Below are 56,438 nucleotides of genomic sequence, written 5' to 3'. Positions count from 1 at the left end.
TGGGCGGCCTGCCGGGCCTGTTCGACGTATCCGGCGGCGGCGTCGGTGCGCTCGGGCAGGGCGCGCTGGGCCGCGCGCAGCAGCAGTTGGATGGAGCTGAGGCTCTGGGCCAGGGTGTCGTGGATCTCTCGGGCGAGGCGCTCGCGCTCGGCCAGCACTCCGGCCGTGTGGTGGGCGGCGGCGAGGTCGGCGCGGGCGGCGGTGAGCTCGTCGATCAGCCGGCGCCGCTCCTCGCTCTCCCGGTACAGGGCCTGGTACCCGAGCACGGTGGCGGTGGCGACGGCCGCGCCGAGCGCGGGACCGATCGAGGCGGCGAGGCTGAAGCTGTGCTGGTGCCAGGACCAGGCGGCGATCGCCGCGGCGGCGGTCAGCCCGACGGCGACCGGCCCGCCGCGCCGCCCGAGCATGTGCAGTTCCAGGAAGTACAGGGGGAAGGCCAGCCAGACGCCGTCCTGGGTGGCGAGCAGGACGCCCGCCCAGGTGACGCCGAGCAGGGCGAGCCAGAGCGCGGCGGCCCGGCGCGAGCGGCGGACGGCGGTCAGCCGCGGTCCGACGGCGTAGGCGGCGCCCATGGCGGTGGCCGCGGCGGCGACGGCGGCCGGATCGCCCCCGCGGTCGGCGAGGGCGGCCCTGCCGACGGCGAGGGCGAGCAGGCCCGCCACGAGCAGGTGCAGGCAGACCTGGAGGACGCGGGCGACGGGTGTGGTTCTGGATCGTTCGGTCGCCATCCCTCCAGCCTAAGTTCCGCTCCCGGCGCCCGGCATCAATCAAAAGGTTGAACTCCGCCTCTGCCCTTTGATGCCCAGGATGCAATCCCCGGCGCGATGCCTGCGGCCCCGCCGGTCCGGGACGGTGGGAAACGTCGGAAAGCACCTGCGCAAGAGGGAAGGCCACCGTGTTCGTCGCCTGGAGGGACCTGAGGTTCGCCAAGGGGCGGTTCGCCCTGATGGGAGCCGTCATCGTCCTGATCACCGTCCTGGTCGGACTGCTGTCCGGTCTGACCGCCGGCCTCGGCCGACAGAACACGTCCGCGATCACCGGACTGCCCGCGGACCACCTGGTGTTCGGCAAGCCGGCCGACGGACAGCAGCTCTCCTTCACCGACTCCCAGGTCACCCCCGAGCAGTGGCAGGCCTGGTCCCGCGAGCCGGGGGTCGCCTCCGCCCAACCACTCGGCATCACCACCACCAAGGCCGCCGCCGGGAAGCGCACCACCGCGCTCTCCGCGTTCGGCGTACCGGACGGCTCCGCGCTGGCCCCGCAGGGCGCCCGGATCGCCTCCGGCCAGGCGGTGCTGTCGAGGACGGCCGCCGAGAACCTGGGCGGTCTCACCACCGGCGCCGACTTCACCGTGGCCGGGCACCCGCTGCGCGTCGCGGCCGTCGACGGCGACGCCGCGTACAGCCACACCCCCGTCATCTGGACCAGCCTCACCGACTGGCAGCGGTTCGCCCCCGGCGGCGCGGGCCACGCCACCGTCATCGCCGTCACCACCACGAAGGGCGCCGACCTCGCCGCCGCCGACGCCCACCAGGGCACGGTGACCCGCAGCCGTGACGACGCCCTTGCCGCGATCGGCTCGTACACCTCGGAGAACGGCTCCCTCCAGCTGATGCGCGGCTTCCTGTTCGCCATCTCGGCGCTGGTGATCGGCGCGTTCTTCACCGTCTGGACGATCCAGCGCGGCGGCGACATCGCCGTCCTCAAGGCCCTCGGCGCCTCCACCCGCTACCTGCTGCGCGACGCGCTCGGCCAGGCCGTCCTGCTGCTGGCGCTCGGCACGGCCGTCGGCACCGCGATCGCGGTGGGGGCCGGCTCGCTGCTGGGCTCCGCCGTCCCGTTCGTCCTCGACGCCCCGACCGTCCTGCTGCCCGCCGCCGTCATGATCGCCCTCGGCGCCGTCGGCGCGGCCCTGTCCATCCGCCGGATCACCTCCGTCGACCCGCTGACCGCCCTGGGGAGCGCCCGATGAGTCTCCACCTCGACCGCATCACCCTCACCTACCCCGACGGCGACGGCCGGCTCACCGCCCTGGACGACGTCTCACTGACCGTCCCCAAGGGCTCCATCACGGCCGTCGTCGGCCCCTCCGGCTCCGGCAAGTCCAGCCTGCTGGCGGTGGCCGCCACCCTGATCGCCCCGGATTCCGGACGGGTCGTCGTCGACGGCACCGACACCACCGGCCTCAGCCGGGCGGACCTCACCGCGCTGCGCCGCACCAGGATCGGCATCGTCTTCCAGCAGGCCAACCTGCTGCCCTCGCTCACCGCCGCCGAACAGCTCCAGGTGATGGCCCACCTCGACGGCCGCTCCCCCCGCGAAGCCCTCCCGCGCGCCCTGGACCTGCTGGACGCCGTCGGCCTCCGCGCCCAGGCGGCCCGCCGCCCGCACCAGCTCTCCGGCGGCCAGCGCCAGCGCGTCAACATCGCCCGCGCCCTGATGAACGACCCGACCGTCCTCCTGGTCGACGAGCCCACCAGCGCCCTCGACCACGAACGCGGCGCCGCCGTCCTGGACCTGATCACCGAACTCACCCACCGCCGGGCGACGGCGACCGTCCTGGTCACCCACGACCGCACCCACCTGACGGCCGTCGACCGGATCGCCGAAGTCCACGACGGCCGGCTGACCCTGCCGGCCGGGGTCTGAGCTACTTCTCGGCAGCCGGCGCGTCGTCCACCGAGAGGGCCACCCACGCCCCGATCGGCGCCGGCAGCACCGTGGAGCCCGGGCGTCCTCCGACGCTCGGGCTGTACGACGATGGCCTCGACGGGTGGTTCGACCACTACCGGCGCTACCGGGCCCGCAGCCGAAGCGCCGGCCGCTCCGGCTCCGCCGCCTCCTCCTGCCCGGCCCACAGCGAACGGACATGGCTCAGGTGGCGCGTCATGCAGGCCTCCGCCGCCTCCGCGTCACCCGCGATCATCAGGTCCAGCAGCTCCAGGTGCTCCTCCGCCGAGGACACCAGTTCGCCGCGCTCGTCGAGCCGGGTGAGGCCGTACAGCCGCGAGCGCTTGCGCAGGTCGCCGACGACGTCGACCAGCCGCGCGTTGCCGGCCAGGCCGAGCAGGTCGAGGTGGAACTGCCGGTCCGCCTCCAGGTAGCCGATCAGGTCGTGCTTGCGCGCGGCGGCGACGATGGCCTCCGCCTGCGGGCGCAGCCGCTCCAGCTGCTCCTTGGCGGCGGTGCGGGCCACCCGGCCGACGGTCGGGACCTCGATCAGGGCGCGGATCTCGGTGTAGTCGTCCAGGTCGCGCTCGGTCAGCTCGGTGACCCGGAAGCCCTTGTTGCGGACGGCCTCGACCAGGCCCTCGCGGGTGAGGTCCAGCATGGCCTCGCGGACGGGCGTGGCGGAGACCCCGAAGTCGGCGGCGAGGGCGGGCGCCGAGTACACGACGCCGGGGCGCAGTTCGCCGGAGATCAGGGCCGCCCGGAGTGCGTGGGCGACCTGGTCGCGAAGCCGCTCCTGGACGGAGATCAGGGTGCGGGGTTTGAGGTCGGCCATGGTGTTCCTCCGGATGGGTGCAGAACACCAGCGTACAATGTCACGTTACGTTGAGTGTGCAACAGTCCACGCGGACCACCCGGACCACGCAGGCCGTACGACCACATGCTCCGCTCAGCCCTTCGATCCGAACGACCCGCCGAACGCCCGTTGCCGAACGCCCGTTGCCGAATGCCGAATGCCGAATGCCATCGTGGCAGCGGCCGTCGGCCGTGACAACGGCCGACGGCACACGATCTGCCTGCCACCCCGGGCAAGGCCGGCCCGGCTCCCCGGCGGCCGACGTCCGCCGCGGCGGCAACCGCCCCCCGGCGGTCCTCACCGCGGCCGGACGTCACCGGCTCCGGTGGACCTCCGCCGCGACGGCCAGGTCCTCCCAGGCCATCCCGACGCTCTTGAAGAACCGCGGCCGCCCGGCCGGCACCAGTGCGTCGCCGCGCACCAGCTCCGCCAGGTTCCACACCTGCCGCCCGGCGACACCCGCCACCAGCAGGTCCCCGGCCTCCCGGGCCGCCACCGACCGCGCCTCGACGTACAGTTCGGCGCGCCTGACCAGCACCTCGTCCACCTCCCGCGCGTCCGGCTCGTGCGAGCCGACCGCCGCGACCGCCGCGTGCGCGGGCACCAGCGCACCGTCGAACAGCGGGGTGCGGGCGGTGGTGCAGCAGACCACCAGGTCCGCCTCCGCGACCGCCTCCGGCCCGCCGACGGCGGCCGCCAGGCCGAGCTTCCGCCCGTACGCGACCAGTGCCGCGGCCCGCTCGGCGTCGCGCGCCACGACCGTGAGCCGGGTGAGCGGCCGGACGGCCGGCAGTACGTCCAGGTGCCCGTACGCCTGCGGCCCGGAGCCGAACAGCACCAGATGCTCCGCCTCCGGCACGGCCAGTCGCCGCAGCGCCACCGCGGTGACGGCGGGGGTGCGCAGGGCGGTGAGCGCGGCGCCGTCCAGCAGCGCGAGGGGCTGCAGGGTGGGCCCGTCGAGCAGCAGGTAGCCGCCGGTGATCCGGGGCAGTCCGCGTTCGGGGTTGGCGGGCGCGACCCCGGCGATCTTCACGCCCGCGTACCGCCCTGCGGCGGCGGGCATCAGCAGCAGTTCGCCGGCGGGCACCGGTACGACCGACCGGGCGGGCGCCGCCTCCGGGTCGAACCCGTCCAGCAGCACCCGCTCGATGGCCCGCACCGCCTCGGCGGGACCGACTCCGCCGGTGCCCGGCACGGCGTACCGGAGCGGCACGACAGCCGTGTCCGGCTCGACGGCCGGGCCTGGGGCCGCCGCACGGGGCGAACCGGCCGGGCCTGGGGCCGCCGCACGGGGCGAACCGGCCGGGTCCGGGATCTCCTCGCCCGGCGGACCGATCCGGCTCACAGCAGGAACCCCGTTCCCAGCTCGTCGGCGGCCTCCAGGACGAATCCGTGCTCGCCGGTGCGGTGGGCCGTGCCGGTCACTTCGGTGACGACGCCATCCCCCAGCGGGTCGCCGCCCGGGAGCACCCGGCCGGTGAACACCGTGCCGATGACCGACTCGTGCCGCAGTCGCTCCCCCGCCGCCAGCCGGCCTTCGGCGGCGAGCACCGCGAGCCGGGCGGAGGTGCCGGAGCCGCAGGGCGAGCGGTCGATCTGCCCGTCCGCGAAGACGGTGACGTTCCGCTGGCTCAACGCGCCGTCCTCAGCGGGGAGTTCGTCGTAGAGGATCACCCCGTAGACGCCGGACAGCCGGGCGTCCGTCGGGTGCGCGACGGCCTCGGCGTCGGCCAGCGCCGCCCTGATCTCCCGCCCGGCAGCGACGAGTTCGGGCAACCGTGCCGGTTCGACCGCGAGCCCGACGGCCGCCGCCGGCACCGAGGCGTAGCAGGCGCCGGAGTGCGCCACCGCGACCTCCACCGTCCCGCGCGAGGTCTCGACGGGGAGCTTCAGTGCGCTCACCCGGCTGGGCACGTTGCGGAAGGTCACCCCGGTGGTCCGGCCGCCGGCCCGGTGCACGAGTGCGGTGACCCGGCCGGAGGGCACGTCGATCCGCACCCGCGCCACGCCGTCGGCGGGGGCCGCCACCAGGCCCGAGTCCACGGCCCAGGCACCGAGCGCGATGGTGCCGTGACCGCAGGCCGTCGAGTAGCCGTCCTTGTGCCAGAACAGCACGCCGAGGTGCGCCTCGTCGTCGTCCGGCGGCACCAGGAACCCGCCGTACATCCCGGCGTGCCCGCGCGGTTCCCGGGTGAGCAGCCGGCGGACGTCGTCCAGCGCGCTCGGCCGGGGCGCGGTCGCGCCGCCGCCCGCTCCGAGGGCGATGGCGCGCCGCTCGGCGACGGTGTCGCCGGGGATCGCGGGTGCGCCGTCGAGCACGATCCGGAAGGGCTCGCCGGCCGTGTGGTAGTCCACCGTCTGCACGAACATCAGAGTGCGCCCCCGCCCGGCAGCACGCTGACGGTCCGGCTGACGGTGTAGAAGTCCAGTGCCGCCTGGCCCTGTTCGCGGTCGCCGTGGCTCGCGCCCTTGGTCCCGCCGAAGGGCAGGTGGAAGTCGACACCGCTGGACGGGGCGTTGACCCGGATCATGCCCGCGTCCAGCCGGTCGGCGGCCGCCAGCGCCACGTCCAGGCTGCGGGTGTGCACGGAGGTGGAGAGGCTGTGCGGGGTGTCGTTGGCGAGCGTGATGGCCTCGTCGAGGTCGGCCGCGGCGTGCAGGACGGCGATCGGGCCGAAGAACTCCTCGCGGGCCAGCGGGTGTTCGGCCGGTACGTCGGCGAGCAGGGTCGGTTCGACGTACCAGCCGGCCCGCTCGGGCACCCCGCCGCCGGTGAGCACGTTCGCCCCGGCTTCGACGGCCGAGCCGACGGCGTCGGTCAGCCGGTCCCGGGCGCCGGAGCCCACCACCGGCCCGCACACCGTGTCGTCCACCGCGGCGAGCGCCTTGACCAGGGCCTCGCGCAGCGGCTCGTACGCGGCGCCGACCGCGATCACCCGGCTGGTGGCGGTGCACTTCTGCCCGGCGTACCCGGCGATGGCGGCGGCGATGTGCGCGGCAGCCGTCGCGATGTCGGCGTCCGGGAGCACCAACGCGGCGTTCAGACCGCCGAGTTCGGCCTGCACGGGGATCCCGCGCTCGGTCGCGGCGCGCACCACGGCCCGCCCGACGCCGGTCGAGCCGGTGAAGGAGACCACGTCCGCGGTGTCCACCAGCGCCGCGCCCTCCTCCGCGCCGCCCGGCAGCACGGTGAGCACGTCGGCGGGCAGCCCGGCGAGTTCGGCCAGCCGCAACGCGCACGCCGTGGCCTCGGGCGCCGGCTTGAGCACCGCGGTGTTGCCGACCGCCAGCGCCGGCGCGGCCTTCCAACTGGGGATCGCCAGCGGGAAGTTCCAGGGTGCGATCAGCCCGGCCACCCCGTACGGGCGGCGCCGGGTGAGCAGCAGCCCGGGCCCGGCGGCGGTGTCGTGCACCGTCCCGGCGGGGGCGTACGGCGCCTGCGCGTAGTAGCGCCAGATCGCCGCCGTCCTGGCGACCTCGCCCTGCGCCTCGGCGAGCGGCTTGCCGACCTCGCGCACGATCAGCGCGGCCAGTTCCCGCGCGTTGGCGTCGACCGCGTCCGCGATCCGGCCGAGCGCCGCGGAGCGGACGCCGGCCCCCGCCGCGAGCCAGCCGGGCTGCGCGGCCCGGGCCCGCCCGACGGCGGCCCGCACGGCCTCGGCGCCGGGTTCCTCGACGGCGATCACGAGGTCGTCCGGATCGGCGGGGTTGTACGAGGTGATGGTCACAGCTGGCAGCCCTTCAGGGGAGGTTCGGAGCGGTCCCGGCGATCCGGAGCGGTCCCCGCTGTCGGCACGCTCCCGGTTGTCCGGAGTGGTCCCGGCTGTCCGGAGCGGTTCCGGTCATCCGGAGCAGTTCCTGCTTTTCGGAGCGGTCCCTGTCTACAGCAGGAACCCCGCCGGGAACGGGTCGGCCGGGTCGAGGAAGTACTGGGCGGTGCCGGTGATCCAGGCCCGCCCGGTGACGGTGGGTACCACCGCGGGCCGTCCGGCCACCTCGGTCTCCTCGACCAGGCGGCCGGTGAAGGTCGTCCCGATGAAGGAGTCGTTGCGGAAGTCCCGCCCGAGCGGCAGTTCGCCGCGCGCGTGCAGCTGGGCCATCCGCGCCGAGGTGCCGGTACCGCAGGGTGAGCGGTCGAACCAGCCGGGGTGGATGGCCATGGCGTGCCGGGAGTGTTCGGCGGTGGAGCCGGGCGCGAGCAGCTGCACGTGGTGGCAGCCGTGGATGGACGGGTCCTGCGGGTGCACCGGCCGGTCGGGGCTGGCGTTGATCGCGTCCATCAGCGCGAGGCCCGCGTCCAGGATCTCCTGCTTGCGTTCGCGTTCGAAGGGCAGCCCGAACTCGGCGAGCGGCAGGATGGCGTAGAAGTTGCCGCCGTAGGCGAGGTCGTAGCCCACCGGGCCGTGGCCGGGCACCTCGACCTTGCGGTCCAGGGCGACGGCGTAGGACGGCACGTTGCGGATGGTCACCGCCTTGGCGGCGCCGTCCTCGACCCGCACCTCGGCGACGACCAGGCCGGCCGGGGTGTCCAGCCGTACGGTGGTGACCGGCTCGACCACCGGGACCATCCCGGTCTCGACCAGCACGGTGGCGACCCCGATGGTGCCGTGCCCGCACATCGGCAGCAGCCCGGAGACCTCGATGTAGAGGACCCCGAAGTCGGCGTCCGGCCGGGTGGGCGGCTGCAGGACGGCGCCGCTCATCGCCGCGTGGCCGCGCGGCTCGTACATCAGCAGGGTGCGGAAGTGGTCCAGGTGCTGCTGGAAGTGCACCCGGCGCTCGGCCATGGTGGCGCCGGGGATGACGCCGAAGCCGCCGGTGATCACCCGGGTCGGCATGCCCTCGGTGTGCGAGTCGACGGCGTGGAACACGTGACGGCTGCGCATGGGTCACAACTCCCGTACAGGTTCGGATGGTCGGTGTGGGCCTGGCCGGCTGCCCCCGCAGCCGGCCGGAGGGTCCGAGGACCCGGCCCCGGGCCGGGTCGTCCGGGGGAGCTCAGACGAGGCCGTCGGCCAGCGCCTTCTCGGTGGCCGCGCGCACGGCCGCCTCGGTCTCCGGGGTGAGCGGCCGGCGCGGCGCCCGGACCGGCCCGCCGGGGCGCCCGGCGATGTCCATGGAGAGCTTGATGGCCTGGACGAACTCGGTCTTGGAGTCCCAGCGCAGCAGCGAGTGCAGCGACTTGTACAGCGGCAGCGCCGTCTCCAGGTCGTGCTTGACGGCCGCGTCGTAGAGCGCCACCGAGGCCGCCGGCAGCGCGTTCGGGTAGCCGGCGATCCAGCCGACCGCGCCCGCCAGCGCCAGTTCCAGCAGCACGTCGTCGGCGCCGATCAGCAGGTCCAGCCCGGGGGCCAGTTCGGCGATCTCGTACGCGCGGCGGACGTCCCCGCTGAACTCCTTGACCGCGACGATCGAACCGTCCGCGTGGAGTCGGGCGAGCAGCCCGGGGACGAGGTCCACCTTGGTGTCGATCGGGTTGTTGTACGCGACGATCGGCAGGCCCGCCCGGGCCACCTCGGCGTAGTGCGCGCGCACCGAGTCGTGGTCGGCCCGGTAGGCGTTCGGCGGCAGCAGCAGGACGGAGCCGGCGCCGGCCTCGGCGGCCTGCTCGGCCCAGCGGCGGGATTCGGCGCTGCCGTACGCGGCCACGCCGGGCATGACCCGGGAGCCGTCGCCGGCCGCCTCGACCGCGACCTCGACGACCCGGGCGCGCTCCTCGGCGGTGAGCGTCTGGTACTCGCCCAGCGAGCCGTTGGGGACGACGCCTTCGCAACCGGAGTCGATCAGCCAGCGGACGTGTTCGGCGTAGGCGTCGTAGTCGACGGAGTGGTCCGGGCGCAGCGGGATCGTGGTGGCGACCATGATGCCGCGCCAGGGGCGGGTGGTGTCGTGCGGGGTGATGGACACGTGGACTCCTTGGTGAGGTGTGACATTTTATAGGAGCGGACAGGCCGGAGACAAGGGTCTCCGGCCCGCCCGTTCCACGGAAGGGCTGCCGGTCGGCGCGCGGCCGCCGTTCTGCGGTCGAACGCCATCGCGCGCACGGCCGCCCTTGGGCGGTCGAGCCCGCTAGTCGGACGGCCCGGCCGCCAGTTGCGAGAGCGGCACCGGACAGCCCAGCGGCCGCCGGTCCGGCCCCGGCTCACCCGGGCCGGCCAGGCAGGCCACGGCCGGACCGCACATCCGCCCCTGACACCAGCCCATCCCGGCCCGGGTGAGCAGCTTGACGGTGCGCGGATCGCCCGCGCCCAGCTCGTCCACGGCCTCCCGGACCGCGGCGACCGTCACCTCCTCGCACCGGCACACGTCGGTGTCCGGGCGCAGCCACCCCGTCCACCCCGGCCCCGGCCGGTGCGCGGCGGCCATCAGCTCGGCGAAGGCCCGCAGCCGCGTGCGGCGGCGCAGCAGTGCGGCCCTCGGCAGCGCTCCGGCCACCGCGTGCGCGGCCAGCTCGCCCTCCGCGAGGGCCAGGTCGGCGCCGCCGACGCCGTTGGTCTCCCCCGCCGACCAGAGGCCGGGCACGCTGGTGCGCAGCCGGGCGTCGGTCTCCAGCGCGACGGCGCCGTCCGGTCCGGTCCGGGTCCGCGCGCCCAGTTCGACGGCCAGGTCGATCTGCGGCAGCAGGCCGTGGCCGACCGCGACCGCGTCGCAGTCGATCCGGCGCCCGGTGCCGGGCACCGGCCGCCAGTCGGCGTCCAACCGGGCCACGGTGACCCCGGTGACCCGGTCCGTCCCGTGCGCCTCGACCACGGCGCTGCGCGGACGCAGCCGGACGCCGTGCCGCAGCAGCGCGCCGCCGTGCCCGGCGCCTTCGACCAGCTTGCCGGGGACGCCCGCCAGCACGCCCGGGCGGCGCGCGTACCCGAGGTAGGCGGTGGCCTCGACCACGGCGGGCACCTGGGCACCGGCGGTGACCAGCGAGGACGCCGCCGCGAGCAGCAGCGGCCCGCTCCCGGCGACCACGATCCGCCGCCCCGGCAGCACCAGCCCGGCCTTGAGCATCGCCTGGGCGCCGCCTGCGGTGACCACCCCGGGCAGGGTCCAGCCCGGGAACGGCAGCTGCCGCTCGTACGCGCCGGTGGCGAGCAGCACCGCCCGGGCCCGGACGGTGGCCCGGTCGGTGCTCTCCGGCCCGCGTGTGACGTGCACCGCGAAGCCCTGTCCGGTGCGCTCCAGCGCCCAGACCTGGTGTCCGCCGCGGAAGGCGGCCTGCCCGGCCCGCTCGTGGGCGGCGAGCCGGTCGGCCAGGCCGGTGTAGGCGGACCAGTGGTGGTGCAGCCGGTCCGGGCGGGCCGCGCCGAGCCCGGCCGCCGGGTGGCGGTAGTACTGCCCGCCGGTGCTCTGCCCGCCGTCCAGCAGGACGCAGCGCAGCCCGAGGTCGGCGGCGGTGACGGCGGCGGCGAGCCCGGCCGGACCGGCCCCGACCACCGCGAGGTCGTAGGGCAGTGACTCGAAGGCCTGGCGCCCCCCATGGGTCTCGTGCGCCCGGTGGGTCTCGCGGCCCTGGTGGCCCTGGTGGCCCTCGTGGGGCTCAGACGGCGAGGTCGGCACGGCCGTGGCCCTCCTGGGTGGTGACGGTGGTGCCGGACTCGGCAGGGAGCAGACAGGTGCGCTGGTTGGGGCGGCCGTTGACGGTGGCCAGGCAGTCGAAGCAGGCGCCGATCCCGCAGAACGCCCCGCGCGGCTTCCCGCCCACCCGCGTGGTGCGCCAGGCGAGCACGCCGTCGGCCCACAGCGCGGCGGCGATCGACTGCCCGGGCAGCGCGGGTACGGGCCGCCCGTCGAAGTCGATGTGGTGGGCGGGCCCGGGCTCGGCCTCGACCAGTTCGGCGGGGGTGCGGCGGCGCATCGGCGGCTTCTCCAATCCAGGACGGGATCCCATGCGGGACGACATACGGACGGCATACGGACGGCATGCGGGACGGCAAGGGGACGGCATGCGGGACGGCATCCCCTACGGGCCCGGTCCCTCTGCCGGGCCGGAGGTCTCACCCCGCCGGGAACCGGTCCGGGCGGAACGGTGCGAGGTCCAGCTCCGGCTGCTTGCCGGCGAGTTGCTCGCTGATCAGGAGACCGGTCGCCGGGGCGAGCCCGATGCCGGCCCCCTCGTGCCCGCAGGCGTGGTACAGCCCGGGCACCCGGGGGTCGGCGCCGATGGCCGGCAGGTGGTCCGGCAGGTAGGGGCGGAAGCCCCGGTAGGCGCGCATGACGGTGACGTCGGCGAGCACCGGGAAGAGTTCCGCGGCCTGGCCGGCCAGGCGGCGCAGCACCTCCTGGGAGAGCGTGCGGTCGAAGCCGACGCGCTCGCGGCTGGCGCCGATCAGCACCGGCCCGCCCGGGGTTCCCTCGATCACGGCGGAGGTCTCCAGTCCGGCCGAGCCGCTGGCGACGTTGGCGACGTAGTCGGCGGCGTAGACCTTGTGCCGGACGACTCGCGGCAGCGGCTCGGTGACCAGGACGAATCCCCGCCGGGGCATCACGGGCAGGTCCACGCCGGCCAGCGCGGCCAGCTCGCCGCCCCAGGTGCCGGCCGCGTTCACCAGGGCGGACGCGGCCAGTCGGCGGCGGTCGGTCCGTACGCCGCGCACGGCGCCGTCCGGCCCCCGGTCGACGGCGGTCACGTGCTCCCCGGTGATCAGCTCGGCGCCCATCCGGCGGGCTTCGCGCAGCAGGTGGGCGGCGGCCAGGGCGGGCTGGACCTGGGCGTCCTGCGGGTAGTGGAAGCCGCCGGCCAGGCCGGGGGCGAGGTGTGGCTCCAGCTCCCGGAGCCGCTCGCCGGGCACTTCCTCGGCGGCCACCCCGGCGGCGGCCTGCCCGGCGGCGAAGGCCCGCAGCGCCTCCTGCCCGGCGGCGGTGGAGGCGACCACCACACCGCCCTTGGGCTCGAACTCGACGGCCGCGCCGAGGTCCTCGGCGAGCTCGCGCCAGAGCCGGACGCTGAGCAGGGCGAGGTCGAGCTCGGGCCCGGGTTCCTTGTCGGAGACCAGCAGGTTTCCCTCGCCCGCGCCGGTGGTTCCGCCGGCCACCGGTCCGCGGTCCACCACGGTGACGGCGAGGCCGGCGCGGGCGGCGTAGTAGGCGCAGGCGGCGCCGACCACGCCGGCGCCGACCACGACGACGTCCAGGGGGAGTCTCTCGGTCTTCAGCACGCCAGTAATATGTCACATGCCATCTGCCCTGCCAAGACCACCGCCGGGAACCTTGGCAGCCTCGACCAGCGAAAAGCCCCGATCCGCTGCTCGAAAGCGACGGACCGGGGCCTCCTCGGAGCCCGGCGGCTCAGGTGATGTCGTCCATCTGCTCGTGCCGGGCGGCCGGCACCGGGGCACCGGCCGTCGGAGTCGCCGACGCCCGGACGCTCTCCACCCCGCCCACCGCCTGGACGCTGAGGTCCAGGTGCGAGGCCTCCTCGTCGTCCAGCTGGGCGTCCGGGTTGCGGCGCGCCCTGCGCTTGTCGGACGCGATCGCGATGATCACGGCGGCGAAGTACAGCGCCCAGATCGGCGCGGCCAGGATCAGCATGCTGATCGGATCGGCACTCGGGGTGGCGAAGGCGGCGAATACCGTGATGCCCATGACCATGCCGCGCCACCAGCCGAGCAGCCGCTTGCCGCTCACGATGCCGACCAGGTTGAGCATCACCAGCAGCAGCGGGAACTCGAAGGCCAGGCCGAAGACCAGCACCATCCGGGTGGCGATGTCGAAGTAGTCCTCGGGCGGCAGGATCGGCGTCGTGGTGTCCGGTGTGAACGAGATCAGCACCTCGACGGTGGTCGGCATCACCAGGAAGGCACAGGCCACGCCCGCCAGGAACAGCGGGGCGCCGCAGACCATGAAGATGACCGTGTACTTCTTCTCGTGCCGGTGCAGACCGGGCGCCACGAAGGCCCACACCTGGTACAGCCAGACCGGGACGGCCGCGACCACGCCCGCCGTAAGCGCGACCTTCAGCATCCAGTTGAAGCCCGCGGTGAGGCCGATGTTGGACACCTGCGCGCAACGCCCGTGGAACTGGCCCGCGTTCGCCTTGTCGCACTGCGGCAGCGGCTGGAGGAGGAAGTTCTCCAGCTGCTTGTGGTAGACCGCCGCGACGATCGTGAAGACCACGATCGCCAGGACCGACTTGACCACGCGGTTGCGCAGTTCCCGCAGGTGGTCGGCGAGGGCCATCCGCCCCTCAGGATCCTTTGCCGCCTTCGGCGCCTTGGAGAGCTTGCTCAACCCCGGTCCTCAACTCGTGCGTCGGGGCCCGCCGGTCGACGGGCCTCCGTGGTCGCGTGCGCCATGCTCAGCGCGGGCGTTCGCCGTCGGGCGCGGACGGCCCGGTGGCGGGGTCGGCCACCGGACGGGCCGTGGCCGAGGCGCCCGGAGCGGCCTGGACGGTACGCTCCACGGGCGGCACGGCGCCGTCCGCCCGCGCCGGAGCGGGCTGTTCCTCGGGTTCGCCGTCCGAACGCATGGCCTTGGCCTCGCTCTTCAGGATCCGCAGCGACTGTCCCAGCGAGCGCGCCAGGTCCGGCAGCCGCTTGGCTCCGAACAGCACGATGGCAAGAACCACGATCACCACGATCGCGGTCATCGAGATGCGCATGCGCGACCACCTTCACTCATGGCGGCCCGACGGGCCGTCCGCTGCGGATGGTAACCGCTGCGGATGACGCCCCGACGACGACCGCCCGAACAGGACAGCGGCCCCCCGTACCCGGTTCGGGAGCCGACTGAGAGCGTAACCCGCCCCTGCCCTTGCGCAGCAGCCCCGTACCGCCGAAGGCTCCGCCGGGCCGACCGGTCGAGGGCCGTCAGGGCGGCCCGCCCCGCGTCTCGGCCGCGCCTTTCGGCCCCGGGTCTCGCCCGCCCCGGCCGCGCCCCGGAACCCACCCGGCTCGGTCCAGCCCCGTTTCAGCCCCGGTTCAGCCCCGGCTCGGCACCGCGTCCGCCAGCTCCCCGGCCGCCGCGGCCAGCGCCCGCGAGGCCGTGTCCACGCCCTTGGCGAGCGCCCGGACGTCCAGCCACAGCCGGATCGCGAGCACCCCGAGGACCAGCAGGCCCGCGGTGGCGAGGAGGACGGCGGCGACGAGCATCCAGGACATGGGCCCCACCCTACCCGGGCGTTACCCCTCGACCGGGACGAGCCGCATGGTGCGGACCCCGGCCCCGGTGAGCGCCTCGACGATCTTCTCCCCGGCCGGCTTGCGCACCGCCGCCCCGCACCGGGGGCAGCCGAAGCTGTAGTGCGCCTGGGCCGGGGTGCGGCCGAGCGTCAGCCGGAACTCCTCGGCCGCGAGCTCGACCTTCTCCCGGCACTCCGAGCAGTACACCTTGAATCTGGTCCCGGGTTCCACCGCTCAGACCTGCCCCTCCCCGTAGGCGGCCAGCGCCTGCCGCGCGGCCGCGCGCGCCTGCTCGGCCAGTTCGGGCGGTGAGACGATCCGGCCGTCCCGGCCCAGCCGGAGCGCCAGCGGGCGCAGCTGGGAGGGGTCGGCGCTGCGCAGGGTGATCCGCAGTCCGCCGTCGGGCAGTTCCTCGGCCCGGTCGTGGGTGTAGTACTCGGCCACCCAGCGTCCGCCGGAGGAGACCTCGACCACCACCTCGGGGTCGTCCGCCGCCGGGTTGACCAGCCCGCCGCTCAGGTCGCGCGGCTCGCGCCGGGGCGGGTCGGCCGGAACGTCCAGGACGCGGATCTCGGCGACCCGGTCCAGCCGGAACATCCGGTGGTCCTCGGAGGTGCGGCACCAGGCTTCGAGGTAGGTGTGGCCCTCGGTGAGCAGCCGGATCGGGTCGACCTCGCGCTCGGTCATCCCGCCGCGTCCGTGCGAGTAGTAGCGCAGCCAGAGCCGGCGGCCCTCGCTGAGCGCGCGGTCGATGTCGGCGAAGACGTGGCTCTCGGCCTCGAAGGTCACGCCGACCCGGGCGCTGCCCTCGGCGCTCTCCCCCGCCGCGTTCTCGATCTTGGCGACGGCCCGGGTGAGCGCCTCCCGGTCCCCGGCCCGCAGCCCGGGCAGCCCGGCCACCGCACGGGCGGCCACCAGCAGTGCGGTCGCCTCGTCGGCGGCCAGCCGCAGCGGCTGGGCCACGTCGTCGACGTTGTGCCACCAGATCCGCTCACCGTCGGTGTCGATGTCGAGCAGGTCGCCGCCGCGGAAGCTGGTGCCGCACATCGGCAGCACGTTGAGGTCCGCGATCAGCTCGCGCTCACTGATCCCGAAGGCCCGGGCGACCTCGGCGACCTCGGCCCCGGGCCGCTCGCGCAGGTAGGTGACCAGCGACAGCATCCGTCGCGTCTGGTCGATTGCATTGCTCATGCCCGAACGTCCTCCGAGTCCAGCCCCGCGACCGCCCGCAGCCGGTCGACCACATCCGCCCGCAGCTCCTCCGGCCCGAGCACCAGCACGTCCGGCCCGAACTCGGCGAGGTCGGCGCCCAGTCCGTTGCCGTACGGGATCTCCAGCTCGTCCCAGGCGTCGTCCACCCGGGTGCTGGCCAGCGCCTTGGTGCGCAGCGGGAAGCCGGCGCCCCGCCGGACCCGGACGGTCGCGGTCGCGGTGGCTCCCTCCCCCGCGAACTTCGCCACGGTGGCCCGCACGTCCACGTGCTCGGGCACGGTGCCGAGGAAGGCCCCGTTCTTGGCCCGCACCTTGCCGGTGATCCGGCTGAGCCGGAACACCCGGGCGTCGCCGCGGTCCCGGTCGTACCCGGCCAGGTACCAGTGCCCGCGCCAGCACTCCAGCGCCCACGGCTCGACGCTGCGCTGCTCGACGGCGGCAGCGCCGGCCTTGCGGTACTCGAAGGTGACGGGGCGGCGGTCCCGGGCGGCGGTGAGCAGCGGCTCGAACGCGGCCTCCCGGGCGGGGATGCGCGGCTCCAGGGCGGTACGGCCCTCGGTCTCGACGAACGGCACTCCGGCGGCCCGCAGCTTCTGCAGCGCGCCGCTGGCCGCGCCGGACATCTTGGCCTGCTGCCAGACCCGGGCCGCCAGGGTCAGTGCGGCCGCCTCCTCGGCGTCCAGCGCGATCTCGGGCAGCCGGTTGCGGTCGGCGCGGGCCAGGTAGCCGAGTTCGCCGTCCAGGGTGCTCTCGTCGACGTCGATCACCAGGCCGAGCTCGCGCAGGTCGTCCTTGTCCCGCTCGAACATCCGGTTGAAGGCGTCCTCGCTGCTGCTCTGCCAGGCTTCGCGGTACGCCTCGATGGATTCCCGCAGCTCCTTCTTGGAGAGCGGCCGTCTGGTGTTCATCAGGCACAGGGCGAGATTCATCAGCCGCTCTGCCTTGGCGATCGCCATCGCTGACCCTTCCGGTGTGCCGCGCCGCGCGCGGGGTGCGCCAACCGGGCGATCACCACCCGGCGGGACCGACCGTACCGGTAGCGGTACGCAGTGCAAAAGCCGCGTCCGCGAACGCCCGTGGGCCGGGCCCCCGCAGGGGTCCGGCCCACGGGCGTGACGGGCTCAGACGCCCAGCAGGTCGACCACGAAGATCAGGGTCGAGTGCGGCGGGATGAGCGGCGTGGGCGACTGGGCGCCGTACGCCAGGTGCGACGGGATGGTCAGCTCGCGGCGACCGCCGACCTTCATGCCGACGACACCCTGGTCCCAGCCCTTGATGACGCGGCCGGCGCCCAGCGGGAAGCGGAACTCGTTGGGGCTCCGGTTCCAGCTGGCGTCGAACTCCTCGCCCGTCTCGAAGGTCACGCCGACGTAGCGGACGCTGACGACCTGGCCCGGCTTGGCCTCCTCGCCGTCACCGACGACGATGTCGCGGATCTGCAGCTCCGCCGGGGCGTCGCCGATCGGGAAGTCGATCTCGGGCTTCTCGTTGAGGCTCACAGTCCCTCTTCTCACGTTTCGCATTGCATTCACGACCAAGCGGCGGGCGCCCGCACGCCGGTCCGTTCCCGGACCACCGTAGGGGCGCCCGCCGCCCGTGCGGGTCCGGCCACGCGGCCGGACCCGAAGGTCACACGTCGTCCATTGTCACCCGAAAGTGGATCAGCCCTGACCGGCGTCCAGGATGTCCACCACGAACACCAGCGTCGCGCCGGGCGGGATGTCGCCCTGGCCCTTGTCGCCGTAGCCCAGCGCGGCGGGGATCACCAGCTCGACCCGGCTGCCCACGGTCTGGCCCTCCAGGCCCTGGTCCCAACCCGGGATGACCTGGCCGCCGCCGACCGGGAAGGAGAACGCCTGGCCCTTGCTGAGCGAGGAGTCGAACACCTTGCCGTCCTTGAACAGCGCGCCGGTGTACTGGACGACGACCTTCTCGCCCTTCTCCACCTTCGGCCCGTTGCCCTTGATCAGGACGTGCGACTTCAGCTCGGTCGGGTCCTTGGCGCCGGCCACCGGAGTGATCTCGGCGGGCTTCTTGCCGTTGTCCTTGACCTGCGGGAAGTCCGCAGGCGGCGGGGTGACGGTGCCGCTGAGCACGGAGTCCGGCGCGTTGGCGTTGCGGATGTCGATCACGAAGATCAGGTCGTCCTTGGGCCCGATCGACATGTCGGCCTTGCCCTGGGAGCCGAACGCGGCGGCCGGCGGGGCCACCACCAGCAGCCGGCTGCCGGCCTTCTTGCCGACCACGGCCTGGTCCAGCGCCGGGATCAGCGCGTCCGTGCCGGCCTGGAAGATCTGCGGCTTGCCGTCGGCGTCGTACGAGCTGGGGATGTCCTTGCCGGTGTTCCAGTCCTTGGCGGTGTAGTCCACCGAGGCCCAGGAGTTCTTGTCCACCTTGGCGCCGGTGCCCTCGGAGAGCACCTTCACCACGAAGGAGCCGTCGGACTTCTCGCCCGGCACCTGGATGTCGGCCTTCTTGCCGAAGTCGCCGGTGACGGTCGGCAGCACCTTGGCGCTGTCCTTGACCGGCGGCACCGGCTCGGCGCTCGGCGTGGGCGGCGCCGACTTGGCGGCGTCCGGCTTGGCCGCGGCGGTGTCCTTGGAGCCGTCCTTGTTCACCATGTACAGCGTCACGGCGCTGCCGGCCAGCAGCACGGCCAGCACCGTGCCGAGGATCACACCGAGCCGGCCGACACCGGGCGGGTTCTCGTCGTACCCGGCCTCGGAGGGGTCGCTCTTGCGCACGTTGGAGGCGAAGATCTGCGGGGTGTCATCGGTCTTCGTCCCGCCCACGGCACGCGGCGCCTCACCTGGCTGGGCCCAGCCGGCCTGCTGCTTCAGGATCGACGGCGGAACGACGATCGACTCGCCGTCCCCCGGAAGCGGGCCGCCGGGACGGGAGGCGGCCGGGTCACCCGCAGAGCTGTCGTTCGCCGCGGTGCCGGCCCCGCCCGGGCTCGGCGTCTTCTCAGTCATGACTCCCCATCCATCTCGCCACAGGTCTTTCGGGTCTGCGCCCGGCGTGCTGAGCGCCGGCCTGCCGTCGCACCGTCCGCCCCGCACCTCGGCGCCGGCCGGCGCCTGCCACGGCGCGAGGGCAGTATGACAGCTGAGGATGAGGGCGGACGCTTCGTTTGTACGAGCGTCCGCCCAAGCGTACGGAATCCCCGGGGTGAGTTCCTAGACCGCTTCCAGAATGTCGATCACGAAGACCAGGGTGGAGTTCGCGGGGACGGCGCCCTGTGCCTTGTCCTGGTACCCGAGTGCGGGCGGCACCACGAGCAGGACCCGGCTGCCGACGTTCTGCCCGACCAGGCCCTTGTCCCAGCCCTCGATCACACTGCCGGTGCCGATCTGCACCGCCTGCGCGCCCCCGTGCGTCCAGGAGGCGTCGAACTGCTGGCCGTTGCTCCACAGCACCCCGGTGTACTGCACCACCAGCGTCTGCCCGCTCTTGACCTGCTTGCCCTCGCCCTTGATCAGCACCGCCTGCTGCAGGTCGGCGGGCGCCGCCTGCCCGGCCGGGACGGTGATCGTCACCGGCGCCTTGCCGTTGTCCTTGACCTGCGGCAGCGTCGCGGGCGGCTGGGTCATGTTCCCGGTGAGCGCGGAGTCCTGCGGCAGGCTCTCCATGATGTCCAGCACGAAGACCACGGTGTCGTTCTTGCTGACGCCCAACTGGCCGGAGCCCTGCTCGCCGAAGGCCGCCGCCGGCGGGGCCACCACCAGCAGCCGGGTGCCCACCTTCTTGCCGATCACGCTCTGGTCCAGCGCCGGCACCAGCTGCCCGCTGCCCGCCTGGTAGAGCTGCGGCTTGCCGTTGGCGTCGTAGGAGCTGGGCAGGTCCTTGCCCGTGGTCCAGTCCTTCGCGGAGTAGTTGACCGTCACCCAGTCGCCCTTGTTGACGGTCGAGCGCTCGCCCTCGCTGACCGTGTTCACCACGAACTGGCCGCTGGGCTGCTGGCCCTCGGGGATGGTGATGGTGGCTTTGCTGCCGAACCCGCCGTCCGAGAGCGTGGGCATCGGCGACGCCTCGGCGACCGGCGCGGGCACCGTCGGGGCGGCGCTCGCCGCGGACGGCGTCGCCGGACCGGCCGCCTTGGGGGAACTGCCGCAGGCGGCCGCCAGCAGCAGCGGCAGGGTGAGAAGCAAACCGGCGGTGCGGCGCACGGTGGTCCTAACTGTCGGTCGAAGTCGGCTCTCTGACTCGACGGACAGCGTATGCCCGGCACGCGGCCGGCCCCGGTAGACACCACCGGGGCCGGCCGAGCGTCGTGATCATGGCGTTCGCCGGGCTACATCCCCGCGATGAGCTTCTCCACCCGTTCGTCGACCGAGCGGAACGGGTCCTTGCACAGCACCGTGCGCTGCGCCTGGTCGTTCAGCTTCAGGTGCACCCAGTCGACCGTGAAGTCCCGGCGCTGCTCCTGCGCCCGGCGGATGAAGTCCCCGCGCAGCCGGGCCCGGGTGGTCTGCGGCGGGATCGACTTGGCCTCGAAGGTCTTGAGGTCGGTGGTCACCCGCTTCGCCTGCCCCTTGCCCTGGAGCAGGTAGAACAGGCCGCGGCGGCGGTGGATGTCGTGGTACGCGAGGTCGATCTGGGCCACCCGCGGGTTGGACATGCTCATCTGGTGCTTCTCGCGGTAGCGCTCGATGAGCTGGTACTTCATGATCCAGTCGATCTCGGTGGCCACCCCGTCCAGCCGCTCGGTGCGGACGGCCTCCAGGGTGCGGCCCCACAGGTCGAGGACCCGGGCGATGGTGCCCGTGTTGATGCCCTTGCGGTCGGCGAACTCCAGGGCCTTGGTGTAGTACTCCTCCTGGATGTCCAGGGCGCTGGCCTCCCGGCCGTTGGCGAGCCGCACCTGGTGGGTGCCGGTGAGGTCGTGGCTGACCTCGCGGATCGCCCGGATCGGGTTCTCCAGGGTGAGGTCGCGCATCACCACGCCGGCCTCGATCAGCCGCAGCACCAGGTCGGTGGCGCCGACCTTGAGCAGCGTGGTGGTCTCGGACATGTTGGAGTCGCCGACGATCACGTGCAGCCGGCGGTAGCGCTCGGCGTCCGCGTGCGGCTCGTCCCGGGTGTTGATGATCGGCCGCGAGCGGGTGGTGGCGGAGCTGACGCCCTCCCAGATGTGCTCGGCCCGCTGGCTGACGCAGTACACCGCGCCGCGCGGGGTCTGCAGCACCTTGCCCGCCCCGCAGATCAGCTGCCGGGTCACCAGGAACGGGATCAGCACGTCGGCCAGCCGGGAGAACTCGCCGTGCCGGGCCACCAGGTAGTTCTCGTGGCAGCCGTAGGAGTTGCCGGCCGAGTCGGTGTTGTTCTTGAAGAGGTAGACGTCCCCCGCGATGCCCTCCTCGTGGAGGCGCCGCTCGGCGTCCACCAGCAGCCCTTCGAGGATGCGCTCGCCGCCCTTGTCGTGCGTCACCAGCTCGGTCACGTCGTCGCACTCGGGGGTGGCGTACTCGGGGTGGGAGCCGACGTCGAGGTAGAGCCGGGCGCCGTTGCGCAGGAACACGTTGCTGCTGCGGCCCCAGGAGACGACCCGGCGGAACAGGTACCGCGCGACCTCGTCCGGCGACAGCCGCCGCTGTCCGCGGAACGTGCAGGTCACGCCGTACTCGTTCTCCAGCCCGAAAATCCGGCGGTCCATGAGCACTCCATTCTCTGTCGGAGCTGTCCGAAACCGCCTCCACGACGACTGGGCCGCCGCAGGGGCACCGGAGTCCCGTACGACGGCGGTCCGGCCGCCGTACGGGACTCCGCAGGCACTGCTACTCCGGCGCGGTGTCCGCCGGGTTCTCCTCGTCGTCCGACTCGGCGGTCTGGTCCCCGTCGAGCAGTCGGCCGAGCTGGTTGCCCAGGATCCGCTTGAACTTGCGCTGCTGGAACCGCTGGCGGTCGAGGACCGCGACCTCCAGTTGCTCCGGGGTGAGGCTGCGCGGGCTGCCCCCGTTGGGGTCGCGGGCGAGCGAGTCCACCGCGACCGTCACCGCCTCGGTCAGGCTCATGCCGACGCGGTGGCGCTGGCCCAGGTAGTTGCCGATCGAGTCGGCGTTGCCGCCGACCACCACGTAGTTCTTCTCGTCGACGACCGAGCCGTCCGGCGTGAGCCGGTAGATCTGGTCGTTGTCGCTGGTGCGGCCGACCTCTGCGACGATCAGCTCGACCTCGTACGGCTTCTCGCCGACCGAGGAGAAGATGGTGCCCAGGGTCTGGGCGTAGACGTTGGCCAGGCCGCGGGCCGTGACGTCGGCGCGGTCGTAGGAGTAGCCGCGCAGGTCGGCGTAGCGCACGCCGCCGATGCGCAGGTTCTCGAACTCGTTGTAGCGCCCGACCGCCGCGAAGGCGATCTTGTCGTAGATCTCGGAGACCTTGTGGAGCGCCCTGGAGGTGTTCTCGGCGACGAAGACGATGCCGTCGGCGTAGGTGAGCACGACCACGCTGCGACCGCGCGCGATGCCCTTGCGGGCGTACTCCGCGCGGTCCGCCATGGCCTGCTGGGGTGAGACGTAGAACGGTGTCGACACCGGCGGTCGTCCCTTTCCTGTGAGGTGACGGCTAGATCAGCGGGGCCTGCGGGCCGTTGGGGCGGGTCAGGCGCTCGTCGGTGATGGCGACCGCGGTCTGCCCCACCTCCGCGTCGGTGAGCCGGCGGAAGCCGTCCTCGGTGATCAGCGAGACGATCGGGAAGATCTTGCGGGCGAGGTCCGGGCCACCGGTCGCGGAGTCGTCGTCGGCCGCGTCGTACAGGGCCTGGACGACCAGGGTGACGGCCTGTTCGGCCGTCAGGTCCTCGCGGTAGAGCTTCTTCATCGAGCCCCGGGCGAAGACCGACCCGGAGCCGGTGGCGGCGAAGCCGCGCTCCTCGGAGCGGCCGCCGGTGACGTCGTAGTTGAAGATCCGGCCGCGGCCGAGGTTGAGGTCGTAGCCGGCGAACAGCGGCACGACCGCGAGGCCCTGCATCGCCATGCCCAGGTTGCCCCGGATCATGGTGGTGAGGCGGTTCGCCTTGCCCTCCAGGGAGAGCGTGGCGCCCTCGATCTTCTCGTAGTGCTCCAGCTCCAGTTGGAACAGCCGGACCATCTCGACCGCGAGGCCCGCGGTGCCGGCGATGCCGACGGCGCTGTACTCGTCCGCCGGGAAGACCTTCTCGATGTCGCGCTGGGCGATCACGTTGCCCATCGTCGCCCGGCGGTCACCCGCGATCACCACGCCGCCGTCGAAGACCGCGGCCACGATCGTGGTCCCGTGCGGGGCCTCGACGACGGCGCCCTCGGGGAGCCCGCGGTGGCCCGGGACGAGCTCCGGCCGGTGCTCGGCGAGGAATTCGAGGAACGAGGACGACCCCGGGGTCAGGAAGGCAGCCGGTAGACGCCCGGTGCCGCGAGTGTTGGCTTCCACACGATTCCTTCCAGGTAGCTTGAAGCGCGCGCTGCCCGCACCCTACCCGCCCGACGATCACTGTCCACGGGGGGAGGGAAGGTGCCGGGCGGCCGGGCGGCGAGCGCCGCCCGACCGCCCTCGACGGTCGCGACCGTGAATTCCCGATGACCGGGGACGGGTTATTGGCCGCCCTTTTGCACGAAGCCGCGCACGAAATCCTCCGCGTTGGACTCCAGCACTTCGTCGATTTCGTCCAGTACCGCGTCGACGTCGTCGTCCAGCTTTTCCTGGCGTTCCTTGAGGTCGTCGGAATTCTGCGTTTCCGCGGCCTGCTCCTCGACCTCCTCGGAGGAGCGGTTTGCCCGCTGCTGGCCGCCGCCGGTGTCCTTGCTCGCCATTTCCCTCACCCCGCTCGAATCGTCTGGCACGGTTTGGTCGGTCGGGTCGCTGCTCGTTGCACCGACCCTATACACAAGGTGCGACTACCGCTCCCGGTTTGCCGGTGGCGCTTCCTGTCCAACACCCGCTGCCACCCCGGATGATTCCCATTCGGCGGACGTTCACCCGTGGTGATCGAAAAGTTACCCGCCGGAGAGCACCCGGAGCAGGTCCTCCGCCGTGCGGCAGCGGTCCAGCAGCTCCTTGACGTGGTTGCGGGTGCCGCGCAGCGGCTCCAGCGTCGGCACCCGCTGCAACGAGTCCCGGCCCGGCAGGTCGAAGATGACCGAGTCCCAGGAGGCCGCCGCGACGTGCTCCGCGTACTGCTCCAGGCAGCGCCCGCGGAAGTACGCCCGGGTGTCCTCCGGGGGCTTGGAGACGGCGTGCTCGACCTCCTCCTCGGTCAGCAGCCGCTCGAACCGCCCGCGGGCCACCAGACGGTTGTAGAGGCCCTTCTCGGGCCGTACGTCGCTGTACTGGAGGTCGACCAGGTGCAGCCGCGGGTTCTCCCACCCCAGGGCGTCCCGGCTGCGGTAGCCCTCCAGGATCTCCCGCTTGGCGACCCAGTCCAGCTGCTTCGACAGCGACATCGGATCGCGCTCCAGCCGGCCCAGGACGTCCTCCCAGCGGGCCAGCACGTCCACGGTCTGCTCGTCCGCGTCGGTTCCGAAGCGGTCCTCGACGTACTTGCGGGCCAGCTCGAAGTACTCGAGCTGGAGCTGGACGGCGGTGAGCTTGCGTCCGTTGCGCAGGGTGATCAGGTGCTTGAGCGTCGGGTCGTGGGAGACCCGGTGCAGGGTGCGCACCGGCTGGTCGACGGCGAGGTCGGAGGCGATGAAGGCGTCCTCGATCATCGACAGGACCAGCGAGGTGGTGCCCAGCTTGAGGTAGGTGGAGATCTCGGAGAGGTTGGCGTCCCCGATGATCACGTGCAGCCGGCGGTACTTCTCGGCGTCGGCGTGCGGCTCGTCCCGGGTGTTGATGATCGGCCGCTTGAGCGTGGTCTCCAGGCCGACCTCGACCTCGAAGTAGTCCGCCCGCTGGCTGATCTGGAAGCCGTGCGCCGAGCCGTCCTGCCCGATGCCGACCCGGCCGGCGCCGGTGACCACCTGGCGGGAGACGAAGAAGGGGGTGAGGTGGCGGACGATGTCGGCGAACGGTGTCGCCCGCTTCATGAGGTAGTTCTCGTGGGTGCCGTAGGAGGCGCCCTTGTTGTCGGTGTTGTTCTTGTAGAGGTGGATGGTCTGCCCGTTGGGCAGTTCCAGCGCGCGTTGCGCCGCCGCCGCCATGATCCGCTCGCCGGCCTTGTCCCACAGCACGGCGTCGCGCGGGTTGGTCACCTCGGGCGAGCTGTACTCGGGGTGCGCGTGGTCCACGTAGAACCGGGCCCCGTTGGTGAGGATGACGTTCGCGAGGCCGATGTCCTCGTCGGTCAGCTGGCTGGCGTCCGCGACCTCCCGCGCGAGGTCGAACCCCCGGGCGTCGCGCAGCGGATTCTCCTCCTCGAAGTCCCAGCGGGCCCGCCGTGCCCGGTGCATCGCCGCCGCGTACGCGTTGACGATCTGGGACGAGGTGAGCATGGCGTTGGCGTTGGGGTGCCCGGGCACGGAGATCCCGTACTCGGTCTCGATGCCCATCACGCGCCGTACGGTCATGCGGCCCTCCTTGCCCGGTGCGCCGCCCCCGACGGACGGCACACGCTGACGTACCGCTGGACTCCACCGGCGCCGGTCGTCTGCCCGCGGCGGTGGGTCGAGCCTAGGACCCGGCGCCGACCGGCGGGCCCCGAGACGCGCCGTCCGGCTGCGGGGCCGCGAGGCGCCACAGCCGGACGGTGTGCGTACAGCTCCGGGGACCGCTGGCGGCCCGGGTGCCGGCGTGCTTTACAGGTACTGCCCCGTGTTGGCGACAGTGTCGATCGAGCGGCCGGACTCGGCGCCCTGCTTGCCGGTGACCAGCGTGCGGATGAAGACGATCCGCTCGCCCTTCTTGCCGGAGATGCGGGCCCAGTCGTCCGGGTTGGTGGTGTTCGGGAGGTCCTCGTTCTCCTTGAACTCGTCCACGCAGGCGGCGAGCAGGTGGGAGACGCGCAGACCGCGCTGACCGTGGTCGAGGAAGTCCTTGATGGCCATCTTCTTCGCGCGGTCGACGATGTTCTGGATCATCGCGCCGGAGTTGAAGTCCTTGAAGTACAGGACCTCCTTGTCACCGTTGGCGTAGGTGACCTCCAGGAAGCGGTTCTCCTCGGTCTCGGTGTACATCCGCTCCACGACGGCCTGGATCATCGCGTCCACCGTCGCCTCGACGGAGCTGCCGTGCTCCTTGAGGTCGTCCGGGTGGAAGGGCAGCGAGTCCTTGAGGTACTTGGAGAAGATGTCCTTCGCGGCCTCGGCGTCCGGGCGCTCGATCTTGATCTTGACGTCCAGGCGGCCGGGCCGCAGGATCGCCGGGTCGATCATGTCCTCGCGGTTCGAGGCGCCGATGACGATGACGTTCTCGAGGCCCTCCACGCCGTCGATCTCGGCGAGCAGCTGCGGGACGATGGTGTTCTCCACGTCCGAGCTGACGCCGGAACCGCGGGTGCGGAACAGCGACTCCATCTCGTCGAAGAAGACGATGACGGGCGTGCCCTCGCTCGCCTTCTCCCGGGCCCGCTGGAAGACCAGGCGGATCTGCCGCTCGGTCTCGCCCACGTACTTGTTGAGCAGTTCGGGGCCCTTGATGTTGAGGAAGTAGCTCTTCCCCTGGGGCCGGCCGGTGACCTCGGCGACCTTCTTGGCCAGCGAGTTGGCGACCGCCTTGGCGATCAGCGTCTTGCCGCAGCCGGGCGGGCCGTAGAGCAGGACGCCCTTGGGCGGGCGCAGCTCGTACTCCTTGAAGAGGTCGGCGTGCAGGTACGGCAGCTCGACCGCGTCGCGGATCTGCTCGATCTGGTTGCTGAGGCCGCCGATCTGGCGGTAGTCGATGTCCGGGACCTCCTCGAGGACCAGCTCCTCGACCTCGGACTTCGGCACGACCTCGTACACGTAGCCGGAGCGGGGCTCCAGCAGCAGGGCGTCCCCCGCCCGGATGGTGAGCTCGCGCAGCGGTTCGGCGAGGCGCACCACCCGCTCCTCGTCGGTGTGGCCGAGAACCAGGGCGCGCTCGCCGTCCTCCAGGACCTCCTTGAGGGTGACGATCTCGCCGATGCGCTCGAAGGCCATCGCGTCCACGATGTTGAGGGCCTCGTTGAGCATCACTTCCTGGCCGCGCCGCAGTTCGTCGAGGGCGACGTTGGGGCTGACGTTCACGCGGAGCTTGCGCCCGCCGGTGAAGATGTCGGCGGTCCCGTCCTCGTTGGCCTCGAGGAAGGTGCCGAAGCCGGCCGGGGGCTGTGCCAGCCGGTCCACTTCCTCCTTGAGGGCCACGATCTGGTCGCGGGCCTCGCGCAGGGTGGAGGCGAGCCGTTCGTTCTGGGCGGTCACGCCGGCCAGGTTGGTCTGGAGCTCGACGATCCGCTCTTCGAGGATTCTCGAATTGCGCGGCGAGTCGGCGAGCTTGCGGCGCAGCACGGCGATTTCCTGCTCAAGGTACGAGACCTGAGCGGCCTCGTCGGAACCACGAGCGGGCCTGCCGGTGCTGCGGTTGTAGTCGTCATCGTGGGCTGCCACGGTCCTCACCTCCTCCGGGGAGCTGGACGCTTCCAGACCCTACCTGGGACCAGGGGTCCGTAAACCCCTAGATCAAGAAAGATGGAACGGGCGTGTCCGATCTTCGCCCCAGCGTGCTTCCCCTCTGCTAAGGGGATACCCACCGCGCACCGCCCAAAGCGGGCCGGATGTATCGTCGAGCGAAGTGATATCCGATCGCGACCACCAGTCGAGGTCCGATCGTTGTACGAATGGCGGGATTGCTCCAGGAAAAGGGCGTCCCGGGACAGAAACGGCAGGGGACCATGTCGGTGACCGAGCAGACGGCAGCCGCGACCGAGGAGCTGGAGGTGTGGATCGACCAGGATCTGTGCACCGGCGACGGGATCTGCGTGCAGTACGCGCCGGAGGTCTTCGAGCTGGACATCGACGGCCTCGCCTATGTGAAGGGGCCGGACGACGAGTTGCGCCAGCAGCCGGGGGAGTCCGCCCCGGTTCCGCTGACGCTCCTTCAGGACGTGGTGGACTCGGCGAAGGACTGCCCCGGCGACTGCATCCACGTGCGCCGGGTCACCGACCGGGTCGAGGTGTACGGGCCGGACGCCGACTAGCCGCGCACGGCGGTCCGTCAGGTCCGGCTGACCGGGGCGGCGGTCTGGGAGCGGTCCCAGCCGCCGCCCTTGCGCGTCCAGGTGAGGTCGACCGAGACGTCGGGCCGGAAGCGCGGCACGTCCTCGCTCGAATACCCCTGCGCGTGGCCGGTGATGGCGCCGTCGGAGCGCACCGCGAGCCGGTTCACGGTGAGGTTCTCGCGCTCGGTGAGCAGGGTGGCCAGGACCGACGGGCGGTCGCCGGGGCCGAAGCCGAGCAGGAAGACGGCGTCCGGCGGGGTGCCGGTGTCGGTGCCGCAGTGTGCGGCGACCACCGTGCCGCGGCGGCCGTCGCCCAGCTCGGCGGGCACGCTGAGCACCGTCTTGACCGGGAACGGGCCGCAGTCCAGCGGTAGTTGGGCCTTGGCCGGGTCGGGGGCGGCGCTCGCCGGGAGGGCCTTGGGGGTGCCGTGGGCGGGCACCGGGGTGCCGGTCGCCGGGGAGGCCGCGAGGGCGGCGCCGACCACCGCGCCGCAGCCGGCCAGGGCGAGGGCCCAGTGCCAGGCGGCGGTGCGCGCGTGCCCGGGCCGGGTGCGGCCCCGCGGGGTGTGCTGTCCAACCGTCGCCGTCGTCCCGACCGCGGTCTCCACCAGGCGTCCCCTCCAGAGCTCCAGGAGCTGGTCCGTGTGAGCGAGCATCGTCCCACACGCGGTCGACGGGGAAATGCCAAGGGGTGGCACGAGATCGCTCGTGCCACCCCTGTCGGGTCGCGGGCTCAGCCCAGGTCGGGCTGCTCGGCCTCGGTGCGGGCGGCCTTGCGGGCGGCGGCGCGCTCGTGCAGGCTCGGCTCGGCCGCCCCGCTGTCGTAGTCCTCGCCGTACGCGCCCTTGGCCGGGCGGCGGCGGCGCAGCGGCGGCTCGACGCCGTCCGCCAGGCGGCGGGCGGTGAGCAGGAAGCCGGTGTGGCCGATCATCCGGTGGTCCGGGCGGACGGCCAGGCCCTCCAGGTGCCAGGTGCGGACCATGGTCTCCCAGGCCTGCGGCTCGGTGAAGGTGCCGTGCTCGCGCAGCGCCTCGACGGTCTTGGACATCTGCGTCGTGGTGGCCACGTAGCAGCAGATGAGGCCGCCGGGGACGAGCGCCTTCGAGGCGACGTCCAGGCACTCCCAGGGGGCGAGCATGTCGAGGAGGACGCGGTCGACGTCGGACTCGACCAGGTTGTCCTGGAGGTCGCCGACGGTGAGCTTCCACGCCGGGTGCGGCCCGCCGAAGTAGCGCTCGACGTTGCCCTGGGCGATGTCGGCGAAGTCCTGCCGGCGCTCGTAGGAGGCCAGCATGCCGTGCTCGCCGACGGCGCGCAGCAGGTACATGCTGAGCGCGCCCGAGCCGACGCCGGCCTCGACCACGCGGGCGCCGGCGAAGATGTCGGCCATGGCCAGGATCTGCCCCGCGTCCTTGGGGTAGATCACGGCGGCGCCGCGAGGCATGGAGAGGACGTAGTCGGGGAGCAGGGGGCGCAGCGCGAGGTACGGGACGTTCCCCGTGGTGCGCACGACCGTGCCTTCGGGGGCGCCGATCAGCTCGTCGTGGGGGAACGCACCCTTGTGGGTGTGGAACTGGTTCCCGGCCTGGAGCGTGAACGTGTAGTGGCGACCCTTGGGGTCGGTCAGCTGGACCTGGTCCCCGACCTGGAAGGGCCCGCGTCGGCGGGCGGCACCGGTCGGTTCGGACATGCGGACAATCCTAAGGGAAGCGGAGCCTCCCGCCCGACCACGCCCGGGGCGGGGCGGCTCACCTCCCGGCGACCGCCGCGCTCAGCCGCCGCTCGATGTCGGTCAGGGCGGCGACGCCGTACACCCGGCCGTCCTCCTCGACCACCAGGTACTCCCCCGCCGGGGTGGCCTGGACGGCCCGCAGCAGGTCCTCGCCGCCCAGGTCGGCGTCCAGCCGCAGCCCGGGTTCGAGGTCGCGGGCGAGCGGGCCGACGGCCACCCAGGGGCGGCGGTGCTCGGGCACGGCCCGGACCGCGGACTCGCGGACGATGGCGATCGGCTCGCCCCGGCCGTCCACCACGAGCACCGCGCCGGCCCGGGCCTCCTGGGCGCGGCGCATCGCCTCGCCGAGCGGGGTGTCGGCGGTCACCTCGACGACCCGGCGGGCGAGGTCGCGCAGCCGCAGGCCGGGCAGCGCCTCCTTGAGCCGGGCGTTGCGCACGCTGCCGGTGGCGCCGTTCCAGATGATCGCGGCGAGCACGGCGGCCAGCACCGCGTCCACCAGGGTGTCGGTGGTGGTGCGTTCGCTCCCGCGGGCGGCGCTGACCAGCGGCAGGCCGAACAGCACGGCGACCGCCAGCGCCCGGCCGACCCAGGCGGCGGCCACCGTGCCGGTCATCGGCTTGCCGGTGACCGCCCAGATGACGGCGCGCAGCATCCGGCCGCCGTCCAGCGGCAGGCCGGGCAGCAGGTTGAAGGCGGCGACGACCAGGTTGGAGACCATCAGGCCGGTCAGCAGCACGCCGGGCACGGACGTGAGCTCCACGGCCCGCACGGCGAGGTAGAAGACGCCGCCGAGCGCCAGCGAGAGCAGCGGGCCGACGAAGGCCAGCCAGAACTCGCGCCAGGGCGTGGTGGCCTCGTTCTCGATCTCGGAGACGCCGCCGAAGAACTGCAGCTGGATCCGCCGCACCCCGAGGCGGTAGCGCAGCGCGACGAGGGTGTGGGCGAGTTCGTGCACCAGGACGGAGGCGTAGAAGGCGACCGCGAAGGAGAACGCGACCAGGTAGCGGGCGCCGCCGAGGTCGGGCAGCACGTCTCCCAGCTGTCCGCCGAACACCCAGGTGATCAGCGCGGCGATGACGAACCAGGAAGGGGTGACGTAGACGGGCACGCCGAAGGGCCGGCCCATCAGGAGGCCGCCGCCGCGCTCCGGCGGCGGCCCGTCGGGTCGTCCGCCGTCGTCCTGCGGTGGCTGGTCGGAGGACTGCTGCCTCCCGCTGTCGCTCACCGTGATCCCTTCGGTCGTCTCCCCCGTCGTGCCCCGGTGCGCCCACGCTACGTGATCGCGGCGCTGCGGCGGCCTGCGCCCCTCTTCCTGCTTCATACCCATTGCGCGGGCCGCGGTGGCAGCACGGTGGCAGCAGGATGACAGGAAAGGGCAATAGGGTCGTAGCCATGCAGCAGACCGACACCACCAGCGCCACCGGGGTTCCGGCGCGGCCGGCGGCGCCCCCGACCGGCCTGTCCCCGTCCCGGGCCGGGGACTTCCTGACCTGCCCCCTGCTGTACCGGCTGCGGGTGATCGACCGGCTGCCCGAGCCGCCGAGCGCGGCGGCGACCAGGGGCACGCTGGTGCACGCGGTGCTGGAGCGGCTCTTCGACAGCCCGGCGGCCGACCGTACGCCGGAGCGGGCGCTGGGCCTGCTGCGCCCCCAGTGGGAGCGGCTGCTCGGGGAGCGGCCGGAGCTGGGCTCGTTGTTCCCGGAGGATCCGGACGGCGCGGCACTGACCGGCTGGCTGGCGGACGCCGAGAAGCTGATCGGCCAGTGGTTCCGGCTGGAGGACCCGACCCGGCTGCACCCGGTGGAGCGGGAGCTGTACGTGGAGACGGCCCTGGAGTCGGGGCTGCTGCTGCGCGGCTACATCGACCGGGTGGACGTCGCTCCGACCGGTGAGGTCCGCCTGGTGGACTACAAGACCGGCCGGGCGCCCTCGCGGGACTTCGAGGGCAAGGCGATGTTCCAGATGAAGTTCTACGCACTGGTTGTGTGGCGGTGGAAGGGCGTGATCCCCAAGCGCCTCCAGCTGGTCTACCTCGGCGGCGGCGGGAACGTGGTCAGCTACGACCCGGACCAGGCCGACCTGCTCGCGGTGGAGCGCAAGCTGCAGGCGCTGTGGGAGCGGATCAGCCAGGCGGTGGCCACGGGGGACTTTCCGGCCACCCGCAACCGCCTCTGCGACTGGTGCGACCACCGGGCCAGCTGCCCGGAGTTCGGCGGCACCCCGCCGCCGTACCCGCTTCCGCTGGCGCGTACGTCTGATGAGGACGATCCCACGGGGGATCTGAGGAGCAAGGAGTCCTAGTGACGATCCGAGTGCTGCTGGTCGACGACCAGCCGCTGCTGCGCACCGGTTTCCGGATGATCCTGGAGGCCGAGTCCGACCTGGTGGTGGTCGGTGAGGCCGGCGACGGTCAGCAGGCGCTGGACCAGGTGCGGGCGCTGCAGCCCGACGTGGTGCTGATGGACATCCGGATGCCCAGGATGGACGGCGTCGAGGCGACCCGCCGGATCGCCGGCCCGGGGCGGGACGGCCCGGCCAAGGTGCTGGTGCTGACCACCTTCGACCTGGACGAGTACGTGGTGGAGGCGCTGCGCGCGGGCGCCAGCGGCTTCCTGCTGAAGGACGTCCCGGCCGAGGAGCTGGTGCAGGCGATCCGGGTGGTCGCGGACGGCGCGGCGATGCTGGCGCCGAGCATCACCCGCCGGCTGCTGGACATGTACGCCACCAAGCTGCCCTCGGGCGACGAGGCGCCGCCGCAGGCGCTGAACGCGCTGACCGAGCGTGAACTGGAGGTGCTGAAACTGGTGGCGCGCGGACTGTCGAACGCGGAGATCGCGGCCGAACTGTTCGTCAGCGAGACCACGGTGAAGACGCACGTCGGCCATGTGCTGACCAAGCTCCAGCTGCGCGACCGGGTGCAGGCGGCGGTGTACGCCTACGAGAGCGGGCTGGTGCGCCCGGGCGCCCTGTAGCGGCGCGCGCGAACGTGACGGCGGCCCGCCCGCTCCCCCCGTGGCGACGAGGGGGAGCGGGCGGGCCGCCGTGGTACGGGCGCTACTTGCCGGTCCGGCTGATCTCCCAGAAGCGGAAGAAGCCGGTGGTGTCGACGGTGGACTCGACGCCGGTGACGTACGAACGCGCCGCGTAGAAGGCCTTGTTCTGGTACAGCGGGATCAGCGGCACGTTCTCGGCCTCGATCTGCTGGATCTGCGCGTAGCCGGCCGCGGCGGCGCTGCGGTCGGCCTGCTTGAGGCCGTCCGGCACCAGCTTCCCGCTGATCCGCGGGTCGTCCCAACCGTGGTGGTAGGCGCCGCCGTTGACGAGCAGCGGGGCGATGTAGTTGTCCGGGTCCGGGTAGTCGGCGAACCAGCCGATCACGTACGCCTGGTACTTGCCCTCGGACCAGCCCTTCTTGAACGCCTCCCAGTCCGGCTCCTGCTGGACGGTGACCTGGAAGAGGCCGCCGGTCTCCAGCTGCTTCTTCAGCGTGTCGGCCTCGTTGCTGCCGGCCCGCGAGCGGGACCAGGTGAGGTTCAGCTTGACCGGGGTCTGGACCTTGGCGTCGGTGAGGATCTTCTTGGCCTTGGCCACGTCCTGGTCGCCGTAGCGGTCGAAGAAGGCGGTGGTGTGGCCGGTGACGCCGGCCGGGACCATGGCGTACAGCGGCTGGACGGTCCGGGCGAAGACGTCGCGGGCGAGCGCCTTGCGGTCCATCAGCTGCGCGGCGGCCTGGCGGACGGCGACGTTGCCGCCGACCGGGTCCTTGGTGTTGAAGACCAGCGAGCGGGTGTCGTTGCTGTCGCCCTCGGTCACCTGCAGGTCGGTCTTGCCGGACTGCTGGTCGGAGAGGATCTGCGCGGCGGTGTTCGGCTCCAGGCTGGTGTCGGTGACGTCGACGTCGGCCTTGTCCAGCGCGGCCTTCAGGTCCTCGGTCTTGTCGAAGTACCGCACGGTGAACTTGGAGTTGCGCAGCTTGGCGTCGCCGCCGTACTTGTCGTTGGGCGACAGGACGACCTTGCCCAGCTGCGTGCCGCCGTTGAGCTTCTCGACCGAGTCGACGCGGTACGGGCCGGAGCCGACCTGCTTGTCGTTGGCCAGCGCCTTGTCGGCCGGGTAGACCTGGTGGTCCACGATCGCGCCGGCCGGGGTGGCCAGCTTGGCCGGCAGGGTGGCGTCGGGCGCAGTGAGGTGGAAGGTCACCTCGGTGTCGCCCTTGGCCTCGACGGACTTGATCGAGGAGAGCAGGGAGACCGGACCGTTCTCGTCGTTGATCTTCCTGGTGCGCTCGATCGAGAAGACCACGTCCGCGGCGGTGAGCGGGTGGCCGTTGGAGAACTTCAGCCCGGGCCGCAGGGTGCAGTGGTACTCGGTGGCCTCGCTGCCGGTGAACTCGCAGGACTGCGCGGCGTCCGGGGTGGGCGTGCTGGCCGCGGCCGGGAAGGTCAGCAGCGACTGGAAGGTGTTGCGCAGGATCAGCCAGGAGCCGGAGTCGTAGGAGGTCGCCGGGTCCAGGGTGCCGGTCAGCTGACTGGTGCCCATGGTGATCGACTTGCCGCCGTCACCCTTCACGGCGTCGGTCACCGATCCGCAGCCGGCCACCGTCACGGCGACCAGACCGGCACAGCCGAGTACGGCGAGGCGTTCACCTGAAGTCTTCACGGGGCGCGTCCTTATCGGTGGCACGAAACCCGAGTAGCGTGCCATATCGAACACGCACGACCGATACCCGCGCAGATGACGTTTGGGACACGACGGCCGGGGGCATCACGGCGCGACCGACGAGATGTCAGGCAATGCCCGTTTTCTCCCGCCGCCCCCTTCCGCCGAGGGGATTTCCGGCCACCTACCGGCCGGTAGGGGTCGGCTTCAATGAGATGACAATCACACGCGCGAGGCCACCAGCGAGCGCAGCAGATCGAGGTCGACCCGCTCCAGCGAGGGCAGCACCAGCCGCCCGGGAGCGGGCTCGATCGGCGCCACCGAGGGCACCGCGACCACCGGGCACCCCGCCGCCTCGCCCGCGCGCACCCCGGTCGGGGTGTCCTCGACCACCACGCAGCGGGCCGGCTCGGCACCCAGCCGGCGGGCCGCCTCCAGGTACGGGTCCGGGAACGGCTTGGTGCGCGGCACCTCGTCCCCGCCGATGGTGAAGGCGAAGTGGTGCGCGCCCAGCGACCGCAGCACGATGTCGATCACGTGGCGGTGCGAGGCGGACACCATGGCCGCCGGGATCCCGTGCGCGGCAAGGGTGTTGAGGAGGCGTTCGGCACCGGGCATGAGCGGCACGCCGCCCGCCAGCAGGTCCACGAAGCGCTGGTTGACCAGCACGCCCAGGTCGGCCGGCGCGATGTCCACCCCGGTCCGGGCGACCAGGTAGTCCATCACCCGGGTCATCGGGCCGCCGACGACGTGCGCGCGGTCCGCCTCGTCCAGCTCGTGGCCCAGCTCGGCGAAGAGCGAGACCTCGGCCTGCCACCAGAAGTCCTCGGTGTCCACCAGCGTGCCGTCCATGTCCAGCAGCACCGCCTGCAGACCGCGGTCGTCCCCGTGGTCGAGGATGCGCGTGGCGGTGGGGCTGGTGGTCATGGCGGACGTCCTTCCGGCAGGCCCCGGCGGACCCGGGGATGGCACGGGCCGGCCCGCTGGTGAGCGGACCGGCCCGTTCAGGATCATCCAGGATACGCCCGCTTCGTCCGGAAAGAGCGAACGGAACGCGACGCAGGAGTTACCGGGCGTTGAAGTACTTCGCCTCCGGGTGGTGGATCACGATCGCGTCGGTGGACTGCTCCGGGTGCAGCTGGAACTCCTCGGAGAGCACCACGCCGATCCGCTCGGGCTTCAGCAGCTCGGCGATCTTGGCGCGGTCCTCCAGCTCGGGGCAGGCCCCGTAGCCGAGCGAGAAGCGGGCGCCCCGGTACTTGAGCGCGAACATGTCCTTGACGTCCTGCGGGTCCTCGCCGGAGAAGCCCAGCTCGTAGCGGACCCGGGCGTGCCAGAACTCGGCCAGCGCCTCGGCCAGTTGCACCGAGAGGCCGTGCAGCTCCAGGTAGTCGCGGTAGGAGTTCCCGGCGAACAGCTCGTTGGCCGCCTCCGAGATCCGGTTGCCCATGGTGACCACCTGCAGGCCGACGACGTCCCGCACGCCGGACTCCTCCGGGCGGAAGAAGTCGGCGAGGCAGAGCCGGCGGCCGCGGCGCTGGCGCGGGAAGGTGAAGCGGGTGCGCTCGGTGCCGTCCTCGTGGAAGACGATCAGGTCGTCGCCCTTGGAGTTGGCCGGGTAGTAGCCGTAGACCACGGCCGCCTCCAGCCAGCCCTCGGTCTGCAGCCGGTCCAGCCAGGCCCGCAGACGCGGCCGGCCCTCCGTCTCCACCAGTTCCTCGTACGAGGGGCCGTCGCCGGTGCGGGAGGCCTTCAGCCCCCACTGGCCCTTGAACAGCGCGTCCTCGTCCAGCCAGGACGCGTAGTCGGCGAACGGGATGCCCTTGACGATCCGGTCGCCCCAGAACGGCGGGGTGGGCACGGCGTTGTCCACGGCGACGTCCGAGCGGATCTGGCCGAGGTTGACCTCCGGCTCCGGCTCCTCCACCTCCACCCGGGCGTGCCGGCGCTGCTTGAGCTCCGGCAGGGCCGCGCCGGGCACACCGCGCTTGACCGCGATCAGCGCGTCCATCAGCCGCAGGCCCTCGAAGGCGTCCCGGGCGTAGCGGACCTCGCCCTCGTAGATCTCGTGCAGGTCCTGCTCGACGTAGGCCCGGGTGAGCGCGGCACCGCCGAGGATCACCGGGTAGCTGGCGGCCAGCTTGCGCTGGTTGAGCTCCTCCAGGTTCTCCTTCATGATCACCGTCGACTTCACCAGCAGGCCGGACATCCCGATCACGTCCGCCCGGTGCTCCTGCGCGGCGTCCAGGATCGCCGAGACCGGCTGCTTGATGCCCAGGTTGACCACGTTGTAGCCGTTGTTGGACAGGATGATGTCGACCAGGTTCTTGCCGATGTCGTGGACGTCGCCCTTGACGGTGGCCAGCACGATGGTGCCCTTGCCCTCGTTGTCGGACTTCTCCATGTGCGGCTCCAGGTGGGCCACCGCGCACTTCATCACCTCGGCGGACTGCAGCACGAACGGCAGCTGCATCTGGCCGGAGCCGAACAGCTCGCCGACCACCTTCATGCCGGCCAGCAGGGTGTCGTTGATGATCTCCAGCGCGGGGCGCCCGGTCAGCGCCTCGTCCAGGTCGGCCTCCAGCCCGGCCCGCTCGCCGTCGATGATCCGGCGCTGCAGCCGCTCCTCCAGCGGCAGCGCGGCCAGCTCCTCGGCCTTGGAGGCCTTGACCGAGGCCGAGGAGACGCCGTCGAACAGCTCCAGCAGGCGCTGCAGCGGGTCGTAGCCGTCCCGGCGGCGGTCGTGGACCAGGTCGAGGGCGGCCTCGCGCTGGTCCTCGGGGATCCGGGAGATCGGGAGGATCTTCGAGGCGTGCACGATCGCCGAGTCCAGGCCGGCCTCCACGCACTCGTTCAGGAAGACCGAGTTGAGCACCACGCGGGCGGCCGGGTTGAGGCCGAACGAGATGTTGGACAGGCCGAGCGTGGTCTGCACGTTCGGGCGGCGGCGCTTGAGCTCGCGGATCGCCTCGATGGTCTCGATGCCGTCCCGGCGGGACTCCTCCTGGCCGGTCGCCAGGGTGAAGGTGAGGCAGTCGACCAGGATCGAGCCCTCGTCGATGCCGTACTCGGTGGTGAGCTCGGTGATCAGCCGCTCGGCGATCTCCACCTTCTTGTCGGCCGTGCGCGCCTGGCCCTGCTCGTCGATGGTGAGCGCGATCAGGCCGGCGCCGTGCTCGCGGGCCAGCGAGGCGATCCTGGCGAAGCGCGAGTCCGGGGCGTTGCCGTCCTCGTAGTTGACCGAGTTGAGCACCGCGCGGCCGCCGAGGGCCTCCAGGCCGGCCCGCAGCACGTCCGGCTCGGTGGAGTCCAGCACGATCGGCAGGGTGGAGGCGGTGGCCAGGCGGCCGGCGATCTCCTTCATGTCGGCGACGCCGTCGCGGCCGACGTAGTCCACGCAGAGGTCCAGCAGGTGGGAGCCGTCCCGGATCTGGTCGCGGGCGATCTCCACGCACGCCTGCCAGTCGCCGGCCAGCATCGACTCGCGGAACTTCTTCGAGCCGTTGGCGTTGGTGCGCTCGCCGATCGCCAGGTAGGAGGTGTCCTGGCGGAACGGCACCGCCTGGTAGAGCGAGGCCGCCGAGGGCTCGGGCTGCGGCTCGCGCGCGACGACCGGCCGGCCCTGCACCCGCTCGACCACCTGGCGCAGGTGCTCGGGCGTGGTGCCGCAGCAGCCGCCGACCAGCGAGAGGCCGTACTCACGGGTGAACACGTCGTGGGCGTCGGCCAGTTCGGCCGGGCTGAGCGGGTAGTGGGCGCCGTCCTTGCCGAGCACCGGCAGGCCCGCGTTCGGCATGCAGGACAGGCCGATCCGGGCGTTCTTGGCCAGGTAGCGCAGGTGCTCGCTCATCTCGGCCGGGCCGGTGGCGCAGTTGAGGCCGATGTAGTCGACGCCGAGCGGCTCCAGCGCGGTGAGCGCGGCACCGATCTCGGAGCCGAGCAGCATGGTGCCGGTGGTCTCCACCGTCACCTGCACCAGGACCGGCAGGTCCAGCCCGGCCTCGGCCAGGGCGCGCTTGGAGCCGAGGATGGCGGCCTTGGTCTGCAGCAGGTCCTGGCTGGTCTCGACCAGCAGGGCGTCGGCGCCGCCGGCGATCAGGCCGGCCGCGTTCTGCTGGAAGCCGTCGCGCAGCGTCCCGTACGGGGCGTGGCCGAGGGTCGGCAGCTTGGTGCCGGGGCCGATCGAGCCGAGCACCCAGCGGGTGCGGCCGTCCGCCGCGCAGTGGGCGTCGGCCACCTCGCGGGCGATCCGGGCGCCGGCCTCGGACAGCTCGAAGATGCGGTCCGGAATCTCGTACTCGCCGAGCGCGGAGAAGTTGGCGCCGAAGGTGTTGGTCTCCACGCAGTCCACGCCCACGCCGAAGTAGGCCTCGTGCACGGAGCGGACGATGTCGGGCCGGGTGATGTTGAGGACCTCGTTGCACCCTTCGAGGTTCTCGAAGTCCTCCAGCGTCGGGTCCTGCGCCTGGAGCATGGTGCCCATCGCACCATCGGCGACCACCACCCGGGTGGCGAGCGCTTCGCGCAGCGCGTTCGCGCGGCTCTGCTGAGTGACGGACGGGTCGGCTGCAGTGGCCATGGGGCTTCTCCCTGGTGCGACGGCTGTCGGCTTTGCACGCCCGCTTGGTCGGGCACGCACGTGGTCAGGGTATCCGGCCGACGCGTCGGCTTGCGGGCCCATTCCGTATCCTGAGCCGTGACCGCAAGGGGGGAGCAACCGCGTGGCCCGATTCCGGACCCGCGCGCGGCGGATCGGCGGGGCCCTGGCGGCCCCGGCCCGGGCGCTGCGCGACCGCTGGCGAGGCTGGTCCTGGTGGCGCAGGGCGCTGCTGGTGGCGGTGCTGGCGGCGGCCGTGCCCGTCGCCGCGCTCGGCTCGCTGTTCGTCTCGATCCGGTTGCACTACGCGGGTGAACCCGCCGCCGAGGCCCGCACCAGGGGCCGGGACGCGCTCTGGCTCGGCCACGCCTGGGTGGACGGCCGCCGGACGGAGACCGACGTGGCCGGGCTCGTCCGGCAACTGGCCGGCACCGGCATCCGGGACCTGTACGTGCACACCGGCCCGCTGGAGCACGACGGCTCGCTGCCGCCCGCCGTCCACCCCCGGGCCCGCTGGTTCACCGACACCGTGCACCGGGAACTGCCGGGCGTACGGCTGCAGGGCTGGCTGGGTGACGAGGTCAAGCCGGAGAAGGACGGCCTGGACCTGGAGGACGCCCCGACCCGGGACCGGGTCACCGCCTCCGCCCGCCAGGTGCTGGACCTCGGCTTCGACGGCGTGCACTTCGACATGGAGCCGATCCGCCCCGGCTCGGCCGGCTGGCTCGCCCTGCTCGACCAGGTCCGCCCGGTCACGGCGGCGCGCGGCGCCGCGCTCTCGGTGGCCGCCCCGCAGATCGACCCGGTCCCGGGCCTGCACACGGCCGGCATCCTGCTCACCGGCCACGGCAAGTGGTGGGACCGGGACTACTTCGCCGCGACCGCCCGGCGGGTCGACCAGATCGCCGCGATGACCTACGACACCTCGATGCCGACCGAGCCGCTGTACGGCGGATACGTCGCCCAGCAGACCGAGCTCGCCCTGCGGGCCACCCCGGCCGACGTGGACCTGCTGATCGGCCTGCCGTTCTACTGGGACGACAAGTGGGGCCACCGGGGTGACGCGGAGACCGTCGACGCCGCCGTGCGCGGCGTCCGGCTGGGCCTGGGCCGGCAGGACCTGCGGCGGGCGAACTTCGGCGTCGCACTCTACGTGGACTTCGCCTCGACGCCCGAGAACTGGGCGGCGTACCGCGGCGGCTGGGTGGACGTCCGCGGCTCCTGAGGTCCGGGGCCGCTGCCCCGCCGCCCTGCTAGGCGGCCATCCGGTGGGCCAGGGCGCGCAGGTAGCGGTGGACGGCGGCGTCCTCGCCCACCAGGTAGTGCGAGACGGCCCGGTACAGCGGCCGGCGGACCTCGCCGCGCTCGGTGACGGTCAGCGAGCAGCCCGGCCCGGCCGGGGTGAGCCGGAACGTCCAGGTGCCGCCGTAGGGGAGGTCCGGGTCGGCGATGCCGGTGACCAGCCGGTGCGGGGGCTCGCTCGCCACCACCTCGTACGTGGTGTGTCCGTGCCGGTCGTACTCGCGCCAGCGCGCCCGGCCGCCGGCCGTGGCGGGCAGCCGTTCGACGTGGGTGAGGCCCGGGCGCCAGGCCGGGTAGAGGTCGATGTCCGTCAGCACCTCCCAGACCGCGCCGGGCGGCTGGGAGAGTTCCAGGCCGCCCTCGGTGATGTGCTCCACCGGGAGCCTCCGCCCGGCCCGGTCCGCCGCCACCAGTGCGGCGGCGGCCGCCACGGCCACACCGGCGCCCGCGCCGGTCCACAGCCATCGGTCCATCGGTCCGGCCCCTTCCACCCGGCCCCCGCCTGTTCATCATCGCGCCGCCGGGCCTCGGCGGCACGCCGTCGCGCCGCGCTGCCGGCCGGACACGGTCCGCACCCGGGGCGGCGCCTGACGCGGCGTCAGGCCGGGCCGTCGCGATATCCGCTGGATCGGGGCGGCCGGCTCCCCCAGACTGTCCCGGTGCCCGGCCGCGGCGCGCATCAAAGCCCGTAGGCTGGGCAGGTAGGGACCATGGGGCGAGGCGTTCCATGGGAGACGAGAGGTTCGACAGTCGGCAGCCGGCCCGTCGGCGCCTCGGCAAACCAGCCGGGGCGGCACCGGACCTGCCGCCGACCGGAGGGAGACGCTGGGTGATCGAGTTGGAAGATGTTCCCGAGTTGATCGACCCGGTGATGGTCTGCGCCTTCGAGGGCTGGAACGACGCGGGCGACGCCGCCTCCGCAGCCCTGGCTCACCTGGACGAGACGTGGGGCGGCAAGGTGATCGCCGCCCTGGACGCCGAGGACTACTACGACTTCCAGGTCAACCGGCCCACGGTCTGGCTGGACGGCGGCATCCGACGGATCACCTGGCCGACCACCCGGCTCTCGGTGATCCGGGTGACCGAGCCGGCCACCCGGGACGTCGTGCTGGTCCGGGGCATCGAGCCGAGCATGCGCTGGCGCTCGTTCTGCAACGAGCTGCTGGGCTTCGCGCACGAGCTGGGCATCGAGCTGGTGGTGATCCTGGGCGCGCTGCTCGGCGACACCCCGCACAGCCGCCCGGTGCCGGTCAGCGGAGTCACCTCGGACCCGGAACTGGCCCGCCGGCTGGACCTGGAGGAGAGCCGCTACGAGGGCCCCACCGGCATCGTCGGCGTGCTCCAGGAGGCCTGCACGCACGCCGGCGTCCCGGCCGTGACGCTCTGGGCGGCGGTGCCGCACTACGTCTCGCAGCCGCCGAACCCCAAGGCCACGCTGGCGCTGGTCAACAAGCTGGAGGACCTGCTGGACCTGCGCATCCCGCCGGGCGAGCTCGGCGAGGACGCCCGGGCCTGGCAGCTGGGCGTGGACCAGCTGGCCGCCGAGGACAGCGAGGTCGCCGAGTACGTCCAGCAGCTGGAGGAGGCGCAGGACACCGCGGAGCTGCCGGAGGCCTCCGGCGACGCCATCGCCCGCGAGTTCGAGCGCTACCTGCGCCGCCGGGAGAACGTCGGGCCGACGGGCGAGAAGCCGGTGTCCGGGCACGCCACGGCGGAGCGGCCGGCCGAGCCGGAGTCGCCGGGCCCGGCCCGGGAGAGCCAGGACGGGCCCGAGGAGGAGTAGCAGTCGACGTGACGCCGGAGGGCGCCGGGACGGTTGTCCTGGCGCCCTCCGGCGTTGCCTTACGGGGTCGGAGCGGGACTGCGACCGGCTGCGGCCGGACTACAGGGCGACGCCGAGCAGGGCGTCCACGGTGCGGGTCACCAGGCCGGGCGCGCCGATGTCGGTGCCGCCGTCGGCGTCCTGCTGCGCCGCCCAGCGGTCCACGGCGGCCAGTGCGGCCGGCGCGTCCAGGTCGTTCGCGAGCGCCGTGCGGACCTCGGCGAGCAGTTGCTCGGCTGCCGGGCCGTCCGGCCGGGAGACCGCGGCGCGCCAGCGGGCGAGGCGCTCGACGGCCTCGTCCAGGACGTCCTTGGTCCACTCCCAGTCGGCGCGGTAGTGGTTCGAGAGCAGCGCCAGGCGGATCGCCGCCGGGTCCACGCCCTCGCGGCGCAGCGCCGAGACGAAGACCAGGTTGCCCCGGGACTTGGACATCTTCTGGCCGTCCAGGGCGACCATGCCGGCGTGCACGTACGCCTGGGCGTACGGGTGGGTGCCGGTGGCGACCTGGGCGTGCGCGGCGCCCATCTCGTGGTGCGGGAAGGAGAGGTCGCTGCCGCCGCCCTGGATGTCGAAGGACATGCCGAGGTACTGCAGCGCGATGGCGACGCACTCGATGTGCCAACCGGGGCGGCCGTGGCCGAGTTCGGTGTCCCAGGCGGGCTCGCCCGGGCGGGCGGCCAGCCAGAGCAGGGCGTCCAGCGGGTTCCGCTTGCCCGGGCGGTCCGGGTCGCCGCCGCGCTCGGCGAAGACGGGGCGCATGGCCTCGCGGGTGAGGCCGGAGACCTCGCCGAAGTGCGGGTCCGCGTCGACCGAGAAGTAGATGTCGCCGTCGACCCGGTAGGCGGCGCCGGAGGCCAGCAGTTTCCGGACGATCGGGACGATCCACGGGATCGACTCGACGGCGCCGACGTAGTGGGCCGGGGGGAGCATGCGCAGCGCGGTCATGTCCTCGCGGAACAGGGCCGTCTCGCGCTCGGCCAGTGCGGTCCAGTCCTGGCCGGTCTCGACGGCGCGCTGCAGCAGCGGGTCGTCGACGTCGGTGACGTTCTGGACGTAGAGGACGTCGTGGCCGGCGTCCTTCCAGACGCGCTGGACCAGGTCGAACGCGTTGTAGGTGGCGGCGTGGCCCAGGTGGGTCGCGTCGTAGGGGGTGATGCCGCAGACGTAGATCCGGCCGGTGCCGTCCTGCGGCACGACCTCCCGGACCGTGCCCGCTGCGGTGTCGTGGATACGAAGGGGGAGACCCTGACCAGGCAGGGTGGGAACCTCGGAGGCGGGCCAGGCATGCATGGAAACAACTTTAACCTTGCGAACATTTGGAAGCCTAACCAGTGCACAAGATCGACTGGATTCGCTTCCTGTCGTTGCCTGACCGCTTCGCGACTGGTAATGCACCCGGGTACGGCGCCGGATCGACCCCCGCCGTCCGGGAACGGGCGAGCTGCGGGGGCAGGCCCGGACCCCCGACTCGCCTGTTACACCGGCGGCCAGGGGATCGCGGGCCAGTCCTCGGAGGGCAGCGGGTGACGACCGGAGCCACGCAGCCCGGCCACCCGCGCCCGGGTGGCCTCCAGCTCGGCCTCCGTCAGGTGCGGGGCGAGGCGTTCGGCCAGCTCGCCGTCCAACTGCTCGGCCAGCCGGGCCAGCACCTCCAGCGCCTCGGTGGGCAACGGGTCGCCGGCCCAGCCCCAGAGCAGCGTGCGCAGCTTGCCCTCGGTGTTGAAGGTGACTCCGTGGTCGATGCCGTACACCCGGCCGTCGGCGGCCGGGATCAGGTGGCCGCCCTTGCGGTCGGCGTTGTTGAGCACCGCGTCCAGTACGGCGAGCCGGCGCAGCCCCCGGTCGTCGTGGTGCACCAGCAGCGCGGTGCGCCCGCCCTCGACCTCGGCCCGGACGATCGGCAGCCAGCCCTCCTCCGGGCCGCGCGGATCCTGCAGCGCGAGCAGCGGCTCGGCCTGCGGGTCCGGCTCGACCCACAACTGCACCATGCCGGGCCCGTGCGGGCCCTCGCGCAGGACTGTGGGCGGGATCAGCGCCCAGCCCGTCGCGGCGGACAGCTCGTACGCGGCGACCTCGCGCCCCGCCAGCGTGCCGTCCGGGAAGTCCCACAGCGGGCGCTCCCCGGCCACCGGCTTGTAGACCGCCTGCGCGCTCAGCGAACCGTGCGCGACCGTGCAGTACAGCGCGGCGTTGGAGGCGTCGGTGAGCCGGCCGTGCACGGTCAGCTCGCCCTGGCGCAGCAGGGCGAGGGCGGTCGGCACGTCGGCGGCGAGCGCGGCCGCCGCCGCCGGGTCGGCCTGGGGCGCGGTGTCGGTGTTCAGCGCCGGTAACCGTTCGCGCGCGGGCACAGGTGGCCCTCGGGGTCGAGCGGCAGGTTGCAGAACGGGCAGGGCTTGCGGCCGGCCGCGACCAGGTCCAGCGCGCGCTTGGCGAACACCCGGGCCATCGCGCCGGTCAGCCGCACCCGCAGCATGTCCGGACCGCTGTCGTCGTCGGTGAAGACCACCGCGGCGGCGTCCTCGTCCTCTTCCTCCTCCTCGACCAGCGCCTGCGCCTCGACCACCAGGCAGGCGTCCACGCTGTCCCAGGCCAGGGCCATGGTGCCGACCCGGAACTCCTGCTCCAGCGGCAGATCGAGCGGGGCGGTGTCGAGCAGGTCCTTCGGGGCCGCGGCCGGGATGGCGGCGTCGCCGCCGCTGCGGCGCAGCGCCTCGTCCAGGACCTCCTCGATCCGCTCGGCGAGCGCCGCCACCTGGGTCTTCTCCAGCAGCACGCTGGTGATCCGGCCCCGGGCGCTGGCCTGCAGGTAGAACGCCCTGGCGCCGGGCTGGCCGACGGTGCCGGCCACGAACCGTTCGGGCTGGTCGTAGAAGAAGACCTGACGGGGCACGCTCTCGCTCCGGATCGTGTCGGTCGGCGCGGATCCGCCGAGGGGGATCGCGGGTATTCGGACTCGTTAGTCACCCTACGACCTCCGGGCTCCGGCCGGGGAGCCGAGCCGGCGGCCGCGGGCGGGATGCCACCGCGGGATCGCGGGCGGCGGCATCCGGGACGGACGCCGCAGGGGCGCCGACCGCTAGGCGGTGCCGCCGACCACCGCGTCGCCCGCCGGGGTGGCCGGGGCCGTGCCGGCCCTCGGCACCAGCGAGGAGAGGTCGCCGGTGTCGCCCATCCTCAGGACGAAGGGCCGCTGCGGGGTGTAGCGGATCACGGTGACCGAACAAGGCTCGACGCTGATCCGCTGGAAGTGGTCGAGGTGCAGGCCTAGCGCGTCGGCCACCACCGCCTTGATCACGTCCCCGTGCGAGCAGGCGAGCCAGACCGCGTCCTCGCCGTGCTCGGCGGCGATCTTCCCGTTCCATTCGCGCACCGCGTCCACCGTGCGGTGGCTCAGCTCGCGCAGCGACTCACCGCCGGGGAAGGCCGCGGCGGCGGCGTGGTCCTGCACCGTGCGCCAGAGCGGCTCCTTGGCCAGCTCGGCCAGCGGACGGCCGGTCCACTCGCCGTAGTGGCACTCCCCCAGCCGCTCGTCCTCGGCCGGCGGGCCCAGCTCGGGCCGGACGGCCAGCAGCGGCTCCAGCGTCTGGCGGCAGCGCTCCAGCGGGCTGCTGACGGCCTGCGCCAGCGGGACGGCGGCCAGGCGGCCGGCCAGCGCGGCGGCCTGCTCGCGCCCGGTGTCGTCGAGGTCCACGCCGGGCGACCAACCGGCCAGGATTCCGGCGGTGTTCGCGGTCGAGCGGCCGTGACGGACGAGCAGCAGGGTGGGCATGGGGTTCAGCCTACGACCTCCGGGCCCGGTCGTGGGGGCCGGATTCGCACCCGGCGTCGCACCCCCGTTCACGGCCGGTGGGCCCGGGCCGCCCGGGCCCGGGCCTGAATGCCCCCGGCCGGTGGCCGGATCCACCCCGGTCCGCCCGGAAGGCACTCAGAACCACCCGGAACCACCCCGGCGCTACGCCGGAACCACCACGGCCCGCCGCGGATCCGCCCCCGGTCCGTGCCTGAAGGCCCCGATCGGGTGACAATGGCCCGCATGATCGTCCACTGCGCCGCCTACGCCGCCGGCCACCGGATCGAGGCCCCCGACGACCTGGCCGGTGCCCTCGCCGCCGCCCGCGCCGCCGGTCCGGACGGCTTCGTCTGGATAGGCCTCTTCGAGCCCACCGCCGAGGAACTCGGCCACGTCGGCCAGGAGTTCGCACTGCACCCGCTGGCCGTCGAGGACGCCGTCAGCGCCCACCAGCGCCCCAAGGTCGAGGCCTACCAGGGCTCGCTGTTCATCGCCCTGAAGACCCTCGGCTACGCCCCCGGCGCACACGTCGCCACGGTCGGCGAGGTGATGGTCTTCCTCGGCCCCGACTTCGTGATGACCGTCCGGCACGGCGAGGACTCCCCGCTCGGCGAACTGCGGGCCCGGCTGGAGCAGGAGCCCGAACTGCTGCGCTACGGGCCGAGCTCGGTGCTGCACTCCGTCGCCGACACCATCGTGGACGGCTACATGGAGGTGGCCACCGCGCTGCAGGCCGACCTCGACGAGCTGGAGGCGGACATCTTCACCCCCGGCCGGGTGGGCCGCGACACCGCCGGTCGGATCTACGGCTACAAGCGCCAGGTGATGTCCGTGCGCCGGGCCACCGGCCCGCTGCTGGAGCCGATGCTGACGCTGGAACGCGGCGCCCGCTTCGTCCGCCCCGAGACGGCGCCCTACCTGCGGGACGTCGCCGACCACCTGGCCCGGGTGAACGACCAGGTGGAAGGCATGGACCGGCTGCTGTCCGACATCCTCAACGCCAACCTCGCGCAGGTCAGCGTGCAGCAGAACAACGACATGCGGAAGATCTCGGCCTGGGCGGCGCTGGCCGCCGTGCCGACGATGATCGCGGGCATCTACGGGATGAACTTCGACGACATGCCCGAACTGCACCAGGCGTGGGGGTACCCGGCGGTGCTGGTACTGATGGCGGTGGTCTGCGTGGTGCTGCACCGGGTGTTCAAGCGGCACGACTGGCTTTAGGCACGACTGGCCGTGGTGCCGCCCGAACCCCCCGCCTCCTCAGGCGAGGCCGGCGCGCTCCAGGGCCTCGACGCCCGTGCGCAGCGCCTGGATCCGCTCGTCCAGGGTGAACCCGGCCGGGGCCAGGGTGAGCGTGGTGACGCCCGCGTCGGCGTAGGCCTGCATCCGGTCGGCGATCCGGGCGGTGTCACCGATCAGCGAGGTGGCGTCGACCAGGTCGTGCGGGACGGCGGCCGCGGCGCCCGCGTAGTCCTTGGCCAGGTACTTCTCCTGGATCTCGTCGGCGGCCTGCTCGTAGCCCATCCGCCGGGTGAGCTGGTTGTAGAAGTTCTTCTCCTTGCTGCCCATGCCGCCGATGTAGAGCGCGGCGTACGAGCGCAGGGCGTCGACACCGGCCTTGATGTCCTCGCCGACCGCGAGGTTCACCGTCGGGCAGAGGTCGAAGCCGTCCAGCGCCTTCCCGGCCTTGGCGCGGCCGGCCGTCAGCGGGTCGAGGGAGAGGGCGGCGTGCTCGGGCGAGAAGAAGATGCCGAGCCAGCCGTCGGCGATCTCCCCGGTCAGCTCCAGGTTCTTGGGGCCGATCGCGGCGATGTACAGCGGGATGTGCTCGCGCACCGGGTGCACGGTGAGCTTGATCGGCTTTCCGGGGCCGCCGGGCAGCGGCAGCGTCCAGTGCGCGCCCTCGTGGACGAGGCGCTCGCGGGACATCGCCTTGCGGATGATCTCCACGTACTCGCGGGTGCGGGCGAGCGGCTTGTCGAACTTCACGCCGTACCAGCCCTCGGAGACCTGTGGGCCGGAGACGCCGAGACCGAGGCGGAACCGGCCGCCGGAGAGGGTGTCCAGGGTCGCCGCGGTCATCGCGGTCATCGCCGGGGTGCGGGCCGGGATCTGGAGGATGGCCGAGCCGACGTCGATCCGTTCGGTCTTCGCGGCGACGTAGCTGAGCACGGTCGCGGCGTCCGAGCCGTACGCCTCCGCCGCCCAGCAGACGGCGTAGCCGAGCCGGTCCGCCTCCTGGGCCACGGCGATGTTGTCGGCGTCCATGCCGAGTCCCCAGTAGCCGAGGTTGATCCCGAGTCGCATCTGCCGCACCTTCCAGTGGGTTTGGGGTCGGGGCGAGGGTAAACCGCGCCGCGCCGGACATGCTACTGGCCGGTAGTGGTGGGCTGGGTCACACCGCCCGGGCCGACGCCGCCCCGGGTCGCGCACCCCCCGCTCCGACCGCCGCGGTCGCGGTCCGCCGCCGATGATCGTTCTGCGGGTCTGCACACCTGTCCGCGCACCGGCCGCTACGCTCAGCCGACGTGGGGAGCGCCCTCCCCACCTGCGCGTTCACAGGGCTCCCGGGGCGCCCGGGGCCACCGGCCAGTGGAGGGCCCGTCCGATGGAAAAGCGTCACCTGGGCCGTACCGGCCTGCAGGTCTCCCGGCTCGGCCTCGGCACCATGACCTGGGGCCGCGACACCGACGAACACGAGGCCGCCGAACAGCTCAAGGAGTTCGTCGACGCCGGCGGCAACCTGGTCGACACCGCCGACGTGTACGCCGACGGCGGCGCCGAGTACCTGATCTCCCGGATCACCGCCAACCTGATCCCCCGCTCCGACCTCGTCATCGCCACCAAGGCCGGCAGCGTCCCCGACTCCGCCCGCCGCTTCGACGGCTCACGCGGCCACCTGCTCACCGCCCTGGACGCCTCCCTGCACCGCCTCGGCACCGACCACGTCGACCTCTGGCAGGTGCACGCCTTCGACCCGACGACCCCCCTCGAGGAGACGCTCAGCGCCCTCGACATCGCCGTCTCCTCCGGGCGCGCCCGCTACGTCGGGATCTGCGACTTCAGCGGCTGGCAGATCGCCAAGGCCGCCACCTGGCAGCTCGCCCACCACGGGCGGGTGCCCCCGGCCGGCGCGCAGCTGGAGTACTCGCTGCTGCAGCGCGGGATCGAGCGCGAGGCACTGCCCGCCGCACTCGACGCCGGCATCGGCGTGCTGGCCGGCTCACCCCTCGGGCGAGGGGTCCTCACCGGCAAGTACCGGCACGGCGTCCCGCAGGACTCGCGCGGCGCCTCGCCCTACCTGTCCGGATTCGTCCAGCCCTACCTCGGGGAGCGCTCCCGCCGGATCGTCGACGCCCTCGCGACCGCCGCCGACGGCCTCGCCAGCAGCCCGCTGGCCGTCGCGCTGGCCTGGGTCCGGGACCGGCCGGGCGTCGCGAGTGCCCTGGTCGGGGCGCGGACGGTGGCACAGCTGCAGGCGGCGCTGTCGGTGGAGGCGCTTACGCTACCGGGTGAGATCCGCGGTGCGCTGGACGACGTCTCGTCGCCGGTGCACCGCTACCCGGACCAGGGGTGGACCGAGCTGTGACGGCCCGGCCGGATCGTCGAGCAGAACGCGCAGTGGAGTGATCTTGGAGCGGACGACGATGAGTGACACGGGGGCCGGCGCTCCGGAGGAGACCGGCGGGGCTCAGCTGACTCCGGCGGAAAAGGCGGCCAAGATCGCGGAGCTCAGGAAGGGCATGCTCAGCACCAGGCCGCAGGAGCTGGGGGGCGCCAAACCGGAGGGCGGGCGGGCTCCGGCCGCGGCTTCGCCTCCGGCTCAGCGGGCGGCGGAGCCGGCCGAGCGGGCCACTCCCCCTGAAGCTCCGGCGGCCGCCCCGTTCACCCCTGCCGCACCTGCTTCACCTGCCGCACCTGCCGCACCTGCCGGGACGGCACCTGACGGCGGGCCTCGCGGCGACGCCCTCCAGGAGACCACCGCGGTGCTGACCGCGGGCGGCGCCCCCGCCGAGCTGGCGGCCGCCGCGGTGGCCGAGTTCGGCGACGGTGCCGCCGGGCGCCTGCGCGACGACCCGTGGGCGGTGCTGGGCCTGCCCGGCGTCCGCCCCGAGCACGCCGACCGGTTCGCCCGGGAGCTGCTCGGCCCCGAGGCCGAGCCGGGCGACCCGCGCCGCGGCCGGGCACTGGTGCTGTGGCTGCTGGAGCAGGCGGCGCTGCGCGGGCACTCCGCCCTGGAACTGACCGAGGTGACCGCCGGGCTCGACCGGCTCCGGATGCCGGACCCGGTCGCGGCGGTACAGGCCGCCGTCGAGGACGGCCGGGTGCTGCCCTCCCAGGAGGAACTGACCGGGGCCGAGGCGCACGCGGCGGGCGGCGAGGACGACGAGCCGCCGACCCGGACCCTGCTCGCGCTGGAACGGTTCGCGATGGCGGAGAACATCCTCGCCGAGGGCCTGCTCCAGCTGATGGCGACTTTCGTGCCGGGCGACGACGTCGACCCGGGCGAGGCCGACCCGGATGACCCCGGTACGGATGACGCCGGCACGGACGAGGTTGACGTCACGGACGACGTTGACGTCACGGACGTCACGGACGCCGAGCAGAAGACCGGCGAGGCGGAGACCGGCGAGGAGGACGCCACCGGGCCGACGGCCACCGACGCCACCGACGCCACTGCCGCCGCCACCCAGGCCCCCGCCACCCCCGGCCCGGCCGCGTGGGCCGCCGCCGCCGAGGCCGCGCCGTCCTCCTCGGCGAGGGCGCTGATCCAGGCGGTCGCCGACAACGCCGTGGTGCTGCACACCGGCGGCGAGGCGGCCCGCGCCGAGGCGGCCGCGCTGCTCGCCGCCGCCCGGGGCCTCGGGCTGCGGGCGTGGGCCGCCACCTGGACCGACCAGGGCCGGACGTCCTTCGCCGCGCTGACCGGAGCCGACGCGGACGCCCGCGCCGACGCCGGGGCCTGCGTGGTCACCCTCGCCGAGCTGCTGTCCGGCGCCGCCGGTCCCGGCCGCGCCCCGGACGGCTCGCTCGCCCTGGACCTGCTGATCGTCCTGGACGCCCCGCTGCTGGACGTCGAACTGGCCGCGACCGTCCTGGAGTCGCTCGCCGACGGCACCCGGCTGGTGCTCAGCGGCGATCCGGGCCAGCTCTGGTCGGCCGCGCCCGGCCGCTTCTTCGCCGACCTGCTGGCCGCCAAGGTCTGCCCGGCCGTCGCCTCCCGCACCCCGGACTTCGGCCCGATCGGCGAACTGGTCTCCGGCGTCGGCATCGGCGAGCTCCAGCCGGTCGAGGCGCCGGACAAGGAGGTGGTCATCCTGACCGCCAAGGACGGCGGCGAGGCCGTCCACCGTGCCGTCCAACTGCTCACCGACTCCATCCCGCGCGCCCTCGGCATCCCCGCCGAGCAGGTGGTGCTGCTCACGCCGGGCCACGGCGGTCCGGCCGGCACCCGCGCCCTGAACGCCGCCGCCAAGGCCCGGCTCAACCCCGGCCCCGGCCGGTTCGGCGGCTTCGACCCGGGTGACCGGGTGGTCGACTCGCCCGCTCCCGGCATCACCCGCCCGGCCCGGGTGCTGGACGGCGACACGACCGGCCTGCACCTGGAGTACGCGGACGGGTCGCGCCGGACCGTCCCGCCCGCCGAGGCCGCCCGGCTGCGGCACGGCTGGGCGCTGACGGTCCACCAGGCGCTCGGCCGCCGCTGGCCGGGTGCGGTGGTCGTGCTGCCGGAGGACGCCGCCGCAGCGCTCACCCGGCAGTGGGTCTACACCGCATTCGGGCGGGGCGAGCGGCACCTGTCCGTGGTGCACGCGGCGGGCCCGGCGCTCGCCCAGGCCGTCGCGGAGCGCCCGGCGCAGCCGCGTACCACCCGGCTGCGGGCGATCCTCGCCGAGAACGGCGCCATGGCCCACTGAGCCGAGGGCGCGCGCCCGGCGGCTCGGCAGGCTCGGCACCTGCCGCAGCCGCCGTCCCGCGGCTCGCCGCCCCGGACATGCCGACGGGCGGGCCCCGATGGTCGTGGGCCCGCCCGTCGCGCGGTCGTTCAGTCGTCCGGGTCCTCGTCGTCGTAGACCTCGCTGACGTCGAACCGGCAGATCAGCAGCTGCGGGTCGGCGTGCTCGAAGGGCTCCGGCAGCCACTCCCCCGGCTCCGTCGGCTCCGCCGCCGCGACCCAGAGCGTCGAATCCCCCTCCTCCAGGCCGAACTCCTCGCTGCGGGCGGCGATCTCGTCCGGCTCGTACTCGCCGAACAGCACGCCGACCGCGGCGTTCACCCCGCCCCCGCCGGCGCCGCCCGGCGTCAGCGACTCGTCGAGCCGCTCGGCCTGGGCGCGCAGCCGCTTGGGGTCGACGATGTGGTAGTCGCGGCGGATCAGCACGCTGATCGCCTCGGGCTGTTCGGGGCCGTGGTACCCGCCGGGGCCCTCGTCCCCGGGGATCTCGAAGGGGGTGACCTCGTCGTAGGCCTCGTACAGGAGCTGGTCGTAGGCGATGGCCGCCGTCGCGAGCTGCTCGTAGGCGGCGGACACGGCGGGATCATCGGCTGCGTTGGGGCTTGACACCGCTTCCAGATGACGGTCGATGGCGGCCTTGACCGCCTCAGCGGCGGCGCGTACCTCGGCAATGGTGGGCTGCGCGGCATCAGACATGGTGCAGACGCTATCTCCCCGCGGTGTCGGTACGCACAGCGGTTGTCACCTACACCCGCGATTTCACCGCAACTTCCGCCCTGATGTCCGATCCGCCCGCCTATGTCCTCCTGCGGTACCGGCGCGGGCCGGGCGCGGAGGGCGTGCGGCGGGCCCGGCGGGGCCCTCCGGGCACCGCTTCGCGCGCCGGGATCGGGGTATTCCGTCCACAGCGGCAGGAGAACTGATCCACTGTCAGTCGACCGCCTCGGCCGCACGCCCCCGGACCGCCGCTTCCTCGCGGGAGGACGGCCGGAAATACCCGGGCCGACTGTCCTGGGCAGGCCGTAGGCTTGACCGCAGGTGATCCACAGGAGGAGCGTTTTGACCCCACGGAAGCCGGTCCGGCAGCCGGAGTACGAGTACCAGTCGCTGCGCATGCCGCGCGGCACCACGCGGAACGCGGCACGCCAACTGCTCACCGAGCACGCCGAGTACGGGCACTGGGAGCTCGACCGGCTGCGGCTGTTCCCCGACGGCAGCCGGACGGTGCGGCTGAAGCGGAGGATCATCCGCCAGGTCCGGAACTGGTGACGGGCAGGGCGCTCCACCCCGACCGAGCATGCGCACACGGCCCCCGCACACCCGCGGCCGCCCGGTCATCCGGCGGCCGCGGGTGCGTCGTTTCCACGGCGGGTGCGCCGCGTGGCCGCGCCTGAGGCAGGCGCGGCCCTGTCGGCTCAGCGGGCTCCGGCGCGGGCTCGGCGGTAGAGGACGCCACCGCCGAGCAGCAGCGCGAGGCCGGCCGCGCCGAGCAGCTCGACACCGCCGGCGCCGGTGGAGGCCAGCTGGCTGTCCGCGACGGGCGCGGCGGTACGGGCGGCGGCCGGGACGGCGTGGGCGCTCGGGGCGCTGTCGGCCACCGGCGCGACGGGGGCCGCGGTGGCGGGGCCGCCGGTGCGCGGGTTGCCCGGGACGCTCTCGCCGCCGGTCCGCGGCGGGGTGGGGTGGCTGCTCTCGGGGCAGTCGTCGCTCGGCTTCGGAGCGGGCGTGTGCGCGGGCTGCGCCACGTTGCCGCAGTCGTTGCCGAAGGCCGGGTTCGCGGCGCCGACCACGTTGACGGAGTTGCCGCAGGCGTTGACCGGGATGTGCACCGGAGCCTGGATGCTGTTGCCGGAGGCCACACCGGCCGAGTTGGCGGCCGTACCGGAGGCGGAGGAGCCCGAGGCGGTGGTGCCACGGCTCGCCCCGGAGTCCGAACTCGCGCTCCCGCCGTTGCCGGGCCGGCCGGACTGACCGCCGTTGCCGGACTGGCCGCTCTGGCCGGACTGCGCCGGTGCCGCGTGGCGGGCCCCGCTCGCGTTGGCGCAGTGGTTGCCGAACGCCGGATTCAGCACGCCGATCACGTCGACCGTGTTGCCGCAGGCGTTGATCGGCACCTCGACCGGCACCTGCACCGAGTTGCCCGAGGCGACGCCCGGTGAACCCGTGGCACCCCCCTGCGCCTCGGCGCCCGCGTAGGCGTAGCCGGCGGTCGAGGCCAGCACACTGCCGGTGGCCACGGCCGTGAGGATCCCCTTCTTGGCTACATTCCTCATGTTTTCCCCTGACATTTCGAGACGACGTGGCAACCTTTGACATGAACCTTGTGAAAGTCGGAATTTCTACCCATCCGTAAATCACGCAAGGTCTGCGGCTGCACAGGAGTTAACGAGAAGGCGGCGAGGAGGTTGAGCCGAACGACCCAGCTTCACTCGATCGAGCGATCGTGTCCGGCTTCATGTATCCGGCCCTGGTATCGCCCGGGCCGGACACGCGCAGACCCCCGGTGCGGCGCGTCCGCCGCCCGGGGGTCGGGTCGAATCCGCTCAACGGGCCTCAGCGGCCCGGAGGTCGACTCAGACGTTGGCGCAGTGGTTGCCGAACGCCGGGTTCAGCACGCCGATCACGCTGACGGTGTTGCCGCAGAGGTTCACCGGGACGTGCACCGGGACCTGGATCTGGTTGCCCGAGACGACACCCGGGGAACCCGCGGCCAGACCCTCGGCAGCCGCACCGCCGTGAGCGGACGCGACACCGGCGGCGGCGAGCACCAGGCCACCGGTGGCGGCGGCGACAGCGGCGATCTTCTTGACCTTCATCATTCCTCCTGTATGGAAACGCAACCCGTTCGGCGGGCTGCACAGGGTTGAACGACGCTGCGGCAAACGGGGTACGGAACAGATTTGCCATTCACCCGCAACGGTGAGGTCTCGCACAAATGGTCGGCTTGGTATTCCGGGACGAATCGTTTCTGTTGATCTCCCCGAACCGGTGCCACAATCATCAGCTCGGACAATGCGCTCGGCCCGCCCCCGGCACCCCGGGAACGGGCCGAACCGGTCACCTGGCCAACGGACGCGAGCCGCCCCCGGGACGAGCCACGGAGACCAACCGCCCAGAGCAGCCGCGGAGACCGGCGAGCGCGATCTGCAGGCGCGGTCAGCAGGCGTCGATGAACCGGTCCAGGACCCGGACGCCGAACTTGAGGCCGTCCACCGGCACCCGCTCGTCCACGCCGTGGAACATCCCGGCGAAGTCCAGCTCCGGCGGCAGCTGCAGCGGCGCGAAGCCGAAGCAGCGGATCCCCAGGTCCTGGAAGGACTTCGCGTCCGTCCCGCCCGACAGGCAGTACGGGACCGCGCGGGCGATCGGGTCCTCGGCGCGCAGCGCCGTCTGCATCGCCTCGACCAGGGCCCCGTCGAATCCGGTCTCGATCGCCTTGTCCGCGTGCAGGCTCTCGCGCTTCACGCGCGGGCCGAGCACGCTGTCCAGCTCGGCCAGGAACTCCTCCTCGTAGCCGGGCAGGAAGCGCCCGTCCACGTGCGCCGTGGCCTGTCCGGGGATCACGTTCACCTTGTAGCCCGCGCCGAGCATGGTCGGCTGGGCGGTGTTGCGCAGCGTGGTGCCGATCATCTTGGCGATGCCGCCGAGGACGCGCAGCGTCTCGTCCATGTTCTCCGGGTCCAGCTCGACCCCGAGCGCGTCCGACAGCTCGTCCAGGAACGCCCGGACGGTCTTGGTGATCCGCAGCGGGAACTGGTGGCGGCCGAGCCGGGCGACCGCCTCGCACAGCTCGGTGATCGCGTTGTCGTCGTTCTCCATCGAACCGTGCCCGGCCCGGCCCTCGACCGTCAGGCGCATCCAGTGCATGCCCTTCTCGGCCGTCTCCACCAGGTAGAGGCGGACCTGGTCGTTGACGGTGAAGGAGAAACCGCCGACCTCGCCGATCGCCTCGGTCACGCCCTCGAACAGCCCCGGGTGCTTGTCCACCAGGAAGCGCGCCCCGAACGTGCCGCCGGCCTCCTCGTCGGCGAGGAAGGCCAGCACAATGTCGCGCGGGGGCTTGCGCCCGGTGCGCAGCCGGTCGCGGATGACGGCCAGGGTCATCGCGTCCATGTCCTTCATGTCGACCGCGCCGCGCCCCCAGACGCAGCCGTCGGCGATCTCGCCGCCGAACGGGTCGTACGTCCAGTCCGCGGCGTTGGCCGGCACCACGTCGGTGTGCCCGTGGATCAGCAGGCCCGGGCGGGAACGGTCCTCGCCCTCGATCCGCACCACCGTCGAGGCCCGGCCCTTGGCCGACTCGAAGATCTTCGGTTCGAGCCCGAACTCGGCGAGCTGCTCGGCGACGTACTCGGCCGCCTTGCGCTCACCCGGCCCGGACCCGTCGCCGTAGTTGCTGGTGTCGATCCTGATCAGATCGCGACAGATCCCGGCGACCTCCGACTCAGCCGTCACCTCGGACGCCGCCGACTCGCTCCGCTCGCTCACGGTCACTCCTCGTCTCTGGCCCGCACCGACGCACCAGCGCGCCACCCCCAGGACCTGCACCCGGGCCGTACGAGCACGTCCGCCCATCCTCCCCCAGCCCCCGACCCGGATCCACCCCCCGCACGCCGTCGAAACCCCCTGGTCACGCC

Annotated in this window: 52 protein-coding genes (1 of these 52 running past the window's edge); 11 read left to right on the top strand and 41 right to left on the bottom strand. The window is 73.1% G+C overall.

Annotated features, from left to right (window positions below):
* Positions 1-728: the 5' portion of a sensor histidine kinase gene (locus tag IF30_RS0125955; RefSeq protein WP_063752775.1), read on the bottom strand. 529 nt of this gene lie to the left of the window's left edge; 728 of the gene's 1,257 nt are visible here — the first part of the coding sequence; it begins with the start codon at positions 726-728; its stop codon lies beyond the left edge, outside the window.
* A 167-nt stretch (positions 729-895) separates the two neighbouring features.
* On the opposite strand from IF30_RS0125955, the gene IF30_RS0125950 reads away from it, so the two are divergent.
* Together IF30_RS0125950 and IF30_RS0125945 are read left to right on the top strand one after the other, a co-directional pair.
* On the top strand, positions 896-1,972 hold the full coding sequence (locus IF30_RS0125950) for an ABC transporter permease (protein ID WP_030242865.1): 1,077 nt from the start codon (positions 896-898) through the stop codon (positions 1,970-1,972).
* On the top strand, positions 1,969-2,649 hold the full coding sequence (locus IF30_RS0125945; protein WP_030242863.1) for an ABC transporter ATP-binding protein: 681 nt from the start codon (positions 1,969-1,971) through the stop codon (positions 2,647-2,649). Before IF30_RS0125950 ends, IF30_RS0125945 begins: the two co-directional genes overlap by 4 nt.
* A 145-nt stretch (positions 2,650-2,794) precedes the next feature.
* On the opposite strand, the gene IF30_RS0125940 is transcribed toward IF30_RS0125945, so the two are convergent.
* The 24 genes from IF30_RS0125940 to arc all read right to left on the bottom strand — a co-directional run bounded on the left by IF30_RS0125940 (position 2,795) and on the right by arc (position 27,326).
* A complete protein-coding gene (locus tag IF30_RS0125940) occupies positions 2,795-3,505 on the bottom strand; it encodes a GntR family transcriptional regulator (protein ID WP_030242862.1) in 711 nt (236 codons plus the stop codon).
* 334 nt (positions 3,506-3,839) lie between these two features.
* Positions 3,840-4,739 carry an ornithine cyclodeaminase family protein gene (locus IF30_RS0125935; RefSeq protein ID WP_051711156.1) on the bottom strand — a complete coding sequence of 300 codons (900 nt, stop codon included), beginning with the start codon at positions 4,737-4,739 and terminating at the stop codon, positions 3,840-3,842.
* A 128-nt stretch (positions 4,740-4,867) separates the two neighbouring features.
* Positions 4,868-5,896 carry a proline racemase family protein gene (locus IF30_RS0125930; RefSeq protein ID WP_030242857.1) on the bottom strand — a complete coding sequence of 343 codons (1,029 nt, stop codon included), beginning with the start codon at positions 5,894-5,896 and terminating at the stop codon, positions 4,868-4,870.
* A complete protein-coding gene (locus IF30_RS0125925; protein ID WP_030242854.1) occupies positions 5,896-7,263 on the bottom strand; it encodes an aldehyde dehydrogenase family protein in 1,368 nt (455 codons plus the stop codon). Before IF30_RS0125925 ends, IF30_RS0125930 begins: the two co-directional genes overlap by 1 nt.
* 144 nt (positions 7,264-7,407) lie before the next feature.
* Positions 7,408-8,412, bottom strand: a complete 1,005-nt coding sequence (locus IF30_RS0125920) for a proline racemase family protein (protein WP_030242853.1) — start codon at positions 8,410-8,412, stop codon at positions 7,408-7,410.
* A gap of 112 nt (positions 8,413-8,524) precedes the next feature.
* Positions 8,525-9,388, bottom strand: coding sequence for a dihydrodipicolinate synthase family protein (locus IF30_RS0125915; protein WP_107054521.1), 864 nt, complete (start codon positions 9,386-9,388; stop codon positions 8,525-8,527).
* A 207-nt stretch (positions 9,389-9,595) separates the two neighbouring features.
* Entirely contained in the window at positions 9,596-11,077 is a 1,482-nt protein-coding gene (locus IF30_RS0125910) for an NAD(P)/FAD-dependent oxidoreductase (protein ID WP_420791159.1), read from the bottom strand.
* The gene (locus tag IF30_RS0125905; RefSeq protein ID WP_030242847.1) at positions 11,058-11,375 is read right to left on the bottom strand and encodes a (2Fe-2S)-binding protein; all 318 of its coding nucleotides are present in this window, start codon (positions 11,373-11,375) and stop codon (positions 11,058-11,060) included. The genes IF30_RS0125910 and IF30_RS0125905 overlap by 20 nt, the downstream gene beginning before the upstream one ends.
* A 139-nt stretch (positions 11,376-11,514) precedes the next feature.
* Positions 11,515-12,675, bottom strand: a complete 1,161-nt coding sequence (locus IF30_RS0125900; protein ID WP_234322840.1) for an NAD(P)/FAD-dependent oxidoreductase — start codon at positions 12,673-12,675, stop codon at positions 11,515-11,517.
* Between the two features lie 130 nt (positions 12,676-12,805).
* On the bottom strand, positions 12,806-13,696 hold the full coding sequence (tatC, locus tag IF30_RS0125895) for a twin-arginine translocase subunit TatC (protein WP_051711148.1): 891 nt from the start codon (positions 13,694-13,696) through the stop codon (positions 12,806-12,808).
* A 118-nt stretch (positions 13,697-13,814) separates the two neighbouring features.
* The gene (tatA, locus tag IF30_RS0125890; RefSeq protein ID WP_051711146.1) at positions 13,815-14,117 is read right to left on the bottom strand and encodes a Sec-independent protein translocase subunit TatA; all 303 of its coding nucleotides are present in this window, start codon (positions 14,115-14,117) and stop codon (positions 13,815-13,817) included.
* A 319-nt stretch (positions 14,118-14,436) separates the two neighbouring features.
* The gene (locus IF30_RS0125885; RefSeq protein WP_030242840.1) at positions 14,437-14,616 is read right to left on the bottom strand and encodes a hypothetical protein; all 180 of its coding nucleotides are present in this window, start codon (positions 14,614-14,616) and stop codon (positions 14,437-14,439) included.
* A gap of 21 nt (positions 14,617-14,637) precedes the next feature.
* On the bottom strand, positions 14,638-14,868 hold the full coding sequence (locus IF30_RS0125880; protein WP_030242838.1) for a hypothetical protein: 231 nt from the start codon (positions 14,866-14,868) through the stop codon (positions 14,638-14,640).
* Positions 14,869-14,871: 3 nt separating this feature from the next.
* On the bottom strand, positions 14,872-15,828 hold the full coding sequence (locus IF30_RS0125875) for a helix-turn-helix transcriptional regulator (RefSeq protein ID WP_030242836.1): 957 nt from the start codon (positions 15,826-15,828) through the stop codon (positions 14,872-14,874).
* Positions 15,825-16,805 (bottom strand): helix-turn-helix transcriptional regulator, encoded by a 981-nt coding sequence (locus IF30_RS0125870; protein ID WP_030242834.1) that lies wholly within the window; start codon positions 16,803-16,805, stop codon positions 15,825-15,827. Before IF30_RS0125870 ends, IF30_RS0125875 begins: the two co-directional genes overlap by 4 nt.
* A gap of 165 nt (positions 16,806-16,970) precedes the next feature.
* Positions 16,971-17,372 (bottom strand): FKBP-type peptidyl-prolyl cis-trans isomerase, encoded by a 402-nt coding sequence (locus IF30_RS0125865; protein ID WP_420791158.1) that lies wholly within the window; start codon positions 17,370-17,372, stop codon positions 16,971-16,973.
* 138 nt (positions 17,373-17,510) lie between these two features.
* Positions 17,511-18,824, bottom strand: coding sequence for an FKBP-type peptidyl-prolyl cis-trans isomerase (locus IF30_RS0125860; protein WP_051711144.1), 1,314 nt, complete (start codon positions 18,822-18,824; stop codon positions 17,511-17,513).
* Between the two features lie 204 nt (positions 18,825-19,028).
* Positions 19,029-20,018: an FKBP-type peptidyl-prolyl cis-trans isomerase gene (locus IF30_RS0125855; RefSeq protein WP_030242828.1), complete on the bottom strand. Its 990-nt coding sequence runs from the start codon at positions 20,016-20,018 to the stop codon at positions 19,029-19,031.
* 125 nt (positions 20,019-20,143) lie between these two features.
* Positions 20,144-21,505 carry a Pup--protein ligase gene (pafA, locus tag IF30_RS0125850; RefSeq protein WP_030242827.1) on the bottom strand — a complete coding sequence of 454 codons (1,362 nt, stop codon included), beginning with the start codon at positions 21,503-21,505 and terminating at the stop codon, positions 20,144-20,146.
* Positions 21,506-21,626: 121 nt separating this feature from the next.
* Complete coding sequence (prcA, locus tag IF30_RS0125845) at positions 21,627-22,382, bottom strand: proteasome subunit alpha (RefSeq protein ID WP_030242824.1); 756 nt, start codon at positions 22,380-22,382, stop codon at positions 21,627-21,629.
* A 31-nt stretch (positions 22,383-22,413) separates the two neighbouring features.
* Entirely contained in the window at positions 22,414-23,256 is an 843-nt protein-coding gene (prcB, locus tag IF30_RS0125840; RefSeq protein WP_030242822.1) for a proteasome subunit beta, read from the bottom strand.
* A 161-nt stretch (positions 23,257-23,417) separates the two neighbouring features.
* A complete protein-coding gene (locus IF30_RS0125835; protein ID WP_030242821.1) occupies positions 23,418-23,636 on the bottom strand; it encodes a ubiquitin-like protein Pup in 219 nt (72 codons plus the stop codon).
* Between the two features lie 183 nt (positions 23,637-23,819).
* On the bottom strand, positions 23,820-25,331 hold the full coding sequence (gene dop / locus IF30_RS0125830) for a depupylase/deamidase Dop (protein ID WP_030242819.1): 1,512 nt from the start codon (positions 25,329-25,331) through the stop codon (positions 23,820-23,822).
* Between the two features lie 228 nt (positions 25,332-25,559).
* Positions 25,560-27,326: a proteasome ATPase gene (gene arc / locus IF30_RS0125825; RefSeq protein WP_030242817.1), complete on the bottom strand. Its 1,767-nt coding sequence runs from the start codon at positions 27,324-27,326 to the stop codon at positions 25,560-25,562.
* Positions 27,327-27,610: 284 nt separating this feature from the next.
* On the opposite strand from arc, the gene IF30_RS0125820 reads away from it, so the two are divergent.
* On the top strand, positions 27,611-27,916 hold the full coding sequence (locus IF30_RS0125820) for a ferredoxin (RefSeq protein WP_030242815.1): 306 nt from the start codon (positions 27,611-27,613) through the stop codon (positions 27,914-27,916).
* A gap of 17 nt (positions 27,917-27,933) precedes the next feature.
* Here IF30_RS0125820 and IF30_RS42025 read toward each other — a convergent pair whose 3' ends face one another.
* The 3 genes from IF30_RS42025 to IF30_RS0125805 form a co-directional block, all read right to left on the bottom strand.
* Positions 27,934-28,593, bottom strand: a complete 660-nt coding sequence (locus IF30_RS42025; RefSeq protein ID WP_158835491.1) for a hypothetical protein — start codon at positions 28,591-28,593, stop codon at positions 27,934-27,936.
* 77 nt (positions 28,594-28,670) lie between these two features.
* Positions 28,671-29,627 carry a tRNA (adenine-N1)-methyltransferase gene (locus IF30_RS0125810; RefSeq protein WP_030242811.1) on the bottom strand — a complete coding sequence of 319 codons (957 nt, stop codon included), beginning with the start codon at positions 29,625-29,627 and terminating at the stop codon, positions 28,671-28,673.
* Between the two features lie 58 nt (positions 29,628-29,685).
* On the bottom strand, positions 29,686-30,897 hold the full coding sequence (locus tag IF30_RS0125805; RefSeq protein ID WP_030242809.1) for a site-2 protease family protein: 1,212 nt from the start codon (positions 30,895-30,897) through the stop codon (positions 29,686-29,688).
* Positions 30,898-31,064: 167 nt separating this feature from the next.
* Here IF30_RS0125805 and IF30_RS0125800 point away from each other — a divergent pair, with 167 nt between their 5' ends.
* Both IF30_RS0125800 and IF30_RS0125795 read left to right on the top strand, forming a co-directional pair.
* A complete protein-coding gene (locus IF30_RS0125800; protein ID WP_051711140.1) occupies positions 31,065-31,973 on the top strand; it encodes a RecB family exonuclease in 909 nt (302 codons plus the stop codon).
* Entirely contained in the window at positions 31,973-32,644 is a 672-nt protein-coding gene (locus tag IF30_RS0125795) for a response regulator (protein WP_030242805.1), read from the top strand. Before IF30_RS0125800 ends, IF30_RS0125795 begins: the two co-directional genes overlap by 1 nt.
* Positions 32,645-32,726: 82 nt before the next feature.
* On the opposite strand, the gene IF30_RS0125790 is transcribed toward IF30_RS0125795, so the two are convergent.
* The 3 genes from IF30_RS0125790 to metH form a co-directional block, all read right to left on the bottom strand.
* Positions 32,727-34,331: an ABC transporter substrate-binding protein gene (locus tag IF30_RS0125790; RefSeq protein WP_030242803.1), complete on the bottom strand. Its 1,605-nt coding sequence runs from the start codon at positions 34,329-34,331 to the stop codon at positions 32,727-32,729.
* Positions 34,332-34,553: 222 nt separating this feature from the next.
* The gene (locus tag IF30_RS0125785; RefSeq protein WP_030242802.1) at positions 34,554-35,258 is read right to left on the bottom strand and encodes an HAD family hydrolase; all 705 of its coding nucleotides are present in this window, start codon (positions 35,256-35,258) and stop codon (positions 34,554-34,556) included.
* A gap of 139 nt (positions 35,259-35,397) precedes the next feature.
* Positions 35,398-38,910 (bottom strand): methionine synthase, encoded by a 3,513-nt coding sequence (gene metH / locus IF30_RS0125780; protein ID WP_030242801.1) that lies wholly within the window; start codon positions 38,908-38,910, stop codon positions 35,398-35,400.
* A gap of 142 nt (positions 38,911-39,052) precedes the next feature.
* Between metH and IF30_RS0125775 the strand changes: the two genes are divergently transcribed.
* Positions 39,053-40,153, top strand: a complete 1,101-nt coding sequence (locus IF30_RS0125775; RefSeq protein WP_199807922.1) for a hypothetical protein — start codon at positions 39,053-39,055, stop codon at positions 40,151-40,153.
* A gap of 28 nt (positions 40,154-40,181) precedes the next feature.
* Here IF30_RS0125775 and IF30_RS0125770 read toward each other — a convergent pair whose 3' ends face one another.
* Positions 40,182-40,703 (bottom strand): SRPBCC family protein, encoded by a 522-nt coding sequence (locus IF30_RS0125770; protein ID WP_030242798.1) that lies wholly within the window; start codon positions 40,701-40,703, stop codon positions 40,182-40,184.
* A gap of 356 nt (positions 40,704-41,059) precedes the next feature.
* Between IF30_RS0125770 and IF30_RS0125765 the strand changes: the two genes are divergently transcribed.
* The gene (locus IF30_RS0125765) at positions 41,060-42,013 is read left to right on the top strand and encodes a PAC2 family protein (RefSeq protein ID WP_030242795.1); all 954 of its coding nucleotides are present in this window, start codon (positions 41,060-41,062) and stop codon (positions 42,011-42,013) included.
* A gap of 99 nt (positions 42,014-42,112) precedes the next feature.
* Here IF30_RS0125765 and mshC read toward each other — a convergent pair whose 3' ends face one another.
* The 4 genes from mshC to IF30_RS0125745 all read right to left on the bottom strand — a co-directional run bounded on the left by mshC (position 42,113) and on the right by IF30_RS0125745 (position 45,821).
* Positions 42,113-43,342: a cysteine--1-D-myo-inosityl 2-amino-2-deoxy-alpha-D-glucopyranoside ligase gene (mshC, locus tag IF30_RS0125760; protein WP_030242793.1), complete on the bottom strand. Its 1,230-nt coding sequence runs from the start codon at positions 43,340-43,342 to the stop codon at positions 42,113-42,115.
* 185 nt (positions 43,343-43,527) lie between these two features.
* Positions 43,528-44,400, bottom strand: a complete 873-nt coding sequence (locus IF30_RS0125755; RefSeq protein ID WP_078891694.1) for an SCO1664 family protein — start codon at positions 44,398-44,400, stop codon at positions 43,528-43,530.
* A complete protein-coding gene (locus IF30_RS0125750) occupies positions 44,370-44,942 on the bottom strand; it encodes a DUF3090 domain-containing protein (RefSeq protein WP_030242790.1) in 573 nt (190 codons plus the stop codon). Before IF30_RS0125750 ends, IF30_RS0125755 begins: the two co-directional genes overlap by 31 nt.
* A gap of 186 nt (positions 44,943-45,128) precedes the next feature.
* On the bottom strand, positions 45,129-45,821 hold the full coding sequence (locus tag IF30_RS0125745; protein ID WP_030242788.1) for a histidine phosphatase family protein: 693 nt from the start codon (positions 45,819-45,821) through the stop codon (positions 45,129-45,131).
* 264 nt (positions 45,822-46,085) lie between these two features.
* On the opposite strand from IF30_RS0125745, the gene IF30_RS0125740 reads away from it, so the two are divergent.
* Positions 46,086-47,066 carry a magnesium and cobalt transport protein CorA gene (locus IF30_RS0125740; protein WP_030242786.1) on the top strand — a complete coding sequence of 327 codons (981 nt, stop codon included), beginning with the start codon at positions 46,086-46,088 and terminating at the stop codon, positions 47,064-47,066.
* A gap of 39 nt (positions 47,067-47,105) precedes the next feature.
* Here the strand turns inward: IF30_RS0125740 and IF30_RS0125735 are convergent, their stop codons facing one another.
* Positions 47,106-48,152 (bottom strand): LLM class F420-dependent oxidoreductase, encoded by a 1,047-nt coding sequence (locus tag IF30_RS0125735; protein WP_030242785.1) that lies wholly within the window; start codon positions 48,150-48,152, stop codon positions 47,106-47,108.
* Between the two features lie 301 nt (positions 48,153-48,453).
* Here IF30_RS0125735 and IF30_RS0125730 point away from each other — a divergent pair, with 301 nt between their 5' ends.
* Both IF30_RS0125730 and IF30_RS0125725 read left to right on the top strand, forming a co-directional pair.
* Positions 48,454-49,434 (top strand): aldo/keto reductase, encoded by a 981-nt coding sequence (locus IF30_RS0125730; protein ID WP_030242783.1) that lies wholly within the window; start codon positions 48,454-48,456, stop codon positions 49,432-49,434.
* Complete coding sequence (locus IF30_RS0125725; protein ID WP_420791157.1) at positions 49,370-51,763, top strand: helix-hairpin-helix domain-containing protein; 2,394 nt, start codon at positions 49,370-49,372, stop codon at positions 51,761-51,763. The genes IF30_RS0125730 and IF30_RS0125725 overlap by 65 nt, the downstream gene beginning before the upstream one ends.
* 128 nt (positions 51,764-51,891) lie before the next feature.
* Here IF30_RS0125725 and IF30_RS0125720 read toward each other — a convergent pair whose 3' ends face one another.
* On the bottom strand, positions 51,892-52,497 hold the full coding sequence (locus IF30_RS0125720; protein WP_030242780.1) for a hypothetical protein: 606 nt from the start codon (positions 52,495-52,497) through the stop codon (positions 51,892-51,894).
* A 363-nt stretch (positions 52,498-52,860) separates the two neighbouring features.
* Between IF30_RS0125720 and IF30_RS42020 the strand changes: the two genes are divergently transcribed.
* Complete coding sequence (locus IF30_RS42020) at positions 52,861-53,070, top strand: DUF5703 family protein (protein ID WP_037901221.1); 210 nt, start codon at positions 52,861-52,863, stop codon at positions 53,068-53,070.
* A 146-nt stretch (positions 53,071-53,216) separates the two neighbouring features.
* Here the strand turns inward: IF30_RS42020 and IF30_RS50635 are convergent, their stop codons facing one another.
* From IF30_RS50635 to IF30_RS0125700, 3 genes are all read right to left on the bottom strand, one after another.
* The gene (locus IF30_RS50635) at positions 53,217-54,074 is read right to left on the bottom strand and encodes a chaplin (protein ID WP_030242778.1); all 858 of its coding nucleotides are present in this window, start codon (positions 54,072-54,074) and stop codon (positions 53,217-53,219) included.
* Between the two features lie 300 nt (positions 54,075-54,374).
* Complete coding sequence (locus tag IF30_RS0125705) at positions 54,375-54,617, bottom strand: chaplin (protein WP_420791160.1); 243 nt, start codon at positions 54,615-54,617, stop codon at positions 54,375-54,377.
* 340 nt (positions 54,618-54,957) lie between these two features.
* Positions 54,958-56,289: a M20/M25/M40 family metallo-hydrolase gene (locus tag IF30_RS0125700; protein ID WP_030242773.1), complete on the bottom strand. Its 1,332-nt coding sequence runs from the start codon at positions 56,287-56,289 to the stop codon at positions 54,958-54,960.
* Positions 56,290-56,438: the final 149 nt, after the last annotated feature.

Source organism: Streptomyces sp. NRRL S-350, from assembly GCF_000719705.1.
In the GTDB taxonomy this organism is placed as follows: Bacteria; Actinomycetota; Actinomycetes; order Streptomycetales; family Streptomycetaceae; genus Kitasatospora.
This window is presented reverse-complemented; position numbering and strand designations above follow the sequence as displayed.

Coding starts and splice junctions, on each gene's coding strand:
- tatC (WP_051711148.1), bottom strand. CDS start 13,696: ATGGCCCTCGCCGACCACCTGCGGGAACTGCGCAACCGCGTGGTCAAG.
- IF30_RS0125940 (WP_030242862.1), bottom strand. CDS start 3,505: ATGGCCGACCTCAAACCCCGCACCCTGATCTCCGTCCAGGAGCGGCTT.
- metH (WP_030242801.1), bottom strand. CDS start 38,910: ATGGCCACTGCAGCCGACCCGTCCGTCACTCAGCAGAGCCGCGCGAAC.
- IF30_RS0125885 (WP_030242840.1), bottom strand. CDS start 14,616: ATGTCCTGGATGCTCGTCGCCGCCGTCCTCCTCGCCACCGCGGGCCTG.
- IF30_RS0125870 (WP_030242834.1), bottom strand. CDS start 16,805: ATGGCGATCGCCAAGGCAGAGCGGCTGATGAATCTCGCCCTGTGCCTG.
- IF30_RS0125740 (WP_030242786.1), top strand. CDS start 46,086: ATGATCGTCCACTGCGCCGCCTACGCCGCCGGCCACCGGATCGAGGCC.
- IF30_RS0125865 (WP_420791158.1), bottom strand. CDS start 17,372: ATGCGAAACGTGAGAAGAGGGACTGTGAGCCTCAACGAGAAGCCCGAG.
- IF30_RS0125945 (WP_030242863.1), top strand. CDS start 1,969: ATGAGTCTCCACCTCGACCGCATCACCCTCACCTACCCCGACGGCGAC.
- IF30_RS0125735 (WP_030242785.1), bottom strand. CDS start 48,152: ATGCGACTCGGGATCAACCTCGGCTACTGGGGACTCGGCATGGACGCC.
- IF30_RS0125785 (WP_030242802.1), bottom strand. CDS start 35,258: ATGACCACCAGCCCCACCGCCACGCGCATCCTCGACCACGGGGACGAC.
- IF30_RS0125875 (WP_030242836.1), bottom strand. CDS start 15,828: ATGAGCAATGCAATCGACCAGACGCGACGGATGCTGTCGCTGGTCACC.
- IF30_RS50635 (WP_030242778.1), bottom strand. CDS start 54,074: ATGAGGAATGTAGCCAAGAAGGGGATCCTCACGGCCGTGGCCACCGGC.
- IF30_RS0125800 (WP_051711140.1), top strand. CDS start 31,065: ATGCAGCAGACCGACACCACCAGCGCCACCGGGGTTCCGGCGCGGCCG.
- IF30_RS0125860 (WP_051711144.1), bottom strand. CDS start 18,824: ATGACTGAGAAGACGCCGAGCCCGGGCGGGGCCGGCACCGCGGCGAAC.
- IF30_RS0125835 (WP_030242821.1), bottom strand. CDS start 23,636: ATGGCGAGCAAGGACACCGGCGGCGGCCAGCAGCGGGCAAACCGCTCC.
- IF30_RS0125720 (WP_030242780.1), bottom strand. CDS start 52,497: ATGTCTGATGCCGCGCAGCCCACCATTGCCGAGGTACGCGCCGCCGCT.
- dop (WP_030242819.1), bottom strand. CDS start 25,331: ATGACCGTACGGCGCGTGATGGGCATCGAGACCGAGTACGGGATCTCC.
- mshC (WP_030242793.1), bottom strand. CDS start 43,342: ATGCATGCCTGGCCCGCCTCCGAGGTTCCCACCCTGCCTGGTCAGGGT.
- IF30_RS0125930 (WP_030242857.1), bottom strand. CDS start 5,896: ATGTTCGTGCAGACGGTGGACTACCACACGGCCGGCGAGCCCTTCCGG.
- IF30_RS0125820 (WP_030242815.1), top strand. CDS start 27,611: ATGTCGGTGACCGAGCAGACGGCAGCCGCGACCGAGGAGCTGGAGGTG.
- IF30_RS0125915 (WP_107054521.1), bottom strand. CDS start 9,388: ATGGTCGCCACCACGATCCCGCTGCGCCCGGACCACTCCGTCGACTAC.
- IF30_RS0125770 (WP_030242798.1), bottom strand. CDS start 40,703: ATGGACCGATGGCTGTGGACCGGCGCGGGCGCCGGTGTGGCCGTGGCG.
- tatA (WP_051711146.1), bottom strand. CDS start 14,117: ATGCGCATCTCGATGACCGCGATCGTGGTGATCGTGGTTCTTGCCATC.
- IF30_RS0125745 (WP_030242788.1), bottom strand. CDS start 45,821: ATGCCCACCCTGCTGCTCGTCCGTCACGGCCGCTCGACCGCGAACACC.
- IF30_RS0125705 (WP_420791160.1), bottom strand. CDS start 54,617: ATGAAGGTCAAGAAGATCGCCGCTGTCGCCGCCGCCACCGGTGGCCTG.
- IF30_RS0125920 (WP_030242853.1), bottom strand. CDS start 8,412: ATGCGCAGCCGTCACGTGTTCCACGCCGTCGACTCGCACACCGAGGGC.
- IF30_RS0125905 (WP_030242847.1), bottom strand. CDS start 11,375: ATGCGCCGCCGCACCCCCGCCGAACTGGTCGAGGCCGAGCCCGGGCCC.
- IF30_RS0125810 (WP_030242811.1), bottom strand. CDS start 29,627: ATGTCCGAACCGACCGGTGCCGCCCGCCGACGCGGGCCCTTCCAGGTC.
- IF30_RS0125730 (WP_030242783.1), top strand. CDS start 48,454: ATGGAAAAGCGTCACCTGGGCCGTACCGGCCTGCAGGTCTCCCGGCTC.
- pafA (WP_030242827.1), bottom strand. CDS start 21,505: ATGGACCGCCGGATTTTCGGGCTGGAGAACGAGTACGGCGTGACCTGC.
- IF30_RS42025 (WP_158835491.1), bottom strand. CDS start 28,593: ATGCTCGCTCACACGGACCAGCTCCTGGAGCTCTGGAGGGGACGCCTG.